This window comes from Vibrio sp. 070316B (genome assembly GCF_013114115.1).
GTDB lineage: Bacteria > Pseudomonadota > Gammaproteobacteria > Enterobacterales > Vibrionaceae > Vibrio > Vibrio chagasii_B.
The window spans coordinates 115,343-173,013 of sequence record NZ_VTYC01000006.1 but is presented as its reverse complement, the minus strand read 5'-3'; the positions used below and the strand labels follow the sequence as shown (position 1 = coordinate 173,013).

The following is a 57,671-nucleotide window of genomic DNA, read 5'->3' as shown; positions in this document are numbered from 1 at the left end:
GCTTGCGACGGCGTTTGTTGTCACGGTTATCGTTACGGTTGTCACCACGCTCACCACGTTGGTTACGGCGGCGGTTATCGTTACGGTCACGGCGTTGACGGTTTCCGTTGCGGTTGTTTTTAGGCTTCTCTTCAGTTTGTTTCTCTTCTTGCTTCTCTTCTTGAGTTGAAGAGCCAAATAGGAAACTACCGATAGCCTTAAAGAAGCGACCAATTAGGCCTGATTCTTGTGCTACTGGCTCAGCTTTCTTCTCTTGTGCCGCTTTTGGTGCTGGCGCTGGAGTCGGTGCTGATTGAGCTGGAGCTGCGAAGCCTTTCAGAGCTGGCTCTTCGATCTTCTTAGGACGAATTGCTTGTTCTGCCGGTTCTTTGCTTTCTGCTTCTTTCAGAGCATCTAGCTTCTTAGGAAGTAGATAAGAAAGTAGATCGAACTCTTCGCCTTCACGAACACGGATAACCTCAAAGTGCGGTGTTTCCATGTCAGAGTTAGGAACAACAGTGATCTTAACTTCTTGGTTCTTCTCGATGTGGTTTACTGAGCGACGTTTTTCGTTCAGAAGGTAAGACGCGATAGGAACAGGCACAACAGCAAGTACTTGTGCTGTGTTGTCTTTCAGAGCTTCTTCTTCAATCAAACGTAGAACAGACAGTGCTAGAGATTCGTTATCACGAACAACACCAGTACCTGTACAACGAGGACAAATGTGGTGGCTTGCTTCTGCTAGTGATGGGCTCAAACGTTGACGAGACATCTCTAGAAGACCAAAGCGAGAAATACGGCCAATTTGTACACGAGCACGGTCTAGACGAACGGCATCACGTAGGCGGCTTTCAACTTCGCGTTGGTGGCGAACCGGAGTCATATCGATAAAGTCGATAACAACAAGACCACCTAGGTCACGTAGACGTAATTGACGTGCAATTTCATCGGCTGCTTCTAGGTTAGTGTTAAGTGCTGTCTCTTCGATATCGCCGCCCTTTGTTGCACGAGCTGAGTTGATATCGATAGAAGTTAGCGCTTCTGTTGGATCGATTACGATAGAACCACCAGATGGAAGGCGAACTTCACGTTGGAAAGCCGATTCGATCTGGCTTTCAATCTGGTAGTGACTAAATAGTGGCACTTCACCATCGTACTTCTTAACGCGATTCATGAAATCTGGGCGTATTAGTTGAATGTGCGCTTGAGCACGTTCAAAAATAGTGTTGCTGTCGATTAGAATCTCGCCGATGTCACGACGTAGGTAGTCACGAATTGCGCGAACAATAACGTTACTTTCTTGGTGAATTAGGAAAGGAGCTGCATTTGAATCTGAAGCTTGCTTGATAGCGCCCCAGTGATTCAATAGAACATTTAGGTCCCACTCTAGCTCTTCTGCGCTTTTGCCAACGCCCGCTGTACGCACGATTAAGCCCATACCTTGAGGAAGCTCAAGAGTGCTCAATGCTGCTTTCAGTTGGGTGCGCTCATCACCTTCGATACGACGAGAAATACCGCCTGCACGAGGGTTGTTTGGCATAAGAACTAAGTAACTACCTGCCAAAGAGATGAAAGTTGTCAGTGCAGCACCTTTGCTACCACGTTCTTCTTTCTCTACTTGTACGATTACTTCTTGGCCTTCTTTTAGCACTTCTTTAATGCTAGGACGGCCTTGGTATGTATAACCTTCAGGGAAGTATTCGCGGGCAATTTCTTTAAGAGGGAGGAAACCGTGACGTTCTGCGCCGTAATCAACGAATGCCGCTTCTAGGCTTGGTTCAATACGGGTAATACGTCCTTTGTAGATATTCGCTTTCTTTGACTCATGACCTGGACTTTCGATATCTAGATCGAATAGTCGCTGGCCGTCAACCAAAGCGACACGCAACTCTTCTTTTTGAGTTGCGTTAATTAACATTCTTTTCATTTAGAAATACTCGTTGTCTTTTCTTATTTTCATCATTGTTCTTATCGCTTTATTTCGTTTCTCATGGTGCCAGATCCCATGGCTTTATCGGTGCAGCCTCCCGGCTGGAGAGGGATGCTCTGGGGCACGTCAGTCATCATAGGGAGTTAGCCTATGATCCGCGATGTGGCGGTGAATACTCAACATGAGCGTACGTGAGTAGAGCGATAAGGGGACTCAGTTGACTGTGTCTTACGCCAATTGCAGCACTGTCTAATCTGAGTTATCTACTCATTTACTTGCTTATGAACGATTGTCTGTTTAAATTTTAGTCAAACCGTTGATAGCAGCTGTGAACTATAGCAGTGGTCGGTAAACACAGCAATCTGCTTTGTCGGAATGCTGTAAAAAAAACAGTTTTTGTTTGTGTTTTGATAGCTCTAACTCACTGTCTATAAATAATTTATCAATTGATATTTTAATTTGCAGGAATCTTGGTGCTTTTTTGTTCGAAGAATCAAAGAAATATAGAACTTCAGCGACCATTTGGTGGTAGATGATCAAGAATTAAGAGTAAATTAGTTCAGAATAGACCTAAGAAAATCTCAATTATCAAAAGTGACAGTGATACAATAGCGCAATGAGCGAAATTAGAACCCAAGTCCAATTTGTCGATATTGACGAAGATATGGCTGGTCAGCGTATTGATAACTTCTTACGCAACCAATTAAAAAACATCCCGAAAAGCATGATTTACCGAATCGTGCGTAAAGGCGAAGTCCGCGTAAACAAAAAACGCATCAAGGCTGAGTACAAACTAAAAGCTGGTGATTTAGTTCGTATCCCGCCAGTTACCATTGAAGAGAAAGTTGAAGAGAACGTGCCAAGCACGAAACTCAATAAGGTTTCAGAATTGGAACAGTGCATCATTTATGAAGATGATCACATGCTGATTCTAAATAAACCATCGGGCACTGCCGTTCATGGTGGTAGTGGACTTAAGTTTGGCGCAATTGAAGCATTGCGTGCACTTCGTCCTGAAGCTCGCTTTCTTGAACTAGTGCACCGTATTGATAGAGATACGTCTGGCATCTTGCTTGTTGCTAAGAAGCGCTCGGCGCTAAGACATCTTCAAGCGCAATTCCGTGAAAAAACGGTTCAAAAATACTACTTCGCTTTAGTGATGGGCGAGTGGAAGAACAGCTGTAAGGTGGTGAATGCGCCTCTGCTGAAAAATGAAGTAAACAGTATCGTTCGTGTTAACCCGAATGGTAAAGCCTCTGAAACTCGTTTTAAGGTTTTAGAGAAGTTCAAAGATGCGACACTGATTCAAGCGAGCCCGATTACCGGTCGTACGCACCAAATCCGTGTACACACTCAATATACGGGCCACCCAATTGCATGGGATGACCGATATGGTGATCGTCGTTTTGATGCTTACACGGGAAAGGTTGGGTTGGATCGCTTGTTCCTACATGCTGCAAACATCAAGTTCACGCATCCGGGTAGTGAAGAGAAGATGGATATCTCAGCTCCGATGGAAGCGCGATTAGAAAAAGCGCTGACTGGTTTACGTAAGCTTTAAGAAGATACGAGATACGAGATACGAGATACGAAGGTATAGAGTGTCTCTAAATTTGTTCTTCAGTATCTATAATTGAGAAAGGTTGACGAATTTCGTCAACCTTTTTTGTTTGTGCTTGTTACAAGAGATCCCCAACTCGCTCGTCCCTCACTCTTGGGGATGACGATACTTTTTGCTATTCGAGTAAAATAGTACCTTGTGTTTACGTGTTACCTCGGTCGAACAACTTTTGGGTTACTGTCTTCCGCAGTGTTTATGAGACAGCAGTGACCTTTTTAAAAGTTGAGTGGTACTACTATGGTCTTCATATCGTGTTCACCTTAAAGTTCAAGAGAATTCCCTAGACTGACGAAGGAAGGAGTAGGGAATCTCTGTAAGAATGGTAAGCGCGAGTTAAAGCACACTCATTCCTTGCGCATCCAACATATCGACTAGGTCAATAAGCGGTAGACCAATAAGCGTGTTCGGATCTTTTCCTTCCATCTCTTTGAACAAAGCGATACCTAGTCCTTCACACTTAAAGCTGCCAGCGCACCAGTAAGGTTCTTCTTTTTCAACGTAAGAGATGATCTGTTGCTCGGTTAAGTCACGGAAGTGAACAATAAAGGTATCGAGACGCGTGTCAGCTTGTTGGGTTTCGCTGTTCCATACGGTTACTCCTGTATAGAAAGTGATGCTCTTGCCACTTTGACGAGATAACTGCTCAATCGCTTTTTCACGAGTATGAGGTTTACCTATTATCTCGCCATCGATCACGCAGACTTGGTCAGATCCAATCACTAAGCTTGGTTGATCAATGAAACAAGACTTAGCTTTGGTTTCAGCAAGGCGCATTACCAACTGTTGTGGAGTCTCCCCCGGAATCGGTGTTTCATCGCAATCAGGCTTTGCCGTAATGAAGCTAATTTGTAGTTTTTTGAGGATCTCTTGCCTAAATGGTGAGGTAGAGGCTAAAACTAGTTGGTAATTTTTCATTTTAATTTACAATTCATAGAAGCATTTACAGTAGGATATAGGAAGTTATCCCGCTATTCATAATGCTCTGTATGGGAAAGGTAAAAAAGTGTACTTTTTTTGCCATTTCCTTTGACTAAACTCGATTTGGAAGATAAGATTCGCGCCCTATGCAAAAGGTAAAAATACCGCGTACAGTTGATCCGGCAAGAACGGCTCAGAAACGACTAGATTTAGATGGCATCATCCAAACCAGTCTTTTTAAGCGTTTAGCTGAGGCAACTGAAGGCGTAAAACGTGACGCGCAAGTCTCATTGTCATTTGGGCTTGATGAACAACGATTAGTCGTTATCTCTGGTAAAGCTAACGTCGAAGTCGATTTAGAGTGTCAGCGTTGTAATGAGGTTTTCGCACATGAGTGCGATGTCCAATTCACTTATACTCCTTATTATAATGAGAAAAGTGAAGAGGAAGCACCGGAAGAGTACGATTTGGTAGATCTGAACGAGTACGGTGAGTTAGACCTGATTCAACTAGTTGAAGACGAGTTCATTCTTGGATTGCCGCAAATAGCAATGCACGATAATGCGAAATGTAGCGTTAACTCAAATAACTTGGTGTTTGGTGAACTTCCTGAAGAAATTGAGGAAGACAAGAAGCCGAATCCATTTGATGTTTTAAAAAGCTTGAAGAAGTAACTGCTTCTTTAAGAATTTACATAGGAGTAGGGTCAATGGCCGTACAAAAGAGCAAGAAATCACGTTCAATGCGTGGCATGCGTCGTTCACACGATGCGCTAACTACAGCTGCACTTTCTGTAGACGCAACTTCAGGTGAAACTCACCTACGTCACAACGTGACTGCGGAAGGTTTCTACCGCGGCAAAAAGGTTATCAACAAGTAAGGTTGACCTTTGCAAAATCTAACCGTTGCGCTTGATGCAATGGGCGGGGACTTCGGTCCTCGTGTAACAGTGCCTGCCGCCGTGCAGGCACTGTCGTATTTCCCAGAGCTAAAAGTCATTCTCATAGGTGATCGAAACGCGATCACATCTCAATTATCTTCATTAGGTCGAATGCCTGACTCTCGTTTGAGTATTCAGCATTGTGATCGAGTTATTTCCAATTCTGAAAAACCTTCACTAGCCTTGCGTAACAGTCAGGGTAGCTCCATGCGTGCTGCTATTGATCTGGTCGCCGACTCTCAAGCCGATGCTTGTGTGAGTGGTGGCAACACCGGCGCATTGATGGCTCTGTCCCGTTTTCGACTTAAGCTCCTCCCTGGCATTGATAGGCCCGCATTGGTTTCAGCTTTGCCTACCGCTTCAGGGAATCGTACATGGATGCTTGATTTAGGGGCAAATGTGTCTAGTGATGCAGATTCGCTTTTCCAATTTGCTGTGATGGGCAGTGCATTAGCGGAACAACATTTAGGTCGCGCTCCACGTGTCGCTATTTTGAATATCGGTGCCGAAGAAATTAAAGGTAATGACCTTGTAAAACGATGCGCTGAAATGTTGTCGAATACTCAGTCTGTGAACTTCATAGGCTATATTGAAGGTAACCAACTCCTTCAAGATGCTGCTGATGTCGTCGTATGTGATGGTTTTGTGGGCAATGTCTGCTTAAAAACGTGCGAAGGTACGGCTCAGCTCTTTATTGATAAGCTAAAAACGCGCATGATGGCTTCAACTATAAAGGGTTGGATAGCCAGAATGTTGTTTTCTGAGCTATTTACTGAATTAAAAACCTTGAACCCCGACCAGTATAACGGCGCAAGTTTGTTAGGATTGCGCGGCATTGTCATTAAAAGTCATGGAAGTGCTGATGTATCTGCAGTTGTCAACGCGATTGGCGAGGCAGTACACGAGGTCAAACGACAAGTCCCCAGCCGCATTAGCGATCGTTTGGAAGCGGTTTTACTCGAGAGGCATTATTAGTCTTCATGTATAGCAAAATTTTAGGTACTGGCAGCTACTTGCCATCTCAGGTGCGTACTAACGCAGACTTAGAGAAAATGGTAGAGACTAGCGATGAGTGGATCGTTGCTAGAACAGGTATTAAAGAGCGTCGTATTTCAGCGGAGAACGAAACCGTTGCAGATATGGCGTTTTACGCTGCTGAAAATGCCATTGAAATGGCGGGTATCGACAAAGAAGATATTGATTTAATCATCGTTGCGACCACCAGTAGTAGCCACACATTCCCGTCTTCGGCGTGTCAGGTACAAGGTAAGCTTGGTATTAAAGGCTGCCCTGCGTTTGATTTGGCTGCAGCGTGTTCTGGTTTTGTCTATGCTTTGTCTGTTGCAGATCAGCACATCAAATCAGGCATGTGTAAGAACGTTTTGGTGATTGGTGCCGATGCACTGTCAAAAACCTGTGATCCGACTGACCGCTCTACGATCATCTTATTTGGTGATGCAGCAGGCGCGGTGGTTGTAGGCGCAAGCGAAGAGCCAGGTATTTTGTCGACTCACATTTACTCTGATGGTAAATACGGTGAGCTACTAAGCCTTGAAGTACCAGAGCGTGGCGGTGATGCGGATAAATGGCTGCACATGGCGGGCAACGAAGTATTCAAAGTGGCGGTAACTCAGCTATCTAAGCTGGTTAAAGACACATTAGCTGCAAATAACATGGATAAGTCAGAGCTTGATTGGTTAGTTCCACACCAAGCGAACTACCGTATTATTTCAGCAACGGCGAAAAAGCTGACAATGTCACTTGATCAAGTGGTGATCACCCTTGATAAGCACGGCAACACGTCAGCGGCTACCGTACCAACAGCCTTAGATGAGGCTGTTCGTGACGGACGAATTAAACGCGGTCAAACTCTTCTATTGGAAGCATTTGGCGGTGGCTTCACTTGGGGTTCTGCGTTAGTTAAATTCTAACCCTAAGCGAAAACCTACAAACAAGGCACATAACTTATGTGCCTTATTCAATTTTTTGCTTTGCTTAAAGGAAAATTACAATGAGCAAGTTTGCTATCGTATTCCCAGGCCAAGGCTCTCAAGCTATCGGTATGCTTGCAGACCTAGGCGAACAGTATGATGTTGTTAAACAAACATTTGCTGAAGCTTCAGAAGCACTTGGTTACGATCTATGGGCATTAGTTCAAGATGGCCCAGTAGAAAATCTAAATGAAACTTTCCGCACTCAACCGGCTCTACTAACAGCGTCTGTTGCAATTTGGCGTGTATGGCAAGAGCTTGGCCTAGAGCAACCTGCAAACTTAGCGGGTCACAGCTTAGGTGAATATTCTGCACTAGTATGTGCTGGCGTTATCGACTTTAAAGAAGCGATCAAGCTAGTTGAACTACGTGGCCAGTTAATGCAAGAAGCGGTTCCTGCAGGCGTTGGTGCAATGTACGCAATCATCGGTCTAGATGATGAAGCGATTGCTAAAGCGTGTGAAGAAGCGGCACAGGGTGAAGTTGTTTCTCCAGTGAACTTCAACTCTCCTGGCCAAGTTGTTATCGCGGGTAACAAAGCGGCAGTAGAGCGTGCTGGTGCACTATGTAAAGAAGCGGGCGCTAAGCGTGCACTTCCTCTACCAGTATCTGTACCGTCTCACTGTGCGCTAATGAAACCTGCAGCAGACAAGCTAGCGATAGCTCTAGAAGCTCTAGAATTCAACACGCCAGCATTGCCTGTTATCAACAACGTTGATGTTGTTGCTGAAACAGACCCTGCAAAAATTAAAGATGCGCTTGTTCGTCAACTTTACAGCCCAGTTCGTTGGACTGAAGGTGTACAAGCGATGAACGAGCAAGGCGTTGAGAAGCTACTTGAATTAGGTCCTGGTAAAGTTCTTACTGGCCTAACAAAACGAATCGTAAAAACTATGACAGCTGCTGCAGTTAATGACACTGCATCACTAGAAGCTGCTAAGTAATAACCACTTAATAGAGAAGTTATGATGAATTTAGAAGGCAAAGTTGCACTAGTTACAGGCGCAAGCCGTGGTATCGGTCGTGCAATCGCTGAACTTTTAGTTGAGCGTGGTGCTAAAGTTATCGGTACTGCTACATCTGAAGGCGGCGCTGCTGCAATCAGTGAGTACCTTGGCGAGAACGGTAAAGGTCTTGCTCTTAACGTAACTGATGTTGACTCAATTGCTGCTACACTGAAAACCATCAACGATGAATTCGGTGCGATTGACATTCTAGTTAACAACGCAGGTATCACTCGTGACAACCTACTAATGCGTATGAAAGACGACGAATGGAATGACATCATCGACACTAACCTAACACCTATCTTCCGCATGTCTAAAGCTGTACTGCGTGGCATGATGAAGAAGCGTGAAGGCCGTATCGTTAACGTTGGTTCTGTAGTGGGTACTATGGGTAACGCTGGTCAAGCAAACTACGCAGCAGCTAAAGCTGGCGTAATTGGCTTTACTAAATCAATGGCTCGTGAAGTTGCGTCTCGTGGCGTTACAGTGAACACTGTTGCTCCTGGTTTCATCGAAACTGACATGACTAAAGCGCTAAATGATGACCAACGTGCAGCAACTTTGGCGAATGTACCAGCAGGTCGACTAGGTGACCCTCGCGAAATCGCTGAAGCTGTGGTATTTTTGGCGTCGCCTGCGGCAGCTTATATCACAGGTGAAACACTTCACGTCAATGGCGGTATGTACATGGTTTAAATTATGTGCAACATTTGTGCATGATTTAAGTCAAGATCATACGTAATTTCGGTTAAAATCGTGAAAATTGTGGTTTGACCAGAAAAGTTGACCTTGCAACTTTCAATAGATTGAATAAACTACGGAAAACATCGCATAAAGCGAACTCTGTAAAGGAAAAGAAAAAATGAGCAACCTCGAAGAACGCGTAAAGAAAATCATTGTTGAACAGCTAGGTGTAGACGAAGCTGAAGTTAAAAACGAAGCTTCTTTCGTTGATGACCTAGGTGCAGATTCTCTAGACACAGTTGAGCTAGTAATGGCTCTAGAAGAAGAATTCGACACTGAAATCCCAGATGAAGAAGCTGAGAAAATTACTACTGTTCAAGCAGCTATCGATTACGTAACTAGCGCTCAGTAATAATCTCTCCCAGGCGGTCACCTCGACCGCCTGTGTTTTCTCTAACTCATCTATCCTCATCTTAAATCACCTCAATCTCCGGAGTGTAAAATCGTGTCCAAGCGTCGTGTAGTTGTCACTGGCATGGGTATGTTGTCACCGGTAGGCAACACTGTAGAATCTTCTTGGAAAGCCCTGCTAGCTGGTCAAAGTGGTATCGTGAATATCGAGCACTTTGATGCAACCAATTTCTCAACTCGTTTTGCAGGTCTAGTTAAAGACTTTAACTGCGAAGAGTACATGTCTAAAAAAGATGCTCGTAAAATGGATCTATTCATCCAATACGGCGTCGCAGCAGGTGTTCAGGCACTTGATGATTCTGGTCTAACTGTTACTGATGAGAACGCACCACGTATTGGTGTGGCTATCGGTTCTGGTATCGGTGGTCTTGGTTTGATCGAAGCAGGTCACCAAGCGCTTACTGAAAAAGGCCCTCGTAAAATTAGCCCATTCTTTGTTCCGTCAACGATCGTGAACATGATTGCTGGTCACATGTCTATCATGCGTGGTCTACGCGGTCCTAACATCGCTATTTCTACTGCATGTACAACTGGCCTACATAACATTGGTCACGCGGCACGTATGATTGCATACGGCGATGCTGACGCAATGCTAGCGGGTGGTGCTGAAAAAGCATCTACACCACTAGGTATGGGTGGTTTTGGTGCAGCTAAAGCACTATCTACTCGCAACGACGAGCCTCAAAAAGCTTCTCGTCCATGGGACAAAGGCCGTGACGGCTTCGTTCTTGGTGACGGTGCTGGCATGATGGTTCTAGAAGAGTACGAACACGCTAAAGCTCGTGGCGCTAAGATTTACTGTGAGCTAGTTGGCTTCGGTATGTCGGGTGACGCTTACCACATGACATCTCCAAGTGAAGATGGTTCTGGTGGCGCACTAGCAATGGAAGCGGCTATGCGTGATGCTGGCATTACTGGTGAACAAATCGGTTATGTTAACGCACACGGTACATCGACTCCTGCAGGCGACGTAGCAGAAGTTAAGGGCATCAAACGTGCTCTTGGCGAAGCTGGCAGCAAGCAAGTATTGGTTTCTTCAACGAAATCAATGACAGGTCACCTTCTAGGTGCCGCTGGTTCTGCTGAAGCTATCATCACGGCTATGTCTCTGGTTGACCAAATTGTTCCACCAACAATCAACCTAGATGATCCTGAAGAAGGCTTAGACATTGACTTAGTACCTCACACTGCTCGTAAAGTTAGCAACATGGAATATGCTGCATGTAACTCTTTCGGTTTCGGTGGTACAAACGGCTGTTTGATCTTCAAAAAGATTTAATCATCTTATAAAAGACCTAAACGTCGTAGATAGTCATAATTAGACTTGTTTTTAAACGGCTTGATGCTTAGCATTGAGCCGTTTCTTTTTATGGGGAAAAACATGTTTTGGGTTGACGGACAAAGCCAGCAAACTATCGACATCTTAGATCGTTCGTTTCAATACGGAGACGGCTGTTTTACGACAATGCTTGTCCAAAATGGTCAGATCCAGCATTTTCAGGACCATCAACAGCGTGTCGATGAATGTCTAAAAGTGTTACGTATTTCTGCATTAGATTGGAATGTGGTTAACGTTTGGCTCAATAGCGCAATTCAACACATCCAAAACTGCCACCTCGAAAGTGCAAATAAGTTCAATAGTAGAAAAGCCGGAATAAAGCTGCATGTTAGCCGCGGTGCTGGCGGCAGAGGCTACAGCACTAAGAACATTGCTAAGCCAACCATTACCATTAGTACGTTTGATTACCCAAGCCATTATGAGGCATGGCAAGATACCGGAGTTGAACTCGGGATTTGTCGCCAAGCTTTAGGGCTGAGCCCATTGCTTGCTGGTCACAAGCATAACAATCGTCTTGAGCAGGTACTGATGAAAGACGAGATGGATCAAGCTGGTGAAGTTGACGGTTTGGTTCTTGATATCTCTGGCAATGTGATTGAAACCACCATGGCCAATCTGTTTTGGCGCCAAGGTGAGGTGATTTGTACGCCTCAGCTAACCCAAAGTGGTGTAGCGGGAGTTATGCGTAAGCAAGTGTTAACTGCGCTGAACCAAACTGAACTTTCCGTTACTATTGGTGACTATTGCTTACCTCAACTCATGCAAGCTGATGAGGTTTTCATCACCAACTCCATTTTAGGGGTTGCCCCTGTTACCCGTATTAGTGAAACCCAATTCGACATTGGAACCGTTACTCGTAGCCTTCAAGGACAACTAAACTCGTGATCAAAAAGTTATTTATTTTTATTATCTTGTGCCTCATTGCAGCGGGCGCTGCCGGGTTCTATGTGTATAACCAAGCACAAGATAACCTGAAACAAGTTATTCAATTAGAAAAGCCGCAGGTAGTTACCGTTGCTTCAGGCAGCAGCTTTAACCGCGTGCTGGCTCAGTTAATCAATGAGGGCCTATTTGAGGCATCTCCTTATGAGAAATTAATCCGTAAGCTTCACCCTGAGCTTGTTGACGTAAAAGCGGGTACTTTCCTGCTAGAGCCGGGGTTAACGCTTGAGCAAGCGCTGCAAGTGCTTGTAGAGGGTAAAGAGCACCAGTTTACCATCACCTTTGTTGAAGGCAGTCGTTTCGACGAATGGCTCGTGCAGCTAAAAGACAATGAATTCATTCAACAGACGTTAGATGGTGTGTCTGAAAAAGAGATCGCTGAAAAGCTTGGCATTGAAAATGAGAAGCTAGAAGGTTTGTTCTTAGCGGAAACCTACCACTACACCTACGGCACAACCGATTTAGATTTGTTGAAGCGTGCCCATCGAGACCTAATGAACGTGGTGAACGATGAATGGGAAAACAGAGCGGATAAACTGCCTCTTAAGTCACCTTATGAAGCTCTGATTCTGGCTTCTATTATTGAGAAAGAGACGGCCGTAGCTTCAGAGCGTGAACGTGTGTCGTCTGTATTCGTTAACCGCTTAAACAAGCGTATGCGTCTACAAACGGATCCGACGGTGATTTACGGAATGGGCGATAGCTATGATGGCAACATCCGTAAGAAAGATTTAAGAACCCCAACGCCATACAACACATACACTATGAGTGGCCTGCCGCCAACGCCGATTGCCATGGCAGGTCGAGCGTCAATTAATGCGGCTCTGAATCCAGAAAAGAGCAATTACCTCTATTTTGTCGCGAGTGGCACAGGTGGGCACGTATTTTCAAAGAGTTTGGCTGAGCACAACCGTGCAGTACGAGCTTACTTAAAACAATTAAGAAAAAACAAATAAAGAACGAATTATGAATCAGTCGAAATTTATCGTGGTTGAAGGCCTTGAAGGTGCGGGTAAAAGTACAGCTATCAATGCCATTGTTGAGACATTGAAAGCTTCTGGTGTTGAAGAGCTAGTAAACACTCGTGAACCAGGCGGTACTGTTCTGGCAGAAAAGATGCGTTCACTGGTCAAAGAAGAGCACGAAGGCGAACAGCTTCAAGACATGACTGAGTTACTGCTGATGTACGCTGCACGTGTTCAATTAGTCGAAAACGTGATTAAGCCTGCTTTAGATAGCGGTAAATGGGTATTGGGTGATCGTCATGATATGTCTTCTCAAGCGTATCAAGGTGGTGGTCGCCAGATCGCGCGTACGACAATGGAATCATTGAAAGCAACCACACTAGGCGATTTTAAGCCGGATCTAACTCTATACTTGGACTTAGACCCTAGAGTAGGGCTTGAGCGTGCACGTGGCCGTGGTGAGCTCGATAGAATTGAAAAGATGGATATCTCTTTCTTCGATCGCACGCGTGAACGTTACCTTGAGATCGCTGCGCAAGATGAGTCGGTTCTTGTGATCAATGCAGAGCAAGAGATAGAACAAGTAGCCGCGGATATTAAGCAAGCGCTTAGTACGTGGCTAGACCAACAGTAGGTAGTCATGGCGGAAGTGTATTCTTGGCTCACACCAGTTTGGAGTGAGTGGAAAAAAAGCCTCGATGCTGAGCGTTTTCCTAATTCGGTGATTGTTAATGCGCCGGAAGGGTTGGGCGTTGACGCTCTCATTAGCCAACTTACCGATGCATTAATGTGCACAAACTATGAAAGTGAGGCGTGTGGTTTTTGCCATAGCTGTGAGTTAATGAAGTCGGGCAGTCATCCCGATTTTCATGTCATCTCGCCAGAGAAAGAAGGCAAATCGATCACGGTTGATCAAGTTCGTGCTAGTAATCGCTGGGCTCAAGAGTCATCCCAGTTGGGCGGTTTACGCGTTATCTTGCTTGAGCCTGCTGAAGCGATGAACGAGTCGGCTTCTAATGCTCTTTTGAAAACTCTCGAAGAGCCATCAAGCCAGTGTATTTTCATTTTATCGACTCGTAACAGTAATCGATTAATGCCAACCATCATCAGTCGCTGTCAGCAGTTCAATGTGGTGAGCCCACAATTGGAAGCGGGCTCAGCATGGCTAGATGGAGAAGTGGGTAAGGCCGTTCCTGCGTATATTTTGGCACTTAACGACAATGCTCCGTTGAAAGCGAAAGCGATGTTTGAAGAGGGCGGTATTGACGCTTCCGAGAAAGTGTTCGACGGTTTCGTTAATATCATCAAAGGCACTCAACCTGACATGCTAAAGTTCTCGACAGAGCTTAGCAAAGACCCTTTGATTCAATTGGGTTGGTTATGGCACTTATTGTCTGACGTACAGAAGCTGCATTTTGGCTTAGCGAATACGGCTATCACTCCCAGCGCTAATGCGCTGCGTGAGGTGATGTCTTATCAAAGCGCCTATACTGCAGCACATAAACTGTTGATATTGACTGAGCAGTTGAAGCAACACCCTGGGCTCAATACGGAGCTACTCATAATGAATTGGCTGATAGCCACTTGCGAGGAAACATGTTCGTAGATTCCCACTGTCATTTAGACAAGCTGGATTACCAAGATTTACACACCAGTGTAGAAGATGTCGTGAACAAAGCAAAAGCAGCGAATGTTGACCAACTACTTTCTGTAGGTGTGACACTAGATTCGTTTGAAAACATGCTCGAAATGATTGCACCGTTTGATAACGTTAACGCGTCTTGTGGCGTTCACCCTCTTGATGTTGAGAGTGACTTTAGTTTAGAAAGAATGCGTGAATACGCGAGCAATTCTAAAGTCGTTGCCATCGGTGAAACTGGCCTTGATTACCATTACCAGCCTGAAACGGCTGAACTGCAGCAACTGCGATTTAAACAGCATGTTGAACTAGCGGTTGAACTGAACAAGCCTTTGATCATACATACCCGTAATGCGCGTGAAGATACACTTGCTATTCTTCGTGATGGTGGTGCAGAGAAGTGTGGTGGTGTAATCCACTGCTTTACCGAAGATCAGGCATTTGCTGAAGCGGCCATGGAGCTGGGCTTTTATATCTCAATTTCAGGTATTGTGACCTTTAAGCAGGCAACAGAGCTTAAAGAGGTCGTTAAGAGTCTGCCGTTAGATAGGCTACTGATTGAAACGGATTCTCCATACTTAGCACCGATCCCATATCGTGGGAAGCAGAATCAACCTGCATATGTTGTGGAAGTGGCGGCCTACATCGCGCAATTAAAAGGTGTATCGATGAAAGAGGTTGCTGAACAAACGACCAAAAATTACCAAAAACTTTTTTTGCGATAAAAAACTAACTAAACAAATAAAAGGGAGCGAAAGCTCCCTTTTTGTGTTTTTGATCACCAAAAATACGTTTTTTTTTAATGTTTACGAATTATGTTGAACTTGAGAGCGTGAATTATAACATTTGTAATTTTGTTACTAAAAATAACATTTACTCTTATTTTATTTACCCAGTAAAATAATAATGACTTGTAAAAATGCTCTTAAATTTCAATGCTTTATTTTATTGTAAACCATTGCATTTCTAGATTTGACATGTGATCCAAGACGTGTTTTGAAACTAAATTTCGTAAGTCACTAGAAAGTTAGTTCTGCATCAATATATATTTAGCGGCAGAAAATATAATGCAATACATGGTTACATTTTCACTGGGTGCTAACATATAGGCTACGGGGGTGTGCCGTTAGAACCCATATAATTATTTTATCTTTATCAGGAGCATAAACATGTTTAAGAACCTTTTTGCTAGCCTGCAAAAAGTTGGTAAGTCTCTGATGCTTCCAGTATCAGTTTTACCAGTTGCGGGTATTTTGCTAGGTGTCGGTGCAGCAGATCTTCCTTTCATTCCAGAAATTGTTTCAAACCTTATGGAGCAAGCTGGTGGTTCAGTATTCGGTCAAATGGCACTACTGTTCGCAGTAGGTGTTGCACTTGGCTTTACTAACAACGATGGTGTAGCTGGTCTAGCTGCAATCGTTGGTTACGGCATCATGACTGCTACACTAGGCGTAATGGCCGGTGTAATGGGCGTTGATAAAATCGATACTGGTGTACTAGGTGGTATCCTAGTCGGTGGTGTTGCTGCTTGGGCATTCAACCGTTTCTTCCGTATTCAACTTCCTGAGTACCTTGGCTTCTTCGCTGGTAAGCGTGCTGTGCCAATCATCACAGGTTTCTCTGCGATCGGTCTAGCAATCCTACTATCTGTAGTATGGCCTCCAGTTGGCGGCGCTATCTCTGCGTTCTCTGATTGGGCTGCTCACCAAAACCCACAAGTGGCGTTTGGTATCTACGGTATCGTTGAGCGTTCTCTAATTCCATTTGGTCTTCACCACGTATGGAACGTACCTTTCTTCTTCGAAGCTGGTACTTGTGTAAACGCTGCTGGCGAAACTCAAAACGGTGTTCTTACTTGTTACCTAGTTGCTGATGACGCATCTCGTGCAGCGGGCAATGGCTTCGGTCAGCTAGCTGGTGGTTACATGTTCAAGATGTTCGGTCTACCTGCTGCTGCAATCGCAATTGCACACTCAGCTAAGCCTGAAAACCGCGCTAAAGTAATGGGTATCATGGCTTCTGCTGCGTTAACTTCATTCCTAACGGGTATCACTGAACCAATTGAATTCTCATTCCTATTCGTTGCTCCTGTTCTGTACGCAATCCACGCTCTACTAGCTGGCTCTGCTTACGTTCTTGCGAACACTCTAGGTTTTGTACACGGTACATCTTTCTCACACGGTCTAATCGACTTCCTAGTTCTATCTGGCAACGCGTCTAAGATGGGTCTAATGGTTGTATGTGGTATTGCTTACGCTGCAATCTACTACATCGTATTCCGCACTGTGATTAAAGCTCTAGACCTTAAAACTCCTGGTCGTGAAGACGAGTCAGAAGAAGAAGCAGTTGCGACTGGTTCTGAACTTGCTGGTGAGCTAGTTGCTGCATTCGGCGGTAAAGCGAACATCACTGGTCTTGACGCTTGTATCACTCGTCTACGTGTTGCAGTTGCTGATACAGCAGTTGTTGACCAAGACAAGCTGAAGAAACTAGGTGCTGCAGGTGTTGTAGTAGTAGCGGGTGGCGTACAAGCTATCTTCGGTACTAAATCTGACAACCTGAAAACAGACATGGATGAGTGGATCCGTAACAACGGTTAATTCACTGATTCAATAAATTGAAAGGAGGCCGAAAGGCCTCCTTTTTTGTTTTCTACTGTTTAGCTATGTTTCATCAAACTTATTCTTTTGTCTCTCAGTTATTTACCATTCATTTGAAATTACTCTCCTATGGATATCACCTTTGATGGCCTGCTATCTTTAACCTTATGATGACAAATGGTGTCGGTATTTAATTAACCTACCGTTTTTTGAAACAGTTTGAGAATACTATGAAACATCGTTACTTGATTGGCCTTATGTGCGGCAGCCTTGCCTCGTTAGCTCACGCTTCTGAAGCTCCTGCGTTAGAAGTTGGTCTAGCCGTTGACCAAGATCTGAGTGCCGTTGTTGAGTTTGACCAGAAATACCGTGTTACTATTGGTAATGACGGCGCTGCATTTGATTACATCTGGAAGCGAGGTCAGTTCGAGACTGAAGCTCCGTTGAGCTGGTACGTCGGCGCGGGTGCTTGGGCTGAATGGAGTGACGACTTTGGCTTACGCTTGCCGTTAGGCGTTAAAGTGAACTTCTACGAAGGCTGGAATGCTTACGCACAGGTTCACCCTGAACTTGATATGTACAAAGGTGTTGAGTTGCAACTAGGCGGTGCTCTGGGTGTGACCTATAAGTTCTAAAGTTGAACTGAAAAATACGATATAACGAAAAGCCAGCAAATTAGCTGGCTTTTTCATTTCTGTAGTATGCATTGTCATTTAGAAAGTAAAACTTAATCCGACATTGGCTTGGAATTGGTTCATCCAGTCTGTATCAAAGCGAATAATGCAGTCTTGGCCATTGCTTGGAATGTTGCATACGCCGGTTGTGTCGTTATCTACGACGGTACCTAACCAACGAACTTGGGTATTGAGCGCTAAGCGGTCACTAAACTTATATTCTAAACCGCCAAAAATCGACGTCGAGAAACCGTATTTATCTTTCGCCCAGTCCACATCAACATAAGAGGCGCCCAGTCCTAAACCTAGGTACCCTGACAGAACCGAAGATGCAGGGTAGTAAATACTACTTTGAAAGTGCAGGTATTGGATTGAAGAGCTTAGGTTAAGCGTTTCCAGCTCTGAGCTTTGATTCGAGTAAAAGAAACCAATACGTCCTTTCTCAAGCGGCGTTTCAATGGCAAAGGTGTAATTTTCAGATCCTTTCATGTCATAGTTTTTACCATCTTGATCTTCAACACTCCCTCCGGCGGTATAACCAACCATTGGAGTAATAATGATCTCCGGTGAGGCATAAACACTCGAAACCGAGAAAAGTGCAACCAACGTCATCATATTTGCTTTGTTATTCATGAGTATATCCTTATCCATACACTTACTAATTGTGATGGTTACATCAATATCGTGCGACTAATTTCGACGATTCTTGAAGATACTTCACACACCTGATAGTACTTAAATAGTGACTCAACAAATTAATAATAAGCCAGAGGTGTCTATGGAACATAATCTGAAAAATGCCCTACAAATTACAGCGTTCATCTACGTAATCATTCTTTCATTTGGCTTTATTGCGATCGGTAGTTAATACCATTTATTGCGAGGCTGAGTTTTGATACTCAGGAAATAATGAATAGTGGGTTCGTAACCAATATTGATACCGCAATAGACTTAGATTATTACGCTAAGTTTATTGCTGGTAAAACAGCACTGGTCGCTCAAGGTGGCGGACAGAGAAGTATTTTTACCTCAGGCGTACTCGACGCTTTTCTCCTCTCTAATTTTGACCCCTTCGATGAGTTTTTTGGTACCTCGGCAGGTGCGCTCAACTTATGTGCCTATTTGTGCCGTGATAAAGGCTTAGGGCGCTCTTTTGTCCTTGACCTGACCACCTCTCCAGAGTTCTTCAATCTGTTCTCTTACATACGGCACAGGAAGAATTTAGGGCTTGAGTGGGCTTTAGAGCAAATCATGGCTTATCCCTACAAGCTCGACCTTGATTTAGGGCGACAAACCTTAGGTGAGCGGCACTTCTATGCGGCGGTAACGGGTTCTAAAGATTTACGAGATCACTACTTCCCTCTGTTGGGAGACGATTGGTATAAGGTGATGATAGCAACTTGTGCCATTCCTCGTTTGTACAATGATGAGATCTTGATTGGTGATAGTGCTTATGTGGATGGCGGCGTGTCTGCCTCTATTCCCGTTCAAGAGGCGTGGCGTAGGCAGGCTCGTTCCATTGTTGTGATTCGTACAGAACCTGTAACGGATGAAGAGGGGAGACCGCTAGTTCAAGCTCCGCAGCAGCAACAGAAAATTCAAGCACCTAAACCGGTAACTGCCGAGGAGCTGGAGTGGTTCCGAGAATCGTTCGATAGTGTTCAAGGCCATTGGCAACAAAAAGTGGAGCAATGGAAAACTGACTGGACCTCTTTCTTCCAGCAGCAGATCCTACGCTCTAAAGAACAGAAGCGTGACCGTGGGCATTTAGATTTGCTTAATGGTGGTCGATGGTTGTTTGGCGCTGATGATATTTACCGTTTAAGCCATTTAATTGGTGATAAGTTTGATTCTGGGTTGGCTGACATGTTGATGGTGCACTATCAAACTTACTCGTTGACTCAAGACTTTTTGAATTCTCCTCCAGACGATGCCTTTGTGGTGCAGATCGCGCCAAGTAGACCGTTAAAATCGAGCTCTTTAATGAGTGACAAAGAAGATTTGCTCCATGATTACGAATTGGGTTTAGAGGCCGGCTACCGATTCGTTGAAACTTATACCACAACGGAAAACGCTCGCAGTTCGCATATGCCCCAACTGGCAAGTGTTGTTATTGATAAATAATGCGGGCGGAATGCTATAGCTAGCCTCGTGGTGTGCACATATAGCTCGTCATGTACTGAAATGAAAAAGGGTTATTGAACTTGGTTCGATAACCCTTTTACTTTTATCTCATGTTGTCGCTGTTTATTGGCTTTATCCGCTGCGCTGAGAGTTAAGTGACAGGTAGGATTCTCATACAGTTAGTTGAGCCAGCCACGTCCATGATATCGCCTTGGGTAATGATCACGAGATCACCAAACTTGAGGTGTCCTTTCTCTTTTAGGCAAGCAAGTGTCGATAATGCAATGTCAAAGCTGTCTTTGGCTTCTGTCTCAAAGTAGATTGGGGTTACGCCTCGATACAAGGTACAGCGGTTTAACGTTCCTTCGTTACGAGACAGCGCGTAGATAGGCATGTCAGCACTTAAGCGAGACATCATCAAAGCGGTGCGGCCAGACTCAGTCAGCGTGACCACACCTTTAATGCCTTCCATGTGGTTGGCAGAGTAGATGGTTGCCATTGATACTGTTTCTTCTGCTGTCACGAAAGTGCGGTCAATTCGGTAGTTGGACTGATTGACATTTGCCATCTTCTCGGCGCCCACACACACTTCAGCCATCGATTTTACCGTCTCTACTGGGTATTGCCCGGCAGCGGTTTCACCTGACAGCATTACCGCATCTGTACCATCAAGCACAGCGTTCGCGACATCCATTACTTCAGCACGGGTAGGCATTGGAGCGGAGATCATTGATTCCATCATCTGAGTTGCAGTAATGATAGTGCGATTAAGGGCCCTAGCACGGCGTATAAGCTGTTTTTGTACACCGACTAACTCTGGGTCCCCAATTTCTACTCCGAGGTCACCACGAGCCACCATGACCACATCTGAAGCCATTATGATGTCATCCATGTTCTCAACGGTCGATACTGTCTCTGCTCGCTCTACTTTGGCGACCAGGTGAGCTTCTAAACCCGCTTCACGCGCAAGTTGGCGAGCGTAGTGCATGTCTTCGCCGTTACGAGGGAAAGAGACAGCGAGATAATCGACTTGGATTTGGGCGGCGGTGACGATGTCTCGTTTGTCTTTGTCGGTTAGCGCTTCTGCAGAAAGCCCACCGCCTTTTTTGTTGATGCCTTTGTTGTTGGATAGCGGACCGCCAATGATGACTTCGGTATGAACGCGGCAACCTTCGACCTTGGTGACTTTGAGTTGCACACGTCCATCATCAAGTAACAGAATGTCGCCGGCTGAGACATCATTCGGCAGCTCTTTGTAGTCGAGGCCAACGGCTTCTTGATTGCCTTCGCCTAAACCTAGGCTGCTGTCGAGGGTGAATTCATCACCAACAGCAAGTTGAATTTTTCCATCTCTGAATGTCGACACACGAATCTTGGGACCTTGAAGGTCGCCGAGGATAGCGATTTGTGTCCCCAGTTTTTTTGCGATTGCTCTGACTTTTTCTGCACGTTGTATATGGTCGTCGCTGCTGCCGTGGGAGAAGTTCATACGAACAATATTGGCACCGGCTTTGATGATCTCTTCAAGCACGTTACCTTTATCGGTAGAAGGGCCTAGCGTTGTGACGATTTTCGTTTTTCTTAATTCAGCTGTCATGAATACTCCTAGAGTGAGGCCAGTAATCTTTTTAAAAGACTGAATTAAGTATATGCATTAATTGATAATTTATTGGGAGCTAGGAGGATATTTCTTGATTTGCCTTTAATTATTGAATTCAGGGCTCAAACGCGATGTTTTATTCTGAAAATTAAGTCGTAAATTATCGATGTGGGTGTTAATTTTCCTCGAACTATTTGACTCGATACACAAAGATTCATGTATATACGTGATACTGGTCACGGCGATATACCAAGTGACTTCACAATTACTTCGCAAAGTAAAAAAATTATCTCGTTGATGATTTCTGGAGCGTAAAATGTACATGGCTCAACCGGGCCATATTGATCATATCAAACAGGTCAATGCTGGTCGTGTATATAAACTAATTGACCTTAAAGGTCCTATTTCTCGTATCGATCTGTCCAAACAAAGTGAGTTGGCTCCGGCGAGTATTACCAAAATAACCCGTGAACTCATGGAAGCTCACCTTATCCACGAGACGACGGTTCAAGAAGCCACGACTCGCGGACGTCCTGCTGTTGGCTTGCAAACCAACAATGAAGGTTGGCAATTCTTGTCGATGCGTCTTGGACGCGGGTATCTTACTATCGCGCTTCATGAACTGGGCGGCGATGTGCTTATCGATACGAAGATCGACATTCACGAACGCGACCAAGATGATGTACTTGCGCGTCTTCTTCATGAAATCGACGAATTCTTCCAAACTTATGCTGAGCAGCTCGACAGGGTAACCAGTATCGCGGTCACGCTTCCAGGCCTTGTGAATTCAGAGCAGGGTATTGTGTTGCAAATGCCGCATTACAATGTCGAAAACTTAGCTTTGGGTCCTGAGATCTACAAAGAAACGGGCTTGCCGGTTTTTATTGCCAATGATACTCGCGCGTGGGCGCTGGCTGAGAAGTTGTTTGGTAATTCTCAAGATAATGACAACTCTGTCTTAATCTCTATTCACCACGGTTTAGGTGCCGGGATTATTCTTGATGGCCGAGTTCTGCAAGGTCGTCACGGTAACATCGGTGAATTGGGTCATATCCAGATCGATAAGGAAGGCAAACTTTGCCATTGTGGTAATCGAGGCTGTTTAGAAACGGTCGCGAGTTCACAGGCGATTCGTGAACAAGTGAAAGAGCGCCTAGCCAATGGTGAAGAATCCACGCTTACCGTTTTTGAAGATGTCACGATTGAACAAATCTGTGCTGCTGCGGCTGATGGTGACCCACTGGCTGTCGAAGTGATTGAGCAGTTAGGCCGTTACTTAGGTTCAGCGATTGCCATTGTGATTAACCTGTTTAACCCAGAGAAAATCTTAGTCGGTGGTGTTATCAACCAAGCTAAGAGCGTTCTGTACCCGGCGATTCAAAAGTGTATCGAAGAGCAGAGCTTATCGGTTTACCATCAAGATTTAGAGCTGGTGGAATCTCGATTCTACAAGCAAGCAACCATGCCAGGTGCTGCACTTATTAAGCAGGCTCTCTACGACGGTCAGTTGCTAATGAAAGTTATTGAAGGCTAACTCTTTTTCTCTTCTTTTAGCCTTCCCCGATCCTTTCCATGTACTTAAGCTTCGTATAACAACATTTGTTGTACTTAGTTTAAGCATTCTGTGCATTAGCGCTTTGCTTTAACCCATTGAAGTAGGCTATTGTAGCCACAGTTATTATTTGTCACTAAGGTGTTGTATGTCTGGCGTTTTAAATTCGGTTGATCAGAGAACGAAACTGGTTGGTGAAAACCGTCTGGAACTCTTGTTATTCAGCTTAAATAGTCGCCAATTATTTGCGATTAACGTATTTAAAGTTAAAGAAGTGCTAAAAGTGCCGGTACTTACTCGCTTACCGGGCTCCCACCATCATATTACAGGGGTGGCTTCTTTACGTGGTGAATCAGTACCTGTGATTGATCTGCGAAGTGCGATTGGCTTTCCGCCGTCACGTGCAGAGTCTCAAGAAAGTAACTTGATCATTACGGAGTACAACCGAACTGTACAAGGTTTCTTGGTTGGACAGGTGCGTAATATCGTCAATACAACATGGACTGAAATCCAGCCGCCACCAAAGACAACAGGTCGTGCAAACTACCTAACCGCTATCACGCATATTCAAGAAGAAGATCAACACAAAATCGTTGAGATTATCGATGTTGAAAAGGTGCTAGCAGAGATCATCGATTACGATGTGTCGATCTCTGAAGGTGTGTTAGATGAGCAGTTAGCTCAAGAGATGATTGGCCGAAACGTACTTATCGTTGATGACTCTTCAACGGCACGTAACCAGATTAAAGGCACTTTGTCGCAACTTGGATTAAACATCATTGAGTGTTGCGATGGCTTAGAAGCTCTGAACTTACTCAAGGGTTGGTGTGACGAAGGGAAAGACATCAATCAAGAAATTCTGTTGATGATCACCGACGCCGAAATGCCTGAAATGGACGGTTATAAGCTGACACACGAAGTACGAACTGACCCAAGAATGCATGACTTGTTTATTACGCTAAATACTTCATTAAGTGGAAGTTTTAATGAAGCAATGGTCGAGAAAGTAGGGTGTAACCGCTTCATTTCTAAGTTCCAACCGGACTTGTTGGTTGAGGTAACGCAGGAGCGTATGCGACAGATTTTGTAAATTATACCGACAGGTGGTTTGTTTTGAGTGACCTTATGGAAAACGTTTGCTATTATTGATGCAGCATATTAATCGTCACAAAATATGCTCAACTACTCACGTAACTTTTCACGCACAATTTAAGGTAGTTCCTCTTAATGATATGGTTAACGTCTAAAGTTGTTATGACTTTAAGCTTATTACTATATAGGGAATTTAAGAAAAGACGTACGGAAGCTGACGTTGAGGTATAACTCAACAATTTGAAATAAAGGGAGGCAGATGCTTCCCTTTTTCGTTTCTCTATTCTCCTCAATAAAACAGTCGCTTGAGTTGTTAGTGAAAGTCTCGCGACTTGGTTTTTAAGCCAACAATCTCATCGGTAATGTCGATAAGCTTCCCCGCAATTACATGTACCACTTCACCTTCTTTTTCTAGGATGCCTTGCACCTTTAACGCCTTGGCTGTGAGATACGCTTGCTGTTGAGCGCGCGCCGTTGCTCCCCATACCACCACATTAATATTGCCCGTATTATCTTCCAGTGTGACAAAGGTGACGCCTGCTGCGGTTCCGGGGGATTGCTTACCCGTTACAAGCCCAACAACGGTGACCATGGATTTGTGTCGTTGTTGTTTTAAGTCTTTCATATGAGTGAATCGACCTAGTCGATTAGCCTCTTCCAGTAACGTGATGGGGTGCTTATTCAAAGAGATCCCAACACTGGTGAAGTCCTCAAGTAAATCCTGCATCTCATTGGGTTGTTGCAATCCTTGTTCGTCATTACCTTTTTCAAAGCTGTCATCGATTTGACTAAACAAGGGTAGATCAGAGGCCGAGTCCATAATCGCCCAGCGAGTTTGAAAGCGGTCACCTGAAACGTTGTGAAGCGCATTTGCTGAGGCAAGTAGCTCAATGTCTTTCTTGTTGATTGATAACTGTTTTACCTGGCTAGGGTGGCGATAACCCGAGCTCGGCCGGTTAGCTAACACACTCTGGATACCATGTTCACTCAAGCCTTTGATTTGTCTCATCCCTAAACGTATGGCTAAACCATTTTGTTGAGAGACAACGGTGTGGTTGTCTTGAGAGGCATTCACGCATACTGGGAGTATCGCCACATTGTGTCGCTGAGCATCTTGTACCAATTGCGATGGGCTGTAGAACCCCATAGGTTGGCTATTCAGTAAGGAGGCGTAGAAGCACTCAGGGTAATAGCATTTTAACCAAGCTGAACAATACGCGAGTACTGCAAACGAAGCGGAATGACTCTCCGGGAAGCCGTACTCACCAAAGCCACATATCTGTTTAAAGATTTGCTCGGCAAACTCAATGTCATAGCCTCGCTTTTGCATGCCTTCAATGAGCTTGTTTTTAAATTTAAATACGTTGCCGTTTTTCTTCCAAGCGGCCATCGCACGTCTGAGCTGATCCGCCTCACCACCTGTAAACCCTGCAGCGACCATAGCGAGCTTTATCACTTGTTCTTGGAATATAGGCACACCCATAGTGCGCGATAGAACGGATTCAACCTCTTTCGAGGGATAGCTGATTGGCTCAATACCATCACGGCGCTTGAGATAAGGGTGCACCATGTCACCTTGAATAGGACCTGGGCGTACGATAGCGATTTGAATCACCAAGTCGTAGTACGTCCTTGGCTTGAGCCTTGGAAGCATGCTCATTTGAGCTCGTGACTCAATCTGGAATATGCCAACGGTGTCTGCTCGTTGAATCATGCCATAAACTTGAGGATCATCTTTAAGGCGAGTGATCTCTGCGATCGTTAACGAGCGACCATGAATACGCTTGATCAGGTCGAAGCATTTTCGAATGGCAGACAGCATACCAAGTGCAAGTACATCAACTTTAAGCAGCCCCAGAGTTTCAAGGTCATCCTTATCCCATTGAATAATTGTGCGATCGTGCATTGCGGCGTTCTCGACTGGAACCAATTCATACAAGGGGCCTGAAGAGATCACGAAGCCGCCCACATGTTGAGATAGGTGGCGTGGAAAGCCGATGATTTCATTAACTAAATGGATAAACTGCTGACCTTTTAAAGAGTCAGGTTGTAGCCCTAATAGCGTGAGCTGAGCCTGCCAGCCTAGGCTTTTATCTCTTCGGTTGGTGTTCTTAATGAAGTAATCAAGCTGAGTTTCTTGCAGCCCCAATACTTTACCTACATCCCTTACTGCACTTTTGAAGCGATAAGAAATGACCGTAGCAGCAAGCGCAGCACGTTCTCTACCGTATTTTTGATAGATGTACTGGATGATTTCTTCGCGGCGTTCATGCTCAAAGTCGACATCAATATCGGGCGGCTCATCACGCTCTTTACTGATGAAGCGTTCGAACAGTACTGAGATCTGCCTTGGGTCGACAGAGGTGATCTCTAGGCAGTAACAAACCACTGAATTGGCCGCTGAACCTCGACCTTGATAAAGAATACCTTGGCTTTTGGCAAACATGACGATGTCGTGGATCGTCAGGAAGAAGAAAGGGTAGTCGAGCTCGTCAATGAGCCCTAGCTCTTTATCGATGACCTGTTGAATGTCACTAGGGACACCTTGTGGGAAGCGAGCCTGTTTGCCTTTCTCGACCAACATGCGCAGATAACTCATGGGAGTTTCACCTTGAGGGATCAGCTCACTTGGGTACTCGTATCGCAAGCTATCCAAATCAAAGTCACACAGCTCAGCGATGCGATTGCTCTCTTCTAGCCACTCAGTTTTAAAGATATGAGAGAGCTTATTGATGCTTCGTAAACAGCGCTCGGCATTCGCCAATAGATGGGTGCCCACTTCGGTAATGGGCTTTTGGTATTTAATTGCAGTGAGTGAGTGCTGCAAGGGCAGACGATTAGCATTGTGCATCAACACGCCGCCACAAGCTGTCATTGGTAGGTGATGATGATGTGACAGCTCCACACAGTAATCGATGTACTGCTGATCGGTCTGTTTTAGGTGTCGTTGCAAGCCAATCCACAATCGACCTGAGTGATGTTGTGAAAGCCACTGTCCCCAATGGGCGTCTTCAGTTTTCTGTTGAGGAAGCCATAGAATGAAGCAGTGCTTAGCCGACATGATATCCCACTCAGAGAGCTGATAATGTCCTTTGCTGCTACGACGTCTCGCGTTAGTAATAATACGGCACAGTTCGGCATAGGCCTTTCTATTTGGGCACAGCAAAACCATTTGGCACTCTTCATTTAGCCAAAACATGCTTCCGACAATCTGTTTGAGCGACAGTTCATGTTGCTTGATTGCAGAGTGAACCTTAACGATACCCGCGACCGAGCACTCATCAGTGATCGCGAGTGCTTTGTAACGTAAAAAATCGGCCTGTAACACTAGCTCTTCCGCGTGTGAAGCTCCCTCAAGAAAGGAGTAATTACTTTGGCAGAAAAGCTCTGAGTATTGCTGAGACATAACGTAATCTCACTTAATCATTGCGAGTAAACATGATTGAAAAAGGGGCTTTTAAATTGAGTCAATGGTGCAGGTTGGCGATTCAACTCTTTATTGGTTAGCTGAGTAAGTGTTGATTAGCTGAATAAGCCGTGTAAGAACCACTGCTTATCGGGTGTTCTAAAGACCCATAACCATCTACCGTTTTCACTGTGAGCAATAAAGTAGTCACGAATGATTTTCTCGCCATCCCACCATCCAGAAACAATACGTTCAGGGCCCTGAGATAAGGTGACGTTCTCGGTTAAGGCTTCGGGCTCCTGCAGCAAAATACTGGGCCTGAGTCGCTGTTGGCTTATATTGATAGTTGGCTCTGTTTGTCCCACAACCTCAACGGTGGCTTGTTTCTTTGCTACGTTTTTATTCAGGGTTGGAAGCGAATAGCGATTGGCTTTTTCTGGCCTAGGATCCTGCTGTATTTTCGGTGTTTGAATACATGCCTGTCCGAGCTTTGCCTGTAACAGTGACAGTAGATCTAGCGCAGCAAGCGTTCCGGTATTGCCATCAAAAAGATCATGGTAGGCCGTTTGTGGTTCACCATGACGAGCTAACGAGAGAGTGAGCCCTTGAACGGGGGCTGTGAGCTTGAGTGACTCTAAGGTGAGATGGGTAAGGTTAGCCCACTTTTCAGCAAGGTAGTCGCCCTGTGCTGAATAGAAAGAGACATGGTGGTCGTCTTTATCCCTAAGGTGCAGAGTCAGTGTTAGCTCAAACGCGACTCTGTCACGTAGCTTCAAAAAGCACTCCAGTTGATTCAACAACTTCAGCAGTGGCTTTTCGATAAATAAAATGTTCTCTATATCAAACAACAGCTCCAGATATTGCTGGAAGCTTTCTGGTGGATGATAGAAATCAATAGGGTGCTTGAACTGCCCGTTGAGGCGACCAACATAATTGACCAAGTCGATATCAAAGCGACGTGCGACTTCTTGCAAAGGCAGCTTCAATAGCTCTTCAACGATATTAATACCGACACGATTTAATCGCTCAACTTGCTTAGGTGGTAGCTCACTAGAACTCAATGCTTGTTGGTTAACCCAAGCCTTCATCTGTTGAACATTGTTCGTTACTTGATTGATCGCTTGTTTGCCCAGAAGGATCGCAGAGAGCGGTGAGTAGCCCGTGGCAAAACTGAACTTAATGTTGAGAGCTTCAATATGGCTTTTGAGTTCATGCCAGTAGTTATCCAGCCCATCGTAAAGCGATAGCATGTTAGAAGCTTTAATCAACAAGCCATTGGGTGGCAACAGAGTCATGTCGGAAGTCACCAGGTACGCCCATTGAGCTATCTCTTTCAGTTTGTTTTTCTCAAGCTCAATGCTGTATGGGTGAACGTGTAAGTGATGGCAAAGCGCCGCCGCTGACCCTAGCCCCATACCCAGTGTGATGCCTGATTCCAGCGCGACTTGATTAGCTTGCAGTACACGATGATCTTTTTCATCCACGATGATAATAGGTTGCTCGTGTGATTCTTCCTTTGAGCTCGATTCACTTGAGTTAAACAAGGTATCCAATTGCAGAGATGGAAAGTGCAGATACAGCCACAGCATACGCTAGCCTTGTTTCGCAATAGGAAAAGCCAGCACAGTATTAGCAGACAAGGCACGGTGTGAACTGTCGATGCTGATGACTTTCTCTGTCAGTAACGGCCAATGGTGAGTCATGTCGAGGATAAAGCTGCCATACGACCAGCTGCCTTTTCTTTTTGTTACCTCAACCTTTAACCCCTGAGCATGAGAAGAGAGCTTCATGCTTAAAGAAACGGGTAGGGATAATTGATTATGGCTGGTGGCTTTAAAATGAAACTGCAGGCATTTACCGGTTTCACTTGCTGTTTGTAAGCGTTTGGTTTGGTGGATTTCGAGATCGGCTCCCCATAACAATACAGAATGGCAAGCACCACTCTTGAGGCATTGCTCAGCAGCCCATAATGCATCGAGATCGCGTTGAGGCTCGATCACCAAGATGTTATCAAGTTCGACTCCTTGGCTACTAAAAAACTCGGCACAGATCTTCCCTGGCGGGTTAATGAATATGGCCAGTTTCTGTGAGTTTTGCTGGGCTAAATAGGGTGTAAGCAGGCGAAGTTCGCCGATCCCTTGTTGTGATTCAACTTCAATAACGCCGTGCGTCGGAAAGCCACCATCAAGCTGTTTATCCAATTGCGGATAGCCTGTTGAAGTGGTACTTCCTAGCGTTGTTGATTGTAGCCCTTTCCAGATTAGCTGGCGGTCTTGTAAGTTTTTTATGAGTTCATGCATAATTAAATAACTGTATATTTATACAGTATATTTAATCGTGAAAAAGATGCAAAGCAAAATGACGAAAATTAGTAGAAGTAAGTGTTAGATACTTGATTTAGATACAAAAAAAGCCACTATTAAAGCGACTTTTTACGATTGATTATAATATCAACTACTTAGGTTGAGCATCGATACATTGGCCATTAATATCTGTCACACTTGGGTTCATTAAGTGTAAGTACAGTGGGATGATATCCAGTGGCGTTTTTAGCTTGTTTGCATCTTCACCTGGGTATGCTTTTGCGCGCATTCGAGTTTGAGTGCCGCCCGGGTTGATCGCATTAACACGGATGTTGGTGTCTTCAAGCTCATCCGCTAAGATTTGCATCATACCTTCGGTAGCAAACTTAGAGATCGCGTAAGTGCCCCAGAATGCGCGGCCAGAATGGCCAACGGTAGAAGACGTAAATACGATACGACCTGCTTCCGCTTTCTTAAGAGCAGGCAGAAGTGCTTGAGTCATCAAGAACTCAGACTTCACATTGATCTGCATAACATCATCAAAAGTCTCTTCATCAATCTGCTCAAACGGGCTCAGAGTTCCGAGAACGCCAGCGTTATGAAGTAGACCGTCTAAACGACCGAACTGTGACTCAATGGTTTCAGCCATATCAATGTAGTTCTGCTTTGTCGCGCCTTTTAGATCCAGTGGGATGATCGCAGGCTGTGGGTAACCAGCACTTTCGATTTCATCGTAAATAAATTCAAGGTTTTTAACATTGCGGCCTAGCAGAATAACTGTCGCGCCATGTTGAGCGAAGCTTAGTGCTGCTTGGCGTCCAATACCGGCACCAGCACCAGTAACCAAAATTACTTTATCTTTGAGGGCATCTGTAGAGATTGGGTAATCCACTGTGCTTATCCTTCTTTCTTTTATTATGTTCGCCATTCCATTGATGTTTAATCACACAGATAACCGCAGGAATGATGAGAAATTCTTGGTAATCGTGACAAGATGGTTACAATACACTAATTCATACATTAGGGGATATGACATTGGAATTTTTGTTGGACTACGGCTTGTTTTTAGCCAAGATTGCGACCGTTGTAATCGCCATCATCGCAATTTTAGTCATTGCTAAATCTGTGGGTGGAAAATCAAGCGCGATTAAAGGTGAGCTGGAAATCACGAACCTATCTGAACACCATAAACAGACAATCGAACAATTAGAGCACCATCTACACGATGATGCTTTCATCAAAGCCCGTGATAAAGCAGAAAAGAAAGCGGAAAAAGAGAAAGTAAAATCACGCGGTAAAGAAGTGAAAAAAGCAGCGAAAGAGGGCGAGCTTGATAGCAAGCGTGAACCACATCTATTTGTTCTTGATTTTAACGGCAGCATTGATGCGAAAGAAGTGGCTTCATTACGTGAAGAGGTAACGGCGGTTTTGGCTGTTGCTCGTGAAGGCGATGAAGTATTACTTAAGCTTGAATCTGGCGGTGGCATGGTTCACGGCTACGGTTTGGCGTCTTCTCAACTTGATCGTATCAAAGCAGCAGGTCTGCCTCTGACTATCTCGGTAGACAAAGTGGCGGCAAGCGGCGGCTACATGATGGCATGTATTGCAGACAAAATTGTGTCAGCGCCTTTCGCTATCGTTGGCTCTATTGGTGTGATTGCTCAACTGCCAAACTTTAACAAACTGCTTAAGAAACATGATATTGAGTTCGAGCAGCTAACAGCAGGTGAGTACAAACGCACACTGACTATGTTTGGTGAGAACAGCGATAAAGCACGTGAGAAGTTTAAAGAAGAGCTAGAAGAGACACATGGTCTATTCAAAGACTTCATTCGCGACCACCGCCCTGCACTTGATCTTGATAAAGTAGCGACGGGCGAACACTGGTTTGGTACGCAAGCTCATGAACTTGGGCTAGTGGATGAGATCCGCACTTCTGATGACCTAGTCGTTGAAGCATGCAAAGACAAGACAGTGCTAGCGATTCACTATGTACAGAAGAAAAAGCTATCGGACAAGCTCGCAGGTGTGGCAGGTAAATCTGCAGACAGCGTGCTGATGAAGCTGATTGAACGCGGTCAAAAGCCGATCGTTTAATAGTGTTCGTTTAAGACGCTAGAGCTCAAGAAGCAAGAGCCAAAAGAAGCTTAAAAGGAAAGCGCATAAGTCGACGACTTATGCGCTTTTTTGTTGCTCCACTTCCGAGCGGGTGACCACTATGTTGTAGGGGGAGCGGAGTCTTATACCCATTACCGATTAACGGCGATGAGTATTAGATTTTTGCTCCGTAATCATTACGTTTCGGGCAAGTCGTCAGAATCTCTCTATGACCTGTGTCTTTGACCTCTTCTAAAATCACGTCGAAGCCCCATAAGCGATATAAGTGCTTCATCACTTCGTCGTAGCCTTTATCAAGAGGGATGCGGTCATGAGGGACATATTGGAGTGTCATTGAACGATCGCCGCGTACATCTACATTGAACACTTGAATGTTGGGCTCAAGGTTGCTGAGGTTGTATTGCGCGGCGAGCTTTTCACGGATCAGGCGGTAGCCCGGGTCATCATGAATCGCACTCACTTCAATGGTGTTTTTTCGGTCGTCATCGAGCACTGCGAACAGCTTAAAGTCTCGAATGATCTTCGGAGAAAGGTATTGGCTGATGAAGCTTTCATCTTTGAAGTTGTGCATCGCAAAGTGCACCGCCTCCAGCCAATCCGTTCCAGCCAATTCCGGGAACCACTCTCTGTCTTCATCGGTTGGCTCTTCACAGATACGACGGATGTCTCTAAACATCGCAAAGCCAAGCGCGTATGGGTTGATACCGCTGAAATAAGGGCTGTTATAGGCTGGTTGAGCGACTACGCTAGTATGGCTGTGTAGGAACTCTAAGATGAACTTATCACTTACTAGGCCTTCATCGTATAGATGGTTAAGAATGGTGTAGTGCCAGAAGGTTGCCCAGCCCTCATTCATTACCTGAGTCTGTTTCTGAGGGTAGAAGTATTGGCTGACCTTACGAACAATACGTACACATTCACGCTGCCAAGGCTCCAGTAAAGGCGCATTCTTTTCAATGAAGTAAAGAATGTTCTCTTGTGGCTCACTTGGGAAACGTACCTTCTGCTCTTCCTCTTTGTCGCGGTTTTGTGGCACTGTGCGCCACAGTTCGTTGACTTGAGATTGCAGATAAGCCTCACGTTCTTCTTGGCGAGCGGTTTCTTCTGCGATGGAGATCTTCTCTGGGCGCTTATATCTGTCAACGCCGTAATTCATTAGCGCATGGCAAGAATCGAGCAGTTGTTCGACTTCTGAAACGCCGTATTTCTCCTCACAATCATTGATGTACTTCTTAGCAAACAGCAAGTAGTCGATGATTGAACTTGCATCTGTCCATGTTTGGAACAGGTAATTCCCCTTAAAGAAAGAGTTATGGCCGTAACAAGCGTGTGCCATTACTAGCGCTTGCATCGTCACGGTATTCTCTTCCATTAAGTAGGCGATACAAGGATCTGAGTTGATCACGATTTCATACGCGAGCCCCATTTGACCATGCTTGTAGTTTTGTTCTGTTTGAATAAACTTCTTACCAAATGACCAGTGGTTGTAATTAATAGGCATACCGATACTCGAGTACGCATCCATCATCTGTTCAGAAGTGATCACTTCGATTTGGTTAGGGTAAGTGTCTAGTCGGTAATGCTGCGCCACACGCTTAATTTCCACGTGGTATCGCTCTAAGAGGTTGAACGTCCAATCTGGACCATCAGGCAGCATCTTGTCGTTGTTCTTTGGTGCAGCTTTTTTCTCTGCAACGTTTGATTTCGCTGTCATGGCAAGCCCCCTTACGCTGTCTCTTTCTGGAACAGTTCTCTAAACACAGGGAAGATATCATCCACTGTTTTGATATTTTTCATGGCGAAGTTGTCGAAGCTCGCTTCTAACTTCTCATACTCGTGCCAGAGCGTTTGGTGTGAGCGACGCGTGATCTCGATGTACGAGTAGTATTGGCAAGTCGGCAGAAGCGTATTCACCAGTAACTCTTTACAGCGAGGCGAGTCATCTGCCCAGTTATCACCATCAGACGCTTGTGCCGCGTAGATATTCCACTCATTAGCCGGGTAACGATCAGCAACAATTTCTTTCATCAGTTTTAAGGCGCTCGATACAATGGTGCCACCGGTCTCTTGCGAGTAGAAAAACTCGTGCTCGTCGACTTCTTTGGCTTGAGTATGGTGACGAATAAACACCACATCGACATTTTCGTAGGTGCGATTAAGGAATAGATACAGCAGCACATAGAAACGTTTTGCGATGTCTTTAGTGGCTTGGTCCATCGAGCCAGACACATCCATCAAGCAGAACATCACCGCTTGGCTAGATGGAATAGGGCGTTTCTCGTAGTTTTTGTAACGTAAATCGAAGGTATCGATGAACGGCACGCTATCGATTTTCTTACGTAGCTCGGCAATCTCTTCCTTGATTCGAGCTTCTTCAAACGGTTGAGCGGGCTCGGTCATTTGAACTTGATCGAGCTGGTCCATTAGGGTTTTTAAATCGCGCTTTCTACCTGCCGTCATTGCGGTTCGGCGAGCAAGTGACTGTTGCAGTGAGCGAACAATCGCGATGTTGGATGGAATCCCCGCGCTTTGGTAACCAGAGCGGTGCGTTTTCCATTCGGTGATCTTGTTGACCTGATTTTTCTCTAGGTTAGGCAGGGCGAGATCTTCAAACAGAATGTCCAGGTACTCGTCTTTTGATATTTGGAAAGTAAACTCATCTTGGCCTTCGCCATCTGGGCTAGCATCCCCTTGGCCTGAGCCACCACCTTGACCACCACCTTTCGGGCGCTCGATTTTATCGCCGGTGATGAATTGATCATTACCAGGGTGCACGCGTTCTCTTACGCCACCTTGACCTTGGTGAAAGCTTGGTTCTTTGATGTCTTTATGAGGAATAGTGACGTCCTCACCAGTTTCAGTGTTGGTGATTGAGCGTCGGTTGACTGCATCGGCCACAGATTCTTTGATTTGCTCTTTATGGCGTCGTAAGAAGCGCTGTCTGTTTACAGCACTCTTATTCTTGCCATTGAGCCTCCGATCGATAAATTGTGCCATAAGAACTCCCTCTCAGCTGATGTCGCGATCCTACTTTTACACGGGTATAAGAGTTATTGGTTGGTACGAGCTGCCCACATGAGCAGCTCTATACCGTTTAGTTATGAGGATTTACGAACTCTTAGGTACCACTCAGATAGCAGTCTCACTTGTTTCTCGGTGTAGCCTTTTTCCATCATACGAGCAACGAAGTCGTCGTGCTTTTTCTGATCATCCGTAGAGGTCTTAGCGTTGAACGAGATAACAGGAAGCAGCTCTTCTGTGTTGGAGAACATTTTCTTCTCAATCACAGTGCGCAGTTTCTCGTAGCTGGTCCAAACCGGATTTTGACCGTTATTGTTCGCTTTGGCACGAAGCACAAAGTTCACAATCTCATTTCGGAAGTCTTTAGGGTTACTGATACCGGCTGTTTTCTCGATTTTCTCTAGCTCACCATTTAGAGAAGCACGGTCAAATAGCTGGCCTGTTTCTGGATCGCGGTACTCTTGGTCTTGAATCCAGAAGTCTGCGTAGGTTACATAGCGGTCGAAGATATTCTGACCGTACTCAGAGTAAGACTCTAGGTAAGCGGTTTGAATTTCTTTGCCGATGAACTCTACGTAGCGTGGCACTAGATACCCTTTCAAGAACTCAAGGTACTTCTCGGCGGTTTCTTGAGGGAATTGCTCACGTTCAATTTGTTGTTCAATGACGTAGAACAGATGAACCGGGTTAGCGGCCACTTCGGCTTGGTCGAAGTTGAACACGCGAGATAGAATCTTAAAGGCGAAACGAGTCGATAGACCAGACATACCTTCGTCTACACCTGCGTAGTCGCGGTACTCTTGGTAACTCTTCGCTTTTGGATCGGTATCTTTAAGGGTTTCACCATCGTAAACGCGCATTTTCGAGAACAGGGATGAGTTCTCAGGCTCTTTCAGTCTCGATAGGATGCTGAATTGCGATAGCAGGTCGAGTGTGCTTGGTGAACACGGTGCATTCGACAGTTCACTGTGCTCAAGCAGTTTCTTGTAGATCTTAACTTCTTCAGAAACGCGCAGACAGTAAGGGACTTTTACAATGTACACACGGTCAAGGAAGGCTTCATTGTTCTTGTTATTGCGGAATGTCTGCCACTCGGATTCGTTCGAGTGAGCCAGAATCATACCGTCGAATGGCAGTGCAGAAAGCCCTTCAGTACCGTTGAAGTTGCCTTCTTGAGTTGCTGTTAGTAGAGGGTGTAGTACCTTGATCGGCGCTTTGAACATCTCTACGAATTCCATCAGGCCTTGGTTAGCTTTACATAGCGCACCTGAGTAGCTGTAGGCATCTGGATCATCTTGAGAGAAGTGTTCTAGTTTACGGATATCTACTTTACCAACTAGGGAAGAGATATCTTGGTTGTTTTCATCACCAGGCTCTGTCTTCGCGATCGCCACTTGGTCGAGGATAGAAGGGCGTAGCTTGATGACTTTGAATTTAGAAATGTCGCCGCCGAAATCATGCAGGCGTTTTGCAGCCCATGGAGACATAATCGAACGAAGATAGCGCTTTTCGATGCCATACTCGTTTTTCAGTAAGTCGCCATCTTCATTGACGTCAAATAGACAGAATGGGTGGTCGTTTACTGGGCTTCGTTCACCGTCAGCAGAAAGTACGTAAATAGGTAGCTTTTGCATCAGTGCTTTTAGCTTTTCAGCAAGCGATGATTTACCGCCGCCCACAGGACCAAGCAAGTAAAGAATCTGTTTACGTTCTTCTAGGCCTTGCGCAGCGTGTTTTAGATAGGAAACAATCTGTTCAATCGCGTCTTCCATGCCGTAAAAATCTTCGAATTCACGGTAACGAGATATAACTCGGTTCGAGAAAATGCGACTTAATTGAGGGTCTTGCGCGGTGTCAATAACCTCAGGTTCGCCAATAGCCAGAAGTAAGCGCTCCGCGGCGTTGGCGTAAGCACTTTTGTCGTCTTTACACAGCGCCAAGAACTCTTGCAGTGTCAGCTCTTCTTCCTTGGCTGCTTCATAACGTGATTGATAGTGGTCAAATATACTCATAGTCACATTCCCCTTGTTAACCAGTCAAAACTGACGAGCGATTGAAAAATAGGCTCTCCCTACATTTTAAGGTTAGACCCGCTTCCACAATTTTGCTTAACAATTATGTATTTATTTACAATTTTGCGTGTTGAAAGACCCGCTAAAGCTATAGGCAACTTGATGCGAGTAGAATCCAATAATTTTATATACGAAGGGTTTTGGTCTTTCGTTTTGTGTTTTTAAACCATTTTACAATTCCCACACTGTATTTATGTGTATCGGATGTATTACTGGGTTCTATTGATTTTTTGGAATGTAGTACCATATAATGCGCAGCGTTATCAGAAATCGCTTAAAAAATAGGTAGAAACAGTGAAGAGTCTTTGGTTAAAAATCGCCATTGTTGGAACAGTAATGTTAACGGCGACCACTACGCACGCAAAAATATCACAATGGTCATTGGGTGTGGCTGCTTCTTATTCTCCTGCTGTGTACAAAGACACGCCGTCAAATCGCGCGGTTATTCCGATGATTGGCTATGAAGGTGAACACTTTTTCATGCGTGGATTCAGCGCTGGCTATCGTTTGTTACCAGCCGGCTCACCTCAGAATATTGTGTTTCGAGCGGTTTATGATCCAAGAACATTAAAGCCAGGTGACTCAGACAATGTGGATATTCAAAAACTAGATGAACGTAAAGCTTCGGTATTAGGTGGCGTCAGCTATCAAGTGATTACGCTGGTGGGTATGTTTGAGGCAACAGCGGGCTCAGACTTAGGCTTTAGGCACAACGGTATTTATGCTGAAGCGGCTTGGCGCCTGCCTATTCGCCGCAATGGCTGGGCGATTACGCCTTCGATTGGTTACGCTTACAACAGTGAACGCTTGAACAACCACTTGTATGGTGTGAGCTCAGCAGAAGCTGCAAGAACGAATCTAAACGAGTTTGATGCCGATTGGGATGGCCAGTACTTTATTGGTTTAGGTGGTTACTTACATGTAACGCCGAATATTCGAGTGACTGGTGGTGTTCGTTACACCAACCTAGAGGGTGATATCGAGAATAGTCCAATCTTAGAAAGCGGAATTAATATGGCGGCAAACGTCGGTGTTGCTTACGTTTTTTAGCCAAAAAGAAGTGGATGCAGAAGGGTTACTCGCGATGAGTAACCCTTTTTATTGATGCGAGATACAGACCGGTTGACGTCAAGACTCCAAGAATCGTGATTACGGTGATCTGTTTAACTACTGTAAACCTTTCTGCTTAATATTTTAGAAAGTGAAACCGGCTTGTAGACCTAGAGTACCGTCACTACCTAGATTAACGTTACCTGAGCTAAAGTCGTACCAATCGAAACCAACACGCGCCATAAACTTCGAGTTACCAAACATTGGTTTCGGTGACTTAAATTCAGCACCTATGCCGTAAGTTGCACCCCATTCGCTATCTGAGTACTTACTATTCACTGAGCCATCTTTATCAGTAATCGTTAATTTAGAGTTGAGGTTAGAGTAAGCAAGACCAGCTTTACCGTAGATAGCAAAAGACTCATCGAAGCTATATTTGTACATTGGCGCTAAAGACATTTTGAAGTGTTTCAAATTGCCTTTGTACTTAGTTAGGTCACCATGTACGTCCGACGTAACCTCATTGCTGTCGGAGTCTATGTAATTCATTGTTGATTCAAGATAAAAATTGGTATCAAGAATTTGTGAGCCAACAGTGAATTGTACGCCTGTGTCGTCTTCATTGATGCCAACGCCGCCAAGTACGTACATGTCGTTAGCTGCGAAAGATGAAGTTGACAGAATAGCTAGTGATGCAAGGATGAATTTTCTCATGTTTATCGCTCTGGTTAATTAATTTCGGTGAGCATTCTAGCTACTTCTTTAAAATAAAAAACACCGTTCGAAATTGGGGTGGCGATTTTTAATTTGTATTAAATGTTTCGATGTAGAATTAATAAAGGTGAATGAGCTTATTACTTATAAGTCATAGGCTTATGCTCATTGGTTAATGGGCGATATCAGAGAAATTAATGGGAAACGGTTCGATGTTTAATATCTTATTTTCATGATTAATGTGTGTTTTCTGTATCTAAAGCACGCTTCATATCCACGTCGCTTAATAGTTCCCGTTTTCTCTCATTATATGCAGACATGAAAAAAGGGTTACTCGTGATGAGTAACCCTTTTTTGAAACGTTTTAAGCCAATCTGAGGCTTAACTTTTTATGCATTAAGCACTGAAGATTTGAGATAGCTCTGTCGCACATAGGTGGTACTGACGAGGGCAGTTGCGCCATGTTGTTAGCATGCGACGGTATTTGTCTAGCATTGGCATTTGGCTATTGAAGTGGTGATCCGCTTTGTCGAACTGAGGGTAAAGGCCTTCAGAGTCAACTAGGAAACGTACGTAGTGTACGATTTGCGCTTCAGATGCAATGTCGAAACCTAAGAACTGTAGGCGACGCTGATCAACTTCTTTACGCTCGTCTTCTGCAAGCATTTTGTTCGACTCTTGCATTGCATGGTACATCTCCATGATGTCGATGATTTCGCGACATTCTGCTTCAGTCAAACAACCAAACTCTTTGTTAAGCTCACGCATTTGGAGTTCGTAACCACGCTCTACAATCGTTTGTAGACGTTGATATTTAGCTGAGTTCTCAGGATCCATTTGAGACATTAGGTAGTATTGATTTGATAGAATTAGACGCTGAGCATTGGTCATTTCCATGGGAGAAGCCTCACTAAAAACTAAATGTTGTATTCTTTTGTTGAAGTAAGAGTAACAGCATTCCTACGAGTGGAAACATGATCTCAACACGGATTTAATATGATTTTTTGAATTGATAAACAAAAGTTGTAAAGAAAAGTGAAAGGATTGTTTGGCTCGAAAAAGAAAACGCCCCAATCGAAATTGAGGCGTTTGAAACAGGTTTTAAATACCGTTGGTATTAGTATTTTACGTTGGAGTGGTATTGGCTTAGAACCGCAACAATTTCATCCATTGTCTCTTTACTTGGCGGGTTTACGCCTTCAAGAGGGTAGTCCAAACCAAGAGCTTCCCATTTATGCGCACCCAGTTTGTGGTAAGGAAGCAGCTCTACTTTTTCGATGTTGTCCATGTCTTTAATGAACTCACCAAGTAGATGTGCATCTTCTGGTGTGTCTGTGTATCCAGGAACAATCACGTAACGAATCCAAGTCGTTTTACCAATCTTATGAAGGTAACGGGCAAAATCGAGAGTACGTTTGTTAGATACACCAATGAAATCATGATGAATTTCATCACGCATGTGTTTCAGATCGAGCATTACAAGGTCAGCTGCGTCTAAAACCTCATCAACAACGTCAGTATGCTTACGAATATAGCCATTGGTATCAAGACAAGTATGGATACCTTCAGCCTTAGCAGCTAAGAAGAAGTCGCGGACAAACTCAGGTTGTAGCATCGCTTCACCACCAGAACAGGTGATACCACCACCAGACGCTTTCATGAAGTGGCGATAAGATTTCGCTTCGTTGATGATTTCTTCTACAGTGACTTCTTTGCCATCATGCAGGTCCCATGTATCGCGGTTGTGACAGTACATACAACGCATTAAGCAGCCTTGAAGAAACACAATAAAGCGGATACCAGGGCCATCGACAGTACCACAAGATTCGAATGAGTGAATGCGACCAGTTGTAGACATGAGCTATTCTCGTAGAGGAATTTATGCCCTTTATTTTATTACAAAAACGGTACATAAAATAGGGTCAAATCGTAACGAGACCTTTAAAAATAAAGGCAATCACCACGGAAGATGATTGCCTTTATCAAACTTGAAAAGTAAACGTGAAAGCTTGAGTGATTCGCTAGAAGAACGCGAACATGGTAATGCCACCGGTGGTGTAGATAGACTCTTTCGCTTCTTTGTAATCTGGTGTTTTTGCAGTTAGTGCAAAGGATGCACCAACGTATTGGTTGTACCAAGCCACACCCATGACTGCTGTCGCTTGAAGGTTCTCTAGAGTTACGTCGTAGATAGCTGGATCTTCATTGTTTTTATTCGCGTATTCATCAACACCAGAGCGGTCACCTTCAATCGTTAAGTCATTGAAACGGTAACGACCTTCTAGGCCTGCATAGGTAAACCAGCCTGTGTTCGAAGCACCGATCATCCCGGGTTTAAATGGATTTTCGCTTGTGATATTAGCCGCACCAAAGTTACCACCTAGGTCAGTACCCCAACGGAACATAAAGCCTGATGAAATATCGCTTCTAAAGTTACCCACGTTGATTTCTGAAACGTTAGAGATCTCGAAGTCGGTATTCGCCAACGCTTGATTACGCATTAGGTTGAAATGACTTAGGTAACCAACGCTGCCTGCCCACTCATCATCCACTTGGTATTCCCAACCTAAAGGCTCATCTGATTTAGTGATCGAGTGAACCAGTTTTTGAGCATCTTCAGAAAGCGCTCGTTCACCGGTGGTACCAAACGTAATGTTAAAACGCTGAGCTTGTTGTGGGTTCAAACTTATGTAGTTGAGTTCTGTGTGTAAGTAACCTGCGTATGGGCGGTCGTTCGCTGATGGCGTTTCTAATTCGATATCAGAAGGGGTATACATTTTGTGGCCAAGGGTGACCTCCCATTTATCTAAAGAGCTCGCGCCCCAGTAAGATAGGCTTAATGGTTTTACCCAATCGTATGGCGTAATGCTTGATGATGTGTAACCCAGAAACAGTCCGTTGGTATAGTCTTGGTCAACGCCAAAAACTCCATCATTGTCTAATGCGAAAGTGACCGTAGAACGTTCAGACGCCAAAGATGAAAAAGAGAGAAGAAGCAGGGGTAAACAACGAAGGTATTTCATGGAGCAGTTACTCTTAAATTATGAACCGCGATATTACCGTAATTTGCACGAATTTGTGGAAAAAAAGTGAATGGAAAAGACCTTTTTTGTTCAATATCTAACATTTAGGGAGAATGTTGGTGTTATTGGAATTAGCATCAGATATAAAAAAGCCCCGCACATTGGCGAGGCTAATTATTATTTACTGTCTATTGAGCGTGAGCTTATAGAGACTCAGTAAATGTACGTGCGATTACGTCAGCTTGTTGCTCTGCAGTTAGAGAGTTGAAGCGTACAGCGTAACCAGATACACGGATTGTTAGCTGAGGGTATTTCTCAGGGTGCTTAACTGCGTCTTCTAGAGTGTCGCGGTTAAGAACGTTCACGTTAAGGTGTTGACCACCTTCAATGCCAGCTTCGTGGTGGAAGTAACCATCCATTAGGCCTGCAAGGTTCGCTTTCTGACCTTCAGCATCTTTACCAAGAGCGTTAGGTACGATAGAGAACGTGTACGAGATACCATCTTGTGCATCAGCAAACGGTAGTTTACCTACAGACGTTAGTGACGCTACAGCACCTTTCTCATCACGACCGTGCATTGGGTTAGCACCAGGAGCGAAAGGAGCACCAGCACGACGACCGTCTGGAGTGTTACCTGTTTTCTTACCGTATACAACGTTTGATGTAATAGTAAGAACTGACTGTGTAGGGATAGAGTTACGGTAAGTCTTAAGCTTACGGATCTTGTTCATGAACGTAGAAACTAGTTCACAAGCGATATCATCTACACGAGCGTCGTTGTTACCGTATTTAGGGTAATCGCCTTCGATTTCGAAGTCAGTTGCGATGCCATCTTCGTCGCGGATTGGTTTAACAGTCGCGAACTTAATTGCAGATAGTGAGTCAGCTGCAACAGATAGACCAGCGATACCACAAGCCATAGTACGACGAACGTCACGGTCATGAAGAGCCATTAGAGACGCTTCGTAGCTGTACTTGTCGTGCATGTAGTGAATGCTGTTTAGTGCAGTCACGTATTGCTTAGCTAGCCAATCCATGAATGTGTCTAGGCGACCCATTACGTCATCGTAGTTAAGAACTTCGTCAGTGATCTTGTCAGAAACAGGACCTACTTGAAGTTTTAGCTTCTCATCTACACCGCCGTTGATTGCGTAAAGCATTGTTTTCGCAAGGTTAGCACGAGCACCGAAGAACTGCATTTGCTTACCAACGATCATTGGAGATACACAACAAGCGATAGCGTAATCATCAGACTCTAGGTCAGGACGCATTAGGTCATCATTTTCGTACTGGATAGAAGAAGTATCGATAGATACCTTCGCACAGAAACGCTTGAAGCCGTCAGGTAGTTGCTCAGACCAAAGAACAGTGATGTTTGGCTCTGGAGAAGGACCCATAGTGTATAGAGAGTTTAGGAAACGGAAGTTAGAACGCGTTACTAGCGTACGACCGTCAATACCCATACCACCCATAGACTCTGTTGCCCAGATTGGGTCGCCAGAGAATAGCTCATCGTACTCAGGAGTACGTAGGAAACGAACCATACGTAGCTTCATTACGAAGTGGTCGATCATTTCTTGAGCTTCAACTTCAGTGATCTTGCCTGCAGCGATATCACGCTCGATGTAGATGTCTAGGAAAGTCGAAGTACGACCTAGAGACATTGCAGCACCGTTTTGAGACTTAACAGCCGCTAGGTAAGCGAAGTAAGTCCATTGGATAGCTTCTTGAGCAGTTTGAGCTGGCTCAGAGATATCGAAGCCGTACTTAGCAGCCATCTCTTTGATTTGACCTAGAGCGCGGTGTTGCTCAGAGATCTCTTCGCGAAGTTGCATTGTTTCTGCTAGGTTTTCGCCGTTTTCGAATTGCTCTTGAAGAGAAGCAAATTGAGCTTGCTTGTCTTTCATTAGGAAGTCGATACCGTAAAGTGCAACACGACGGTAGTCACCAATGATACGACCACGGCCGTAAGCATCAGGAAGACCAGTCAGAACACCAGACTTACGACATTTTAGGATATCAGGAGTGTAGATATCGAAAACGCCAGCATTGTGTGTTTTGCGGTATTCTGAGTAGATTTTTGAAACCATTGGGTCAAGAGTTTCACCGTATGCTTTACAAGAACCTTCAACCATACGTACACCACCGTTAGGGATGATTGCACGTTTTAGTGGTTTCTCAGTTTGTAGACCAACGATAGTCTCAAGATCTTTCTCAATGTAACCTGCATCGTGAGCAGTAATGGTAGAGATAACAGAAGTATCGAAATCTACAGGTGCTTTAGTTGCGTTTTCCTGTTTGATACCTTCCATTACCGAAGCCCAAAGCTTGTTAGTTGCTTCAGTACCCTCAGAAACTAGGAAAGACTCGTCGCCTTCATACGGCGTGTAGTTCTTTTGAATGAAATCACGAACGTTTACTTCGCTTTGCCACTCACCTGCAGCAAAATCTTCCCAAGCTTTAGCAAATTGCTCTGCCATGACATACCTACCTTTTTAGTAGAAAAAACACGTACATTAACACTGTTGAGCCAGCGCCCCTCGTAAGGGTAGTACACTCTTATTAATAACAATATATATGAGCATATGTGCTTCATATAGTTATATATATTGTCACTACTTTTTATATGTTGTCTTTACTCTATGTAATCAAGACTACGCTAAAAAATTTCTGCAAACCTTAAACTAAATCAATAAATGCTAAAAAAAGTTGAAAAAGTTTGAGTGGCAGGGGTTGCCACCCAAACTTTTTTTTAATCCGATTACTACTTTTGTGTAGTAAAGGAGATTATAGCCAAGCTTTTAGACCATATTGGCTTTCTAGCATACCAACTGCAAGCATTGCTACTAGACAAATAACCAAAACACCAACTGGGATAACAATCTTGTCTACAAATGATAGACGCTTAGCACGCTCTTTATCACCAATTAGGCCGTTGTTATCTAGAAGCATAGTCAGTGCCCATGCTAGTACAGGGTTAACGACCGCTGAACCAAAGATACAGATACCAGCTGCTTGAGAGTCTTTTGAATCTTTAACCATCTGCATACCCGCTTCAAGTAGAGGTAGAGATACACCTACAAGTAGCGCAACACGCATCACTGGTGGCCATACTGCTACGTCCATTGGGAAGCCAAGAATCGCAACAATAATACATAGAGAGCCAAGCAAGATTGCGCCGCCAGGGATTGGACGTTTCGCGATAGCCGCTGGGATCATGTAAGTACCCCAAGATGAAGTGATGTTACCACCACCAACTGCTGTACCTACCATTTGACGAACTGAACACATAGTCATTGTGTCATCTACGTCCATCAGTACTTTTTCAGACTTTTTCGGGTAGTTCAGTTCTTGGAAGATACGGTGACCTAGGAAGTCAGGTGACCACATTGCTACTGCTAGGATTGCAAATGGTAGAGAAGCGATGAAGTGCTCAACGTTTGGTAAACCAAGCATCCAACCTTCTTCAGTAGAACCCCACCAGTAGATTGGGTTTAGGTTTGGAATGCCTGTTTCAGTTACGAATTTGATATCGAAACCAGCACCAAGTACTAGAGCAATAGCTAGACCAGTGAAAGCACAAACAGGGATTGCTAACCAACGCTTGTTCACTTTCGCAAGGAATGCATATAGACCGATGGTAACGGCTAGAACAATCAAACCGATGTAACCCATGCTACCAGCAGCGACTGTGTCAGACTGAAGACCAACAGCCCAAGCTTGAATTGAGTTGATTTGGCTCATTGTTCCGGTTAGACCCAAGAAGATGAGCAAGCCACCCGCCGTACCTTCAGAGGTAAGGTTAACAAGTTTAGACCCACCTTTTAGGAAGCTTAGGATAAGACCGAAGACACCGATAAGGATTGCCAATGCAAGAGGGTGAGCACCAGCTAGAGCGATGGTACCAATAAGAGGAATCATTGGGCCGTGGTTACCGGCAAGGTTAGCTTTAGGGTTAAAGAAACCAGAAGCAAGGATACAGAACAGCAGTGCAGGGATAAGCATTTCTACACGAGCTACTTCAATCGCAAAGTCTTTACCAAGGTTTACGTGATCCCAAGCTTGAGTTAGGCCTTCAGCCCAAGACATCATTACTGCAGAGTACATCGCGATGATACCAATGGTACCAGCCAGTGCAGGAACAAGGTCTTCTAGTTCAAAGCGGAAGTCACGGCCAGGAAGGTTTAGGCCAAAGCGGCGAGGCTTCATGATTTGAAGTTCGTGATCTAGATAATCTGAGCGGTTCTCAAATTCAGAAGCAGGGCGGTGTAGCTCTTTATAGCTTTTCTCTTCTACTTCAGAGTTCGCATTATTGACAACGTCTGACATAGATTCCTCATATTTTTATGTTAGTAATTCTAAAATTGAATTCTATAATTTCGCGTAATTGTGTTATTTCTTAGTTATAACTCATTAACATTATGTTGCACGGTTTTGATGTGCTTTATGCAGCTAAGTTAAAAGAAATGTATGGCATTTTTAATGCCTTATTGTGTGCTGAGGAGTCTAACAAGCTTACCCTTTAGGGTGATTGATCTTGATCACTTTATGAGTGTATGTGAAAGAAAGCTACAAAACGGAGCGATTCATTAACGTACCATTGATGAATCGTGTAATTTGTTTTCACAAATTGACGTTTACCTACCTTCTCGAGGTATTGCTTATAAAGGAAAGCGCTGAGTTGCTGATTCTTATTGAGTTATTTCACTTTTATCCCTCTTCAGCCAAACATTTACAATGTAATAACCATAAAATAATTGTGACTTATAGTACGTGCAGCATGCTTTTATTGGCGCTTTCTGGTTTCGTTGTAAATGACACTTCTTCGTTCACCAAAGTTGTTTTTCTTGTGAGACATTAGGCTACGAGAATCTCATTTTGGTTAACTTTATTTAAACAATGTAAGCATTGGATTTATAGCTTATTGATAGAAGTCATTCATAAAATTGAGGCGAAAACGCTACCTTTTGCATAATAAGTCAGAGTGAAGTGCTATTTATTCCAAATTATTAGGTTAATAATTTGTTGCATGTTAATCCGTGTGGTGCTAGTTTGTATCGCATGAAAAGGTCGGAGTACCTTGCATTTTCACAAACTTGGGAGAGAAAGCGCATGAAAGATGTACCGGCGCTGGACATAAAGGATCTACACAAAACGTTTGGTCAAAATGAAGTTTTAAAGGGAATTTCACTTTCTGCGCATAAAGGCGATGTGGTATCGATTATCGGATCTTCAGGATCGGGTAAAAGTACTTTCCTTAGATGTATCAACCTTCTAGAGACACCGACTGCAGGCGAAATTTGGGTTAATGGTGAATTAATTCAAATGAAAAATAATCGTCAAGGTGTGTCTGTTCCTGCTAATGAAAAACAAGTCCAACGAATCCGTTCTCGATTGGCGATGGTTTTTCAGGGGTTCAACCTTTGGTCTCATCTGACCGTTCTCGAAAATGTTATCGAAGCACCTGTTCATGTCTTAGGTGTACCTAAAGCACAAGCGATTGAAAATGCGGAGTTACTACTCAAGAAAGTAGGTCTGTATGAGCGTAAAGATTACTATCCGGGTCACTTATCTGGTGGACAACAACAACGTGCTGCGATTGCAAGAGCGTTAGCAGTAGACCCTGAGGTAATGCTGTTTGATGAACCAACATCAGCACTTGACCCTGAATTAGTAGGGGAAGTACTTGGTGTAATGCGCGATCTAGCAGAAGAAGGAAGAACCATGCTTGTGGTAACACATGAAATGGCTTTTGCTCGTGACGTATCAAACCATGTGATGTTCCTGCACCAAGGTCTAGTGGAAGAACAGGGCGATCCAGCTAAACTGTTTACGAACCCAGAGTCTGAGCGATTACAACAATTTATCTCCTCGATCTACTAGTTGGTCTTGGCAGGTGAATGGCGAAATAGAACAGAATTGAAACATTACTGCTAAGGTCAATGGCGGTGGTGTAAACAATGAAACACAACAACACAGTTCAATAAGCAAAACAATATTAAAATTAGCAAAACATAAAAACCTAAATCACAGGAGTAGGGATATGAAAAAGTGGTTATTAGTCGCGGCACTTGCTGCAACTGCGGCAACAGGCGTAGCTCAAGCGAAAGAATGGAAAACAGTACGCTTTGGTATTGAAGGTGCTTACCCTCCATTTAGCTGGACAGAAGCAGATGGTTCACTGAAAGGCTTCGACGTGGACATGGCTAACGCGCTTTGTACTGAAATGCAGGTGCAATGTAAAATCGTTGCACAAGACTGGGATGGTATTATTCCTTCTCTACTTGCTCGTAAATATGATGCGATCATCGCGGCAATGTCTATCACTGAAGAACGTAAGAAGAAAATCGACTTCACTGGTAAATACGCACTTATCCCAAACAAGTTCATCGCTAAGAAAGGCGCAGGTCTTAACTTCGATGACTTAAGCGGTCAAAAAATTGCCGTTCAACGTGCAACAACTCACGATAAATACCTAACAGACAACTACGGTGACACGGTTGAAATCGTTCGTTACGGTTCTTTCGATGAAGCTTATCTTGATCTAGCAAATGGTCGTGTTGCAGCTGTACTAGGTGATGCTTCTGCTCTAGAAGAAGGTGTACTGAACAAAGCGGGCGGTGAAGCGTACGAGTTTGTTGGTCCATCACTAACAGATCCTAAATGGTTCGGTGAAGGTTTTGGTATTGCTTTACGTAAGCAAGACAAAGACCTAACTAAGAAGCTAGATGCGGCAATCCTTTCTCTACGTGAAAAAGGCATCTACCAAGATATCGCGGCTAAGTACTTCAACTACGACGTATACGGTCAGTAATCTCTAGCGTCAATTCTTAAGGGAGAGGTAACCCTCTCCCTGTCTTACCAACTTTTTCGCAGTTCTGTTGGAATTCATTATGTTTGATTTACAAGGATATGAAGCGTCGATCCTGAAAGGGGCGGTGCTGACAATCGAAGTTGCCTTGCTGTCGCTAATTTTAGCTATGGTTCTTGGTATGCTAGGTGCCTTAGCAAAGCTTGCGCCTTACCGCTGGGCTCGTGCTATTGCAACCCTCTACACAACCGTCATTCGAGGCATTCCAGATCTCGTGTTGATGATGCTGATTTTCTTTGGTGGACAAATCCTTTTAAACAACAGTTTGTATTCCATCAATGAGTGGCTCAATGAGTGGTTCACATCCAGTGATCCTAACCATGAGTGGACTTCTTACTTACCTGATTATATTGATGTTAGCCCATTTGTTGCTGGTGTCTTGACCATAGGCTTCATCTTTGGTGCTTACATGGCAGAAACATTTCGTGGTGCGATCATGGCTGTGGATGCCGGTGAAATGGAAGCGGCAAAAGCTTACGGTATGAGCCCTGTAAAGGCGTTTCACCGCATACTGCTTCCGCAGATGATTCGTCATGCACTACCTGGTTTTGGTAACAACTGGTTGGTTTTACTTAAAACCACAGCTTTGGTTTCCATTATCGGCCTAGAAGACATGGTGCGTGTTAGCGCATTAGCGGCCGGTTCAACCAAAATGCCGTTTACCTTCTACATGACGGTGGCACTTATCTTCTTGTTCTTCACCAGCGTATCGACAGGTTTACTTAAACTTGTTGAACGTAAATTCAGCATCCACGCGAGGTAGTTATGGACTTTTCATTGATAATTGAAAGCCTGCCGATTTACCTTGGTGGTCTATGGACAACAGCTTGGATGGTGTGCGTCGCTTTGATTATTGGCTTGTTTGTTGCCATACCATTAGCTATAGCTCGTAACAGTCACAATATGTTGATTAATGCTCCTGCGTGGTCGTTTATCTATTTCTTCCGTGGCACACCATTACTGGTACAGCTTTATTTGATTTATTACGGCATGGATCAGTTCTTCCCAGTGAAAGACACACTATGGGAAAACGCATGGTTCTGTGCGTTGGTGGCATTCATCCTGAATACTTCTGCTTACACGGCTGAGATTATCCGTGGTGCAATTAACGGCTTACCGAAAGGTGAGGTGGAAGCGGCAAAAGCATACGGCATGAGTACACCGAAGACTTACCGTCGTATCATTTTACCAAGTGCTTTACGTCGTGCACTGCCGGCTTACAGTAACGAAGTTATCTTCATGCTTCACGGTTCAGCCGTTGCTGGTATCGTAACTATCATGGATTTAACAGGGGCAGCGCGTTTGGTTAACTCACGTTACTACGCTCCATTTGAATCCTTCCTAACCGCAGGTCTGTTCTATATGGCACTAACGTTTATCATCATCGCGATTTTCAAATTCGCAGAGAAACGTTTCCTAGCTTACTTAAGACCACTTAGTTAATAGCATTCTGTATAGTTAACAAAACGGCGCTCATTGAGCGCCGTTTTTTTGTATCAGAAGAAAATTCAGTGATGGCCTTGGATAGGTTTATCTCGGAGAGCTATCGATTGTTCAAAACAGTTAACTTGCTTCAAATTGCGTTCACACATTCATTAGAATAATTGCTTTAGATTCAACTATAGATAGACTCGGCGAAATTTTGTTGTTGTATGGAATAATGATGAAAAAGAGTAGCTTACTGTCTAATTTTGTTGTTTTTGCTATCGCGATATCACTTTTAGGATGCGGCGGTGGTGGTAGCGGCGGTGAAAGTGTTCAAACTGGTTCTGGTGGTTCTGGTGGTTCTGGTGGTTCTGGTGGTTCTGGTGGTTCTGGTGGTTCTGGTGGAGGAGGGAATGACGGTGATGGAAGCGGTGAGCCAGATATTACCCCAATCCCACAAACCGCTGTTCAAAAAGCCTTGTCAACTGGCAATGCTTCTTATGTTGTTAATTCCTCCGAGTTCATTGAGGCAAGCCAAGCGTTAGTTGCTCAATACAACGAAGATTACAATCAGATTAAACAAGCCTTATCTCAAAGCTCAGAAGGTGAGCCACTGCGTAATCTCCACTGGGATCCAACGCATGACACCGCCATTATTTTACCCACCTATGGCTTTAACGATGTCATTTTGAAAACAAACAAAGCGATGCAAGATGGCTACGCCGATCAAGAGTTGGCCATTGGGGTTGCGGGTTATACAGGGAGTAAAGGGCATTATGCTGCACTCGCGAGCAACCCTTTTAGAACGAAGCAACGTTTCCCCGATTCTGTTAATGAAGAAATGAACACTTGGTTGAAGAATTTGGTTACCTGGGTTTCAGGGACAGATGAGCCCAAAAAAGTCGTGTTAGCCCAGCTCGATCAGTCTTATTACTTCCCAGATGATCAAGCGACACGAAACTGGTTAACTGACAATGTTAATGCTTCTATGGTTACCAACGCTGATAACGCTTGTGATGGCAGTCAGTTAAGCCAGTGTCTTGAAGCCAATAACCCTGATTTGTTGATTTTGTCTCAAAAGCTGAATGCCGGAGATAGTATTGAAGATGTTATAGAAGGGGTACGTTTAGCGTTTAATAAAAACATTCCGGTGCTGTACTTGCATCTTGATGGCGGTATGACGGAATTAGGCAACGCCTTGTTTACTGAAATGCACATGACTTATGTGGGTGATAACTATTGGCGTAAGCTTGGTCTGTCTAACTGGGACTCGACACAGCTCATTAATCAGATGCCGGACAATATTGTTCAACAACAAGCGCTTTTACAAAGACTGAAAGATGACAGCTTCACCGTTGACTTAAGCACCTGTGATGACAAATCTTGCCCTGATGAATCCAATATGGATGAAGAGTTCTATACCGCAGCAAACAGCATTCGCGCACATTTAACGTCGCTTGATAGTAAAAAAGTCGACCTGTTTGCAACGGATTATTACGAGTATGAAAAGCTGTTATTGCTACTTGCTGACCATTACCGTCAATATGTTCAGTACCCAATGGGTAAAGGCGTGACAGAGAGGGTTGATTTTCTTCGTTCTTATTACAGTGATTACGCAACATACAACAGTCGACTGTATAACGCGGCGCAACCAAGTTTAGGTAACTTTAGTACCAAGAGCTTTGATAATGTACCGCTCGTCACGAAAACCATTGCTTTGGAGTCTAAAAGAAGCTTCCGATCCGCTGGTTTGTATGCCTTGCCGGGTAAGACAATCAAGGTGACTCGCTTAGACAATAACGATGTGGCTACGTCTATTGCATTTAATACATTGCGCAGCGGCGCGACACACGAGTTTTCAGGCAATGACGGTTACGCTCGGCCAAAGTTTTTAACCTCGGTAACCTATCCAGTGAAACCGGGAGAGACGATTTCTCTTACTTCTGCTTATGGCGGAACACTACAGGTTCACTTTGATACCAATGATATTGACGTGGAACTGCGTTTTGAAAATGTCGCACAGCACCCTGTCTGGAGAAGTGAAGCTGACAACGACAGCTTTGTAGCACAGCTCGAAGAAGGAAATTTTGATTGGGCTGAGCTAATTACCCCAGGGTTTGAAGTTCACTCAAAGCTGGAAAAAATGAAGGAATCTATCGGTTCAGATGACTGGGCTCAGCCTCATGATATGGCTCTCGCCACAGAGCGTTATGTACATAACTTTCCTCATGCACTTGCAGGCTTTAAAGGGCCGGGTATTGATGAAATTGCTGAAATACACCAATACGGAGAGGCAAAGGGCTGGGAAATTGCGACCATTGACATTGTAAAGCATATGAACGCAGACCAAGCTAACTGTGGCTATGGTTGTTCAGGAAACCCGTATGATGCCTATTGGTCGTTTCATCCATTAGGGCATGGTGATCTTCACGAGTTGGGGCATGGCTTAGAGCGTGGTCGATTTAGGTTTAGCGGTTGGGATGGGCACGCTACGACCAACTATTACTCGTACTACAGTAAGTCCCAATACTATCGGGATACAGGAAAAGTATCTTCATGTCAGGGGTTAGACTTCAAAGGCCAATATGAGCTTTTGCAGGAAAGTCGAAATCAACCAGACCCAAACGCCCATATGGCGCAGCAAAACCAAACGAGCTGGAGTTGGGGAGCAAGAATCTTCATTCAAATGATGATGTTGGTACAAGAGCAGGGCGTATTGGATTACGGCTGGCATATGCTTGGGCGACTTCACTTGATTGAACGTGAGTTTAACCGCCTTAAATCCAGCGATGAGCTTTGGAACACCAAAAAACAGACAATTGGATTTGATAGCTATTCTAGAGATGAAGCAAACCAAATCACCAATGATGACTGGTTGTTGATTGCATTAAGCTATGTGAATGAGCGCGATATGAGGAACTATTTAGATATGTGGGGCTTCAACTTCTCGGATAAAGCGAAGCAACAAGTCGCGACTATGAGCTTAGTACCAATGCCGTTAACCTATTTTGCAAGTTCAAACCAAGGGTATTGTGTAGATGAGTTTGCTAAGAGACCAATTAGTGTTGATGGCTCAACGGCTTGGCCAATAAATTAGACTCGGGAAATAATCAGGGAGCAAATGCTCCCTGATTTTTTTATTTAAACGTCGACCAAATTGGCGCGTGATCTGATGGTTTTTCTATACCGCGCAGTTCGTAGTCGATGCCTGCTTCCGTACACTTATCAGCAAGTTTCTGAGTTGCTAGTACAACGTCAATACGCAGGCCGCGGTTATCCACGAAACCTTTTGAACGGTAATCAAACCATGAGTATTGATCTGTGACTTCTGGGTGTAGTTGACGGAACGTATCTACGAAGCCCCAATCCATCAATGTTTTTAGCCATTCACGCTCTTCAGGCTGGAATGAACACTTGCCCGTTTTCAACCAACGTTTTGCATTTGGCTCGCCGATACCGATGTCTGCATCGATAGGGCTGATATTGATGTCACCCATCACGATGATCTGCTCATCTTTGTTGTGATAGTCGTTCAGGTAGGTCATCAAGTCTTTGTAGAACTCACGCTTGTATGGGTATTTGGTTTCATGCTTGATGTTGTCCCCTTGAGGGAAGTAGCCATTTAGCACAGTAACCTTTTCGCCATTTTCATCTTCAAACGTCGCCATGATCATACGTTTTTGATGGTCTTCATTGTCTGTTGGGAAACCTTTCTGTACAGAGATAGGTTCTTGCTTACACAGCATAGCAACACCGTAGTGTGCTTTTTGCCCGTGGAAGTAAACCTTGTAGCCCATTGCTTCAACATCAGCAATTGGGAAGGCCTCGTCGTGCACTTTGATCTCTTGTAAACCAATCACGTCAGGTTGGTGTTTGTCGATAACCGCTTGCAGTTGGTGAAGGCGAGCTCTTAGGCCATTGATGTTGAAGCTAATTACTTTCATTTATTTTTATACCTCTCGTAAACCTTTGCCTATAGTGCAGCAAAGATTATTTGATTTGGTGAGTTTCATAGTTAATCGTATTTAACCATGCTTAATAATGTATGTCGCCATTTGTAGAGACAAAATGGCGACATAAAACGACGTGGGTACTTGCGTTGAATCTATTGAGTCTTGAGCAAATCTAAAAAGAATGCGTATTCCAGTGCGTCTTCTTTTAATCGTTTAAATCGACCTGATGCACCACCGTGACCTGCTTCCATGTCGGTTTTGAACACAAGTACATTGCTGTCTGTTTTCATCTCACGCAACTTCGCTACCCACTTCATAGGTTCAAAGTATTGTACTTGCGAATCATGCAGACCGGTTGTCACTAACATGTTCGGGTAGTTTTGAGCTTTGACGTTGTCGTATGGCGAGTAACTCAACATGTAATCGTAATAGGTTTTATTGTTAGGGTTACCCCATTCGTCGTATTCGTTGGTTGTAAGAGGAATTGATTCATCAAGCATGGTCGTTACCACGTCAACAAATGGAACATGAGCGCCAATGCCTCGATATAACTCAGGTGCTTGATTGATGATTGCGCCCATCAATAGACCGCCAGCCGAACCGCCCACTGCGAACACTTTATCTTTCGCGCCATAACCTTCTTCAACTAGGCCTTTAGTGACATCGATGAAGTCATTGAACGTGTTTTGTTTAGTCAGCTTTTTGCCATCTTCATACCAAGGACGTCCCAACATCTCTGAACCTCGAATATGCGCGATAGCATAAACGAATCCGCGATCAAGTAGGCTCAGACGAGCTGAGCTAAAAGTTGGTTCGATTGTGTGCCCGTAAGATCCGTAGGCATATTGGTAGAGAGGGTTAGTACCGTCTTTCTTGAATAGATCTTTGCGATAAACCAAAGAGACTGGTACTTGCTTACCATCGCGAGCCGTGATCATGATTCGCTCTGATTGGTAATTATCAGCATCGAAATCACCTAATACCGGCGTTTGTTTCATGATCTCTGATTCACCTGTATTAAGGTCGAAATCATAGTAAGTGCCAGGAGTCGTTAGGCTGCTGTAATAGACTCGAACTTTAGAGTTATCTAACTCATAGTTACTTGTTAGGTAGGCAGCAAAAGCGGTGTCGTTGAACTCAAGTGGAAATTCTTTGCCTGTAGAGAGTTGACGAACCTTCACTGTAGACAAGCCATTTGAACGCTGCTCGTAAACCAGATGATCATTAAATAGCTCAAAATCGACAAGCTGTACGTTGTCGTCAGCCGGAATGACATCGACCCATTTTGAACGGTCATGCATGTCTTCAGCCGTTGTTTTCATCAAACGGAAGTTGACCGCTTGGTAGTTGGTGTAGATGTAATACCAATCCTCTAGCTTGGCGATGCTGTACTCAATACCCGTTTCTCTTGGGTAGAAGGCTTCGGCTTTTGCATTTGGGTTATTGGCATCAATAATTGAAACACCACTGGTTTCAGTGCTCGAGTGCCAAATGTATACCTGCTCGCCATCTTTACTCTTACTGATGCTGGTGTAGTAAGCGCTGTCAGCTTCTTCGTAGACCAGCTCATCGCTTGTTTGAGGTGTACCCAATACGTGGCGGTAAACTTGATAGCCGAGTAAAGTTTGTGGATCTTTCTTGATGTAGTAGAAGGCTTGGTTGTCGTTTTGCCATGCGATAGCGCTCGAAGCACCTTCAATTTCGTCGTTTAGGTATTCACCTGTTGTCAGGTCTTTAATCTTAATGGTGTAAATGCGGCGGCTCAGTGTATCTTCGCCATAGGCCAACATATTTTCGTTCGGGCTGACTGATAGGCCACCAATGCTGAAGAATTCATGTTCTTTGGCGAGTTCGTTAACGTCTAAGATGACTTGTTTGTCTATTCCTAAAAAGTGTTTTTCGCGCAAATGAACTGGGTATTCGTTGTCACCTGTGACTTTATTTGAGTAGTAATAGCTACCTTTACGAACTGGTACCGAATTGTCGTCTTTCGCGATTCGGCCTTTGATCTCTTCAAATAACTGTTCTTGAGATGCTTCTGTGTGTTTCAGAACAGTCTCGGCATATTGGTTCTCTTGCTCGAGATGCTGCAAGATCTCTGGGTCTTGACGTTCATCATCACGCATCCAATAGTAATCATCAATTCGCGTGTCACCATGAGTCGTCATTGAATGAGGGACTTTCTTAGCAACGGGAGCTTGGGTTTGTTGAGCGATGAGTTGCGATGGAGAGTAGTGGTTCATGGTTGTTGTTCCTTGATTGCTGCATCCGGCGACAAGCGCGACCGATACGGCTAATGTGGTTAAAGCGAAACGCATCTATATATCCTTAGTGTGCACCTTACTCGTTTTATTGCCAGCATCCTTTAGTGGTTAGTTTCCTTCCAGTGATATTATTTATAATTGGATTCTGGATATGCACTTTCATCGTAAGTGTCTGTTATTGTTTTTAAAAAATCAAAGTAATGTTTGATGAAATTAGTGGTAGACATCATGTAAGGGTAAACGGGTAATAAAAAAGGGACACACCTTTCAGCATGTCCCTCTTCTTTGTTTGGGCAAGATTTGCGTTTTACTTTAGATAGCCAATGGCATTTCGTTTGAGTGATCAGGCTTACGATTAACCCAACGTAAACCAAGCATCGCGATAAGTGACATGGTAATCATCAAGCAACCCAGTGGCAGCTGATCTTGAGCTGGGAAGAACGATGCCAACAGTGTTGCAATACCGGCACCTAGGTTCTGCATACCACCTAAGATCGCGCCGCCCGTACCTGCGTGATATGGGAATGGCGAAAGTGCTCCCGTTGTCGCGGCTGGAAATAAGATACCAGCGCCCAAGAAGTAAATGGTTGCACCGCCAATCAAAGTTAATGCGGTTGTTTGACCAAACAGACCCGGGATAAGCACCACAGCTGAGCCAACTAAGATCGATACTAGACCAACATTCAGTGCTCGGCGCTCAGAGCGACGTTGCGCGATGTAACTCGATAGACCTGCACCCACGAGGTAACCCGGAATCGGTAACACAAACAGCAAACTCACGGTGGTTGCCGGCAAGCCAAGTACACCGCCCAGCAATACGCCAGCTGCTGCCTCAAACACTGCTACGCCCGCAAATGTTGCCACTAGTACCAGCAAGAAGCCTTGGAAGCGTTTGTCAGACATAACAAACTTGTAGCTGTTGACGACTGATTCATTTTTGCGTCGCTCTTTTGGCAATGTTTCCATCATGCTGGTCATCATGGTGATCACCACAGCGATACCAAACAGTGCTAGAAACAAGTAGCTAGAACGCCAGCCAAAAGCTTCTGTTAGGTAACCGCCCAATACAGGTGCCATTAATGGGGAGAAAATCACACACATGCTGATTAAGCTGTTCGCACGGTGTAACTCAGCGCCCTCAAAACAGTCACGGGTCAATGTGCGAGACATCGCGCCGCCACAACCAATGCCCAGTCCTTGAATAAAGCTACCCACCAAGAACCATTCGTATTCATGAGCAAATAAGGCTACCAAGGTACCTAGGATATAGATAACTAAGCCTGCGACGATGATTGGTTTACGACCGAGGCGATCTGAAAGCGGACCGTAAACAAATTGCGACAAACCATAAGGGATCAGGTAACACGCCATCACTGCTTGAAG

At 44.4% G+C, this 57,671-nt stretch carries 47 protein-coding genes (2 of these 47 running past the window's edge); 27 read left to right on the top strand and 20 right to left on the bottom strand.

Going from position 1 to position 57,671, the window contains the following annotated elements:
- On the bottom strand, positions 1–1,906 hold the 5' portion of the coding sequence (rne, locus tag F0251_RS07765; protein WP_171730716.1) for a ribonuclease E. The gene continues 1,238 nt to the left of window position 1, outside the view; the window shows 1,906 of its 3,144 coding nt (coding positions 1–1,906); its start codon is at positions 1,904–1,906; the stop codon falls past the left edge of the window.
- A gap of 619 nt (positions 1,907–2,525) precedes the next feature.
- On the opposite strand from rne, the gene rluC reads away from it, so the two are divergent.
- Positions 2,526–3,470 carry a 23S rRNA pseudouridine(955/2504/2580) synthase RluC gene (gene rluC, locus F0251_RS07760; protein WP_061033780.1) on the top strand — a complete coding sequence of 315 codons (945 nt, stop codon included), beginning with the start codon at positions 2,526–2,528 and terminating at the stop codon, positions 3,468–3,470.
- 393 nt (positions 3,471–3,863) lie between these two features.
- Here rluC and F0251_RS07755 read toward each other — a convergent pair whose 3' ends face one another.
- A complete protein-coding gene (locus F0251_RS07755; protein ID WP_171730715.1) occupies positions 3,864–4,445 on the bottom strand; it encodes a nucleoside triphosphate pyrophosphatase in 582 nt (193 codons plus the stop codon).
- Between the two features lie 149 nt (positions 4,446–4,594).
- On the opposite strand from F0251_RS07755, the gene yceD reads away from it, so the two are divergent.
- From yceD to F0251_RS07680, 15 genes are all read left to right on the top strand, one after another.
- Positions 4,595–5,122 carry a 23S rRNA accumulation protein YceD gene (gene yceD / locus F0251_RS07750; RefSeq protein ID WP_137409091.1) on the top strand — a complete coding sequence of 176 codons (528 nt, stop codon included), beginning with the start codon at positions 4,595–4,597 and terminating at the stop codon, positions 5,120–5,122.
- 35 nt (positions 5,123–5,157) lie between these two features.
- Positions 5,158–5,328, top strand: a complete 171-nt coding sequence (rpmF, locus tag F0251_RS07745) for a 50S ribosomal protein L32 (RefSeq protein WP_004737376.1) — start codon at positions 5,158–5,160, stop codon at positions 5,326–5,328.
- Between the two features lie 9 nt (positions 5,329–5,337).
- A complete protein-coding gene (gene plsX, locus F0251_RS07740; RefSeq protein WP_061033778.1) occupies positions 5,338–6,363 on the top strand; it encodes a phosphate acyltransferase PlsX in 1,026 nt (341 codons plus the stop codon).
- Between the two features lie 5 nt (positions 6,364–6,368).
- The gene (locus F0251_RS07735) at positions 6,369–7,319 is read left to right on the top strand and encodes a beta-ketoacyl-ACP synthase III (RefSeq protein ID WP_061033777.1); all 951 of its coding nucleotides are present in this window, start codon (positions 6,369–6,371) and stop codon (positions 7,317–7,319) included.
- A gap of 80 nt (positions 7,320–7,399) precedes the next feature.
- The gene (fabD, locus tag F0251_RS07730) at positions 7,400–8,323 is read left to right on the top strand and encodes an ACP S-malonyltransferase (protein ID WP_171730714.1); all 924 of its coding nucleotides are present in this window, start codon (positions 7,400–7,402) and stop codon (positions 8,321–8,323) included.
- A gap of 24 nt (positions 8,324–8,347) precedes the next feature.
- Positions 8,348–9,082 (top strand): 3-oxoacyl-ACP reductase FabG, encoded by a 735-nt coding sequence (fabG, locus tag F0251_RS07725; RefSeq protein WP_004737380.1) that lies wholly within the window; start codon positions 8,348–8,350, stop codon positions 9,080–9,082.
- Between the two features lie 166 nt (positions 9,083–9,248).
- Positions 9,249–9,482, top strand: a complete 234-nt coding sequence (gene acpP / locus F0251_RS07720) for an acyl carrier protein (protein WP_004737381.1) — start codon at positions 9,249–9,251, stop codon at positions 9,480–9,482.
- Between the two features lie 93 nt (positions 9,483–9,575).
- On the top strand, positions 9,576–10,820 hold the full coding sequence (fabF, locus tag F0251_RS07715) for a beta-ketoacyl-ACP synthase II (protein ID WP_004737382.1): 1,245 nt from the start codon (positions 9,576–9,578) through the stop codon (positions 10,818–10,820).
- 102 nt (positions 10,821–10,922) lie between these two features.
- The gene (pabC, locus tag F0251_RS07710) at positions 10,923–11,765 is read left to right on the top strand and encodes an aminodeoxychorismate lyase (protein ID WP_171730713.1); all 843 of its coding nucleotides are present in this window, start codon (positions 10,923–10,925) and stop codon (positions 11,763–11,765) included.
- Positions 11,762–12,778 carry an endolytic transglycosylase MltG gene (gene mltG / locus F0251_RS07705; protein ID WP_061033774.1) on the top strand — a complete coding sequence of 339 codons (1,017 nt, stop codon included), beginning with the start codon at positions 11,762–11,764 and terminating at the stop codon, positions 12,776–12,778. Before pabC ends, mltG begins: the two co-directional genes overlap by 4 nt.
- A gap of 10 nt (positions 12,779–12,788) precedes the next feature.
- Complete coding sequence (tmk, locus tag F0251_RS07700) at positions 12,789–13,421, top strand: dTMP kinase (protein WP_061033773.1); 633 nt, start codon at positions 12,789–12,791, stop codon at positions 13,419–13,421.
- Positions 13,422–13,427: 6 nt separating this feature from the next.
- Positions 13,428–14,393: a DNA polymerase III subunit delta' gene (locus F0251_RS07695; RefSeq protein WP_061033772.1), complete on the top strand. Its 966-nt coding sequence runs from the start codon at positions 13,428–13,430 to the stop codon at positions 14,391–14,393.
- Entirely contained in the window at positions 14,384–15,151 is a 768-nt protein-coding gene (locus F0251_RS07690; protein WP_061033771.1) for a TatD family hydrolase, read from the top strand. The genes F0251_RS07695 and F0251_RS07690 overlap by 10 nt, the downstream gene beginning before the upstream one ends.
- 444 nt (positions 15,152–15,595) lie before the next feature.
- Positions 15,596–17,026 carry a PTS glucose transporter subunit IIBC gene (gene ptsG / locus F0251_RS07685; protein WP_008223640.1) on the top strand — a complete coding sequence of 477 codons (1,431 nt, stop codon included), beginning with the start codon at positions 15,596–15,598 and terminating at the stop codon, positions 17,024–17,026.
- Between the two features lie 230 nt (positions 17,027–17,256).
- Complete coding sequence (locus tag F0251_RS07680) at positions 17,257–17,661, top strand: hypothetical protein (RefSeq protein WP_171730712.1); 405 nt, start codon at positions 17,257–17,259, stop codon at positions 17,659–17,661.
- A 78-nt stretch (positions 17,662–17,739) separates the two neighbouring features.
- Here F0251_RS07680 and F0251_RS07675 read toward each other — a convergent pair whose 3' ends face one another.
- Positions 17,740–18,333, bottom strand: coding sequence for a hypothetical protein (locus tag F0251_RS07675; RefSeq protein WP_061033770.1), 594 nt, complete (start codon positions 18,331–18,333; stop codon positions 17,740–17,742).
- A gap of 145 nt (positions 18,334–18,478) precedes the next feature.
- On the opposite strand from F0251_RS07675, the gene F0251_RS07670 reads away from it, so the two are divergent.
- Both F0251_RS07670 and F0251_RS07665 read left to right on the top strand, forming a co-directional pair.
- Complete coding sequence (locus tag F0251_RS07670; RefSeq protein ID WP_105057857.1) at positions 18,479–18,568, top strand: YnhF family membrane protein; 90 nt, start codon at positions 18,479–18,481, stop codon at positions 18,566–18,568.
- A gap of 41 nt (positions 18,569–18,609) precedes the next feature.
- Positions 18,610–19,824, top strand: a complete 1,215-nt coding sequence (locus F0251_RS07665) for a patatin family protein (protein ID WP_061033769.1) — start codon at positions 18,610–18,612, stop codon at positions 19,822–19,824.
- A gap of 151 nt (positions 19,825–19,975) precedes the next feature.
- Here F0251_RS07665 and pyk read toward each other — a convergent pair whose 3' ends face one another.
- Positions 19,976–21,421 (bottom strand): pyruvate kinase, encoded by a 1,446-nt coding sequence (pyk, locus tag F0251_RS07660; protein WP_116871823.1) that lies wholly within the window; start codon positions 21,419–21,421, stop codon positions 19,976–19,978.
- A 319-nt stretch (positions 21,422–21,740) separates the two neighbouring features.
- Between pyk and F0251_RS07655 the strand changes: the two genes are divergently transcribed.
- Together F0251_RS07655 and F0251_RS07650 are read left to right on the top strand one after the other, a co-directional pair.
- Positions 21,741–22,958, top strand: coding sequence for an ROK family protein (locus F0251_RS07655; RefSeq protein ID WP_061033767.1), 1,218 nt, complete (start codon positions 21,741–21,743; stop codon positions 22,956–22,958).
- Between the two features lie 166 nt (positions 22,959–23,124).
- Positions 23,125–24,066 (top strand): chemotaxis protein CheV, encoded by a 942-nt coding sequence (locus tag F0251_RS07650; protein WP_061033766.1) that lies wholly within the window; start codon positions 23,125–23,127, stop codon positions 24,064–24,066.
- Positions 24,067–24,381: 315 nt separating this feature from the next.
- On the opposite strand, the gene F0251_RS07645 is transcribed toward F0251_RS07650, so the two are convergent.
- From F0251_RS07645 to F0251_RS07630, 4 genes are all read right to left on the bottom strand, one after another.
- Complete coding sequence (locus F0251_RS07645; protein WP_171730711.1) at positions 24,382–27,474, bottom strand: error-prone DNA polymerase; 3,093 nt, start codon at positions 27,472–27,474, stop codon at positions 24,382–24,384.
- Positions 27,475–27,590: 116 nt separating this feature from the next.
- A complete protein-coding gene (locus F0251_RS07640) occupies positions 27,591–29,063 on the bottom strand; it encodes a DNA polymerase Y family protein (protein ID WP_171730710.1) in 1,473 nt (490 codons plus the stop codon).
- 3 nt (positions 29,064–29,066) lie between these two features.
- The gene (imuA, locus tag F0251_RS07635; RefSeq protein WP_171730709.1) at positions 29,067–29,774 is read right to left on the bottom strand and encodes a translesion DNA synthesis-associated protein ImuA; all 708 of its coding nucleotides are present in this window, start codon (positions 29,772–29,774) and stop codon (positions 29,067–29,069) included.
- Between the two features lie 154 nt (positions 29,775–29,928).
- Entirely contained in the window at positions 29,929–30,669 is a 741-nt protein-coding gene (locus F0251_RS07630; protein ID WP_017629695.1) for a YciK family oxidoreductase, read from the bottom strand.
- A 137-nt stretch (positions 30,670–30,806) separates the two neighbouring features.
- On the opposite strand from F0251_RS07630, the gene sohB reads away from it, so the two are divergent.
- Positions 30,807–31,874: a protease SohB gene (gene sohB / locus F0251_RS07625; protein WP_019820882.1), complete on the top strand. Its 1,068-nt coding sequence runs from the start codon at positions 30,807–30,809 to the stop codon at positions 31,872–31,874.
- A 175-nt stretch (positions 31,875–32,049) separates the two neighbouring features.
- Here the strand turns inward: sohB and F0251_RS07620 are convergent, their stop codons facing one another.
- The 3 genes from F0251_RS07620 to F0251_RS07610 all read right to left on the bottom strand — a co-directional run bounded on the left by F0251_RS07620 (position 32,050) and on the right by F0251_RS07610 (position 36,928).
- Positions 32,050–33,609, bottom strand: coding sequence for a SpoVR family protein (locus F0251_RS07620; RefSeq protein ID WP_061034190.1), 1,560 nt, complete (start codon positions 33,607–33,609; stop codon positions 32,050–32,052).
- Between the two features lie 11 nt (positions 33,610–33,620).
- On the bottom strand, positions 33,621–34,892 hold the full coding sequence (locus tag F0251_RS07615) for a YeaH/YhbH family protein (protein ID WP_004737401.1): 1,272 nt from the start codon (positions 34,890–34,892) through the stop codon (positions 33,621–33,623).
- Between the two features lie 101 nt (positions 34,893–34,993).
- Positions 34,994–36,928, bottom strand: a complete 1,935-nt coding sequence (locus tag F0251_RS07610; protein WP_004737402.1) for a PrkA family serine protein kinase — start codon at positions 36,926–36,928, stop codon at positions 34,994–34,996.
- A 396-nt stretch (positions 36,929–37,324) separates the two neighbouring features.
- Between F0251_RS07610 and F0251_RS07605 the strand changes: the two genes are divergently transcribed.
- Positions 37,325–38,038: a MipA/OmpV family protein gene (locus F0251_RS07605; protein ID WP_171730708.1), complete on the top strand. Its 714-nt coding sequence runs from the start codon at positions 37,325–37,327 to the stop codon at positions 38,036–38,038.
- 144 nt (positions 38,039–38,182) lie between these two features.
- Here the strand turns inward: F0251_RS07605 and F0251_RS07600 are convergent, their stop codons facing one another.
- The 6 genes from F0251_RS07600 to F0251_RS07575 form a co-directional block, all read right to left on the bottom strand.
- Positions 38,183–38,752, bottom strand: coding sequence for an outer membrane beta-barrel protein (locus F0251_RS07600; RefSeq protein ID WP_171730707.1), 570 nt, complete (start codon positions 38,750–38,752; stop codon positions 38,183–38,185).
- Between the two features lie 396 nt (positions 38,753–39,148).
- Positions 39,149–39,649 (bottom strand): YfbU family protein, encoded by a 501-nt coding sequence (locus F0251_RS07595; protein WP_061034193.1) that lies wholly within the window; start codon positions 39,647–39,649, stop codon positions 39,149–39,151.
- 220 nt (positions 39,650–39,869) lie between these two features.
- Positions 39,870–40,610 carry a pyruvate formate lyase 1-activating protein gene (gene pflA / locus F0251_RS07590; protein WP_061034194.1) on the bottom strand — a complete coding sequence of 247 codons (741 nt, stop codon included), beginning with the start codon at positions 40,608–40,610 and terminating at the stop codon, positions 39,870–39,872.
- A 163-nt stretch (positions 40,611–40,773) separates the two neighbouring features.
- Positions 40,774–41,775: a lipid A deacylase LpxR family protein gene (locus tag F0251_RS07585; RefSeq protein ID WP_171730706.1), complete on the bottom strand. Its 1,002-nt coding sequence runs from the start codon at positions 41,773–41,775 to the stop codon at positions 40,774–40,776.
- 203 nt (positions 41,776–41,978) lie between these two features.
- Complete coding sequence (gene pflB, locus F0251_RS07580) at positions 41,979–44,255, bottom strand: formate C-acetyltransferase (RefSeq protein WP_061034197.1); 2,277 nt, start codon at positions 44,253–44,255, stop codon at positions 41,979–41,981.
- 307 nt (positions 44,256–44,562) lie between these two features.
- Positions 44,563–46,104: a DUF3360 family protein gene (locus F0251_RS07575; protein ID WP_008220142.1), complete on the bottom strand. Its 1,542-nt coding sequence runs from the start codon at positions 46,102–46,104 to the stop codon at positions 44,563–44,565.
- 783 nt (positions 46,105–46,887) lie between these two features.
- On the opposite strand from F0251_RS07575, the gene F0251_RS07570 reads away from it, so the two are divergent.
- The 5 genes from F0251_RS07570 (at position 46,888) to F0251_RS07550 (ending at position 53,168) form a co-directional block, all read left to right on the top strand.
- Positions 46,888–47,658, top strand: a complete 771-nt coding sequence (locus F0251_RS07570; RefSeq protein ID WP_061034198.1) for an ABC transporter ATP-binding protein — start codon at positions 46,888–46,890, stop codon at positions 47,656–47,658.
- Positions 47,659–47,818: 160 nt separating this feature from the next.
- The gene (locus F0251_RS07565) at positions 47,819–48,589 is read left to right on the top strand and encodes an ABC transporter substrate-binding protein (RefSeq protein ID WP_004737411.1); all 771 of its coding nucleotides are present in this window, start codon (positions 47,819–47,821) and stop codon (positions 48,587–48,589) included.
- A gap of 79 nt (positions 48,590–48,668) precedes the next feature.
- Positions 48,669–49,409: an ABC transporter permease gene (locus tag F0251_RS07560; RefSeq protein ID WP_008220137.1), complete on the top strand. Its 741-nt coding sequence runs from the start codon at positions 48,669–48,671 to the stop codon at positions 49,407–49,409.
- 2 nt (positions 49,410–49,411) lie between these two features.
- On the top strand, positions 49,412–50,089 hold the full coding sequence (locus tag F0251_RS07555; protein ID WP_102426428.1) for an ABC transporter permease: 678 nt from the start codon (positions 49,412–49,414) through the stop codon (positions 50,087–50,089).
- A gap of 220 nt (positions 50,090–50,309) precedes the next feature.
- The gene (locus tag F0251_RS07550; RefSeq protein WP_171730705.1) at positions 50,310–53,168 is read left to right on the top strand and encodes an ImpA family metalloprotease; all 2,859 of its coding nucleotides are present in this window, start codon (positions 50,310–50,312) and stop codon (positions 53,166–53,168) included.
- Positions 53,169–53,208: 40 nt separating this feature from the next.
- Here F0251_RS07550 and xthA read toward each other — a convergent pair whose 3' ends face one another.
- The 3 genes from xthA to emrD form a co-directional block, all read right to left on the bottom strand.
- Positions 53,209–54,015 carry an exodeoxyribonuclease III gene (xthA, locus tag F0251_RS07545; protein ID WP_102425973.1) on the bottom strand — a complete coding sequence of 269 codons (807 nt, stop codon included), beginning with the start codon at positions 54,013–54,015 and terminating at the stop codon, positions 53,209–53,211.
- Between the two features lie 161 nt (positions 54,016–54,176).
- A complete protein-coding gene (locus F0251_RS07540; protein ID WP_171730717.1) occupies positions 54,177–56,267 on the bottom strand; it encodes a S9 family peptidase in 2,091 nt (696 codons plus the stop codon).
- A 333-nt stretch (positions 56,268–56,600) separates the two neighbouring features.
- Positions 56,601–57,671, bottom strand: the 3' portion of a protein-coding gene (gene emrD / locus F0251_RS07535) for a multidrug efflux MFS transporter EmrD (protein ID WP_171730704.1). 135 nt of this gene lie beyond the right edge of the window; 1,071 of the gene's 1,206 nt are visible here — the last part of the coding sequence; its start codon lies beyond the right edge, outside the window — the gene reads right to left on this strand; its stop codon occupies positions 56,601–56,603.

Bases quoted from the DNA above. Each gene is read 5' to 3' on its own strand.
- F0251_RS07585 (WP_171730706.1), bottom strand. From the start codon at position 41,775: ATGAAATACCTTCGTTGTTTACCCCTGCTTCTTCTCTCTTTTTCATCT.
- F0251_RS07640 (WP_171730710.1), bottom strand. From the start codon at position 29,063: ATGCTGTGGCTGTATCTGCACTTTCCATCTCTGCAATTGGATACCTTG.
- F0251_RS07570 (WP_061034198.1), top strand. From the start codon at position 46,888: ATGAAAGATGTACCGGCGCTGGACATAAAGGATCTACACAAAACGTTT.
- xthA (WP_102425973.1), bottom strand. From the start codon at position 54,015: ATGAAAGTAATTAGCTTCAACATCAATGGCCTAAGAGCTCGCCTTCAC.
- F0251_RS07655 (WP_061033767.1), top strand. From the start codon at position 21,741: ATGTACATGGCTCAACCGGGCCATATTGATCATATCAAACAGGTCAAT.
- F0251_RS07645 (WP_171730711.1), bottom strand. From the start codon at position 27,474: ATGTCTCAGCAATACTCAGAGCTTTTCTGCCAAAGTAATTACTCCTTT.
- F0251_RS07675 (WP_061033770.1), bottom strand. From the start codon at position 18,333: ATGAATAACAAAGCAAATATGATGACGTTGGTTGCACTTTTCTCGGTT.
- F0251_RS07650 (WP_061033766.1), top strand. From the start codon at position 23,125: ATGTCTGGCGTTTTAAATTCGGTTGATCAGAGAACGAAACTGGTTGGT.
- F0251_RS07665 (WP_061033769.1), top strand. From the start codon at position 18,610: ATGAATAGTGGGTTCGTAACCAATATTGATACCGCAATAGACTTAGAT.
- F0251_RS07565 (WP_004737411.1), top strand. From the start codon at position 47,819: ATGAAAAAGTGGTTATTAGTCGCGGCACTTGCTGCAACTGCGGCAACA.
- ptsG (WP_008223640.1), top strand. From the start codon at position 15,596: ATGTTTAAGAACCTTTTTGCTAGCCTGCAAAAAGTTGGTAAGTCTCTG.
- yceD (WP_137409091.1), top strand. From the start codon at position 4,595: ATGCAAAAGGTAAAAATACCGCGTACAGTTGATCCGGCAAGAACGGCT.
- fabG (WP_004737380.1), top strand. From the start codon at position 8,348: ATGAATTTAGAAGGCAAAGTTGCACTAGTTACAGGCGCAAGCCGTGGT.
- pyk (WP_116871823.1), bottom strand. From the start codon at position 21,421: ATGACAGCTGAATTAAGAAAAACGAAAATCGTCACAACGCTAGGCCCT.
- sohB (WP_019820882.1), top strand. From the start codon at position 30,807: ATGACATTGGAATTTTTGTTGGACTACGGCTTGTTTTTAGCCAAGATT.
- F0251_RS07610 (WP_004737402.1), bottom strand. From the start codon at position 36,928: ATGAGTATATTTGACCACTATCAATCACGTTATGAAGCAGCCAAGGAA.
- F0251_RS07605 (WP_171730708.1), top strand. From the start codon at position 37,325: ATGTTAACGGCGACCACTACGCACGCAAAAATATCACAATGGTCATTG.
- F0251_RS07555 (WP_102426428.1), top strand. From the start codon at position 49,412: ATGGACTTTTCATTGATAATTGAAAGCCTGCCGATTTACCTTGGTGGT.
- F0251_RS07560 (WP_008220137.1), top strand. From the start codon at position 48,669: ATGTTTGATTTACAAGGATATGAAGCGTCGATCCTGAAAGGGGCGGTG.
- F0251_RS07690 (WP_061033771.1), top strand. From the start codon at position 14,384: ATGTTCGTAGATTCCCACTGTCATTTAGACAAGCTGGATTACCAAGAT.
- F0251_RS07670 (WP_105057857.1), top strand. From the start codon at position 18,479: ATGGAACATAATCTGAAAAATGCCCTACAAATTACAGCGTTCATCTAC.
- pflB (WP_061034197.1), bottom strand. From the start codon at position 44,255: ATGGCAGAGCAATTTGCTAAAGCTTGGGAAGATTTTGCTGCAGGTGAG.
- F0251_RS07540 (WP_171730717.1), bottom strand. From the start codon at position 56,267: ATGAACCACTACTCTCCATCGCAACTCATCGCTCAACAAACCCAAGCT.
- rpmF (WP_004737376.1), top strand. From the start codon at position 5,158: ATGGCCGTACAAAAGAGCAAGAAATCACGTTCAATGCGTGGCATGCGT.
- F0251_RS07615 (WP_004737401.1), bottom strand. From the start codon at position 34,892: ATGGCACAATTTATCGATCGGAGGCTCAATGGCAAGAATAAGAGTGCT.
- pabC (WP_171730713.1), top strand. From the start codon at position 10,923: ATGTTTTGGGTTGACGGACAAAGCCAGCAAACTATCGACATCTTAGAT.
- F0251_RS07695 (WP_061033772.1), top strand. From the start codon at position 13,428: ATGGCGGAAGTGTATTCTTGGCTCACACCAGTTTGGAGTGAGTGGAAA.
- F0251_RS07575 (WP_008220142.1), bottom strand. From the start codon at position 46,104: ATGTCAGACGTTGTCAATAATGCGAACTCTGAAGTAGAAGAGAAAAGC.
- F0251_RS07735 (WP_061033777.1), top strand. From the start codon at position 6,369: ATGTATAGCAAAATTTTAGGTACTGGCAGCTACTTGCCATCTCAGGTG.
- tmk (WP_061033773.1), top strand. From the start codon at position 12,789: ATGAATCAGTCGAAATTTATCGTGGTTGAAGGCCTTGAAGGTGCGGGT.
- F0251_RS07620 (WP_061034190.1), bottom strand. From the start codon at position 33,609: ATGACAGCGAAATCAAACGTTGCAGAGAAAAAAGCTGCACCAAAGAAC.
- fabD (WP_171730714.1), top strand. From the start codon at position 7,400: ATGAGCAAGTTTGCTATCGTATTCCCAGGCCAAGGCTCTCAAGCTATC.
- F0251_RS07755 (WP_171730715.1), bottom strand. From the start codon at position 4,445: ATGAAAAATTACCAACTAGTTTTAGCCTCTACCTCACCATTTAGGCAA.
- pflA (WP_061034194.1), bottom strand. From the start codon at position 40,610: ATGTCTACAACTGGTCGCATTCACTCATTCGAATCTTGTGGTACTGTC.
- F0251_RS07600 (WP_171730707.1), bottom strand. From the start codon at position 38,752: ATGAGAAAATTCATCCTTGCATCACTAGCTATTCTGTCAACTTCATCT.
- rluC (WP_061033780.1), top strand. From the start codon at position 2,526: ATGAGCGAAATTAGAACCCAAGTCCAATTTGTCGATATTGACGAAGAT.
- F0251_RS07680 (WP_171730712.1), top strand. From the start codon at position 17,257: ATGAAACATCGTTACTTGATTGGCCTTATGTGCGGCAGCCTTGCCTCG.
- F0251_RS07550 (WP_171730705.1), top strand. From the start codon at position 50,310: ATGAAAAAGAGTAGCTTACTGTCTAATTTTGTTGTTTTTGCTATCGCG.
- imuA (WP_171730709.1), bottom strand. From the start codon at position 29,774: ATGCATGAACTCATAAAAAACTTACAAGACCGCCAGCTAATCTGGAAA.
- acpP (WP_004737381.1), top strand. From the start codon at position 9,249: ATGAGCAACCTCGAAGAACGCGTAAAGAAAATCATTGTTGAACAGCTA.
- F0251_RS07595 (WP_061034193.1), bottom strand. From the start codon at position 39,649: ATGGAAATGACCAATGCTCAGCGTCTAATTCTATCAAATCAATACTAC.